At 59.6% G+C, this 56,986-nt stretch carries 52 protein-coding genes, 1 tRNA gene and 2 pseudogenes (1 of these 55 cut by a window edge); 33 read left to right on the top strand and 22 right to left on the bottom strand.

Translation table 11 applies throughout. The features are described from left to right. The first annotated feature begins 13 nt into the window (after positions 1-13). The 7 genes from tolB (at position 14) to nadA (ending at position 5,646) form a co-directional block, all read left to right on the top strand. On the top strand, positions 14-1,282 hold the full coding sequence (gene tolB / locus PSH64_RS23590; RefSeq protein WP_305478876.1) for a Tol-Pal system beta propeller repeat protein TolB: 1,269 nt from the start codon (positions 14-16) through the stop codon (positions 1,280-1,282). A 52-nt stretch (positions 1,283-1,334) separates the two neighbouring features. Next, positions 1,335-1,832, top strand: coding sequence for a peptidoglycan-associated lipoprotein Pal (gene pal, locus PSH64_RS23585; protein ID WP_003178634.1), 498 nt, complete (start codon positions 1,335-1,337; stop codon positions 1,830-1,832). Positions 1,833-1,838: 6 nt separating this feature from the next. Continuing rightward, positions 1,839-2,678, top strand: coding sequence for a tol-pal system protein YbgF (gene ybgF / locus PSH64_RS23580; RefSeq protein WP_105346588.1), 840 nt, complete (start codon positions 1,839-1,841; stop codon positions 2,676-2,678). A gap of 167 nt (positions 2,679-2,845) precedes the next feature. Further along, positions 2,846-3,493: a 7-carboxy-7-deazaguanine synthase QueE gene (queE, locus tag PSH64_RS23575; RefSeq protein WP_105346585.1), complete on the top strand. Its 648-nt coding sequence runs from the start codon at positions 2,846-2,848 to the stop codon at positions 3,491-3,493. A 1-nt stretch (position 3,494) separates the two neighbouring features. Next, positions 3,495-4,187, top strand: coding sequence for a 7-cyano-7-deazaguanine synthase QueC (gene queC / locus PSH64_RS23570; protein ID WP_105346582.1), 693 nt, complete (start codon positions 3,495-3,497; stop codon positions 4,185-4,187). A gap of 63 nt (positions 4,188-4,250) precedes the next feature. Continuing rightward, a tRNA-Lys gene (locus PSH64_RS23565) sits at positions 4,251-4,326 on the top strand. Positions 4,327-4,587: 261 nt separating this feature from the next. Next, positions 4,588-5,646: a quinolinate synthase NadA gene (gene nadA / locus PSH64_RS23560; RefSeq protein WP_008072916.1), complete on the top strand. Its 1,059-nt coding sequence runs from the start codon at positions 4,588-4,590 to the stop codon at positions 5,644-5,646. A gap of 136 nt (positions 5,647-5,782) precedes the next feature. Here the strand turns inward: nadA and PSH64_RS23555 are convergent, their stop codons facing one another. From PSH64_RS23555 to PSH64_RS23495, 13 genes are all read right to left on the bottom strand, one after another. Continuing rightward, the gene (locus tag PSH64_RS23555; RefSeq protein ID WP_105346580.1) at positions 5,783-6,271 is read right to left on the bottom strand and encodes an RDD family protein; all 489 of its coding nucleotides are present in this window, start codon (positions 6,269-6,271) and stop codon (positions 5,783-5,785) included. Positions 6,272-6,366: 95 nt separating this feature from the next. Continuing rightward, on the bottom strand, positions 6,367-6,579 hold the full coding sequence (locus tag PSH64_RS23550) for a cold-shock protein (RefSeq protein ID WP_105346577.1): 213 nt from the start codon (positions 6,577-6,579) through the stop codon (positions 6,367-6,369). A 392-nt stretch (positions 6,580-6,971) separates the two neighbouring features. Then, complete coding sequence (gene gcvT / locus PSH64_RS23545; RefSeq protein ID WP_305478874.1) at positions 6,972-8,096, bottom strand: glycine cleavage system aminomethyltransferase GcvT; 1,125 nt, start codon at positions 8,094-8,096, stop codon at positions 6,972-6,974. A 33-nt stretch (positions 8,097-8,129) separates the two neighbouring features. Further along, positions 8,130-9,506 carry an L-serine ammonia-lyase gene (locus PSH64_RS23540; RefSeq protein ID WP_305478873.1) on the bottom strand — a complete coding sequence of 459 codons (1,377 nt, stop codon included), beginning with the start codon at positions 9,504-9,506 and terminating at the stop codon, positions 8,130-8,132. A 199-nt stretch (positions 9,507-9,705) separates the two neighbouring features. Then, entirely contained in the window at positions 9,706-12,558 is a 2,853-nt protein-coding gene (gcvP, locus tag PSH64_RS23535) for an aminomethyl-transferring glycine dehydrogenase (protein ID WP_305478872.1), read from the bottom strand. An 11-nt stretch (positions 12,559-12,569) separates the two neighbouring features. Beyond that, positions 12,570-12,944 carry a glycine cleavage system protein GcvH gene (gene gcvH, locus PSH64_RS23530; protein WP_018926486.1) on the bottom strand — a complete coding sequence of 125 codons (375 nt, stop codon included), beginning with the start codon at positions 12,942-12,944 and terminating at the stop codon, positions 12,570-12,572. A gap of 431 nt (positions 12,945-13,375) precedes the next feature. After that, positions 13,376-14,884, bottom strand: a complete 1,509-nt coding sequence (locus PSH64_RS23525; RefSeq protein ID WP_105346565.1) for a sigma-54-dependent transcriptional regulator — start codon at positions 14,882-14,884, stop codon at positions 13,376-13,378. A 207-nt stretch (positions 14,885-15,091) separates the two neighbouring features. Then, the gene (locus PSH64_RS23520; protein ID WP_105346561.1) at positions 15,092-15,454 is read right to left on the bottom strand and encodes a DUF5064 family protein; all 363 of its coding nucleotides are present in this window, start codon (positions 15,452-15,454) and stop codon (positions 15,092-15,094) included. Between the two features lie 64 nt (positions 15,455-15,518). Then, positions 15,519-16,448, bottom strand: coding sequence for a carbamate kinase (arcC, locus tag PSH64_RS23515; protein WP_305478871.1), 930 nt, complete (start codon positions 16,446-16,448; stop codon positions 15,519-15,521). A gap of 190 nt (positions 16,449-16,638) precedes the next feature. Beyond that, positions 16,639-17,649 (bottom strand): ornithine carbamoyltransferase, encoded by a 1,011-nt coding sequence (locus tag PSH64_RS23510; protein WP_105346555.1) that lies wholly within the window; start codon positions 17,647-17,649, stop codon positions 16,639-16,641. A gap of 69 nt (positions 17,650-17,718) precedes the next feature. After that, positions 17,719-18,975 (bottom strand): arginine deiminase, encoded by a 1,257-nt coding sequence (gene arcA, locus PSH64_RS23505; protein WP_105346552.1) that lies wholly within the window; start codon positions 18,973-18,975, stop codon positions 17,719-17,721. Between the two features lie 51 nt (positions 18,976-19,026). Then, the gene (arcD, locus tag PSH64_RS23500; RefSeq protein WP_305478870.1) at positions 19,027-20,454 is read right to left on the bottom strand and encodes an arginine-ornithine antiporter; all 1,428 of its coding nucleotides are present in this window, start codon (positions 20,452-20,454) and stop codon (positions 19,027-19,029) included. 369 nt (positions 20,455-20,823) lie between these two features. Then, complete coding sequence (locus tag PSH64_RS23495) at positions 20,824-22,155, bottom strand: CoA transferase (protein WP_305478869.1); 1,332 nt, start codon at positions 22,153-22,155, stop codon at positions 20,824-20,826. Between the two features lie 469 nt (positions 22,156-22,624). Between PSH64_RS23495 and PSH64_RS23490 the strand changes: the two genes are divergently transcribed. Continuing rightward, positions 22,625-22,987, top strand: a complete 363-nt coding sequence (locus tag PSH64_RS23490) for a DUF6124 family protein (protein ID WP_096480962.1) — start codon at positions 22,625-22,627, stop codon at positions 22,985-22,987. A 149-nt stretch (positions 22,988-23,136) separates the two neighbouring features. Here the strand turns inward: PSH64_RS23490 and PSH64_RS23485 are convergent, their stop codons facing one another. Continuing rightward, entirely contained in the window at positions 23,137-23,601 is a 465-nt protein-coding gene (locus tag PSH64_RS23485) for a methylglyoxal synthase (protein ID WP_018926477.1), read from the bottom strand. 18 nt (positions 23,602-23,619) lie between these two features. Then, on the bottom strand, positions 23,620-24,621 hold the full coding sequence (gene gap, locus PSH64_RS23480) for a type I glyceraldehyde-3-phosphate dehydrogenase (protein ID WP_018926476.1): 1,002 nt from the start codon (positions 24,619-24,621) through the stop codon (positions 23,620-23,622). A gap of 219 nt (positions 24,622-24,840) precedes the next feature. Here gap and edd point away from each other — a divergent pair, with 219 nt between their 5' ends. The 11 genes from edd to PSH64_RS23425 all read left to right on the top strand — a co-directional run bounded on the left by edd (position 24,841) and on the right by PSH64_RS23425 (position 38,515). Beyond that, on the top strand, positions 24,841-26,667 hold the full coding sequence (edd, locus tag PSH64_RS23475) for a phosphogluconate dehydratase (RefSeq protein WP_019581468.1): 1,827 nt from the start codon (positions 24,841-24,843) through the stop codon (positions 26,665-26,667). Next, entirely contained in the window at positions 26,664-27,623 is a 960-nt protein-coding gene (locus PSH64_RS23470; RefSeq protein WP_305478868.1) for a glucokinase, read from the top strand. The genes edd and PSH64_RS23470 overlap by 4 nt, the downstream gene beginning before the upstream one ends. A 194-nt stretch (positions 27,624-27,817) precedes the next feature. Continuing rightward, positions 27,818-28,549 carry a response regulator gene (locus PSH64_RS23465; protein WP_007934711.1) on the top strand — a complete coding sequence of 244 codons (732 nt, stop codon included), beginning with the start codon at positions 27,818-27,820 and terminating at the stop codon, positions 28,547-28,549. Continuing rightward, positions 28,539-30,008 carry an ATP-binding protein gene (locus tag PSH64_RS23460; protein WP_105346539.1) on the top strand — a complete coding sequence of 490 codons (1,470 nt, stop codon included), beginning with the start codon at positions 28,539-28,541 and terminating at the stop codon, positions 30,006-30,008. The genes PSH64_RS23465 and PSH64_RS23460 overlap by 11 nt, the downstream gene beginning before the upstream one ends. A gap of 228 nt (positions 30,009-30,236) precedes the next feature. After that, positions 30,237-31,496, top strand: a complete 1,260-nt coding sequence (locus PSH64_RS23455; RefSeq protein ID WP_305478867.1) for an AGE family epimerase/isomerase — start codon at positions 30,237-30,239, stop codon at positions 31,494-31,496. A gap of 116 nt (positions 31,497-31,612) precedes the next feature. Then, positions 31,613-32,914, top strand: coding sequence for an ABC transporter substrate-binding protein (locus PSH64_RS23450; protein WP_305478866.1), 1,302 nt, complete (start codon positions 31,613-31,615; stop codon positions 32,912-32,914). A gap of 180 nt (positions 32,915-33,094) precedes the next feature. After that, the gene (locus tag PSH64_RS23445; RefSeq protein ID WP_018926470.1) at positions 33,095-34,003 is read left to right on the top strand and encodes a carbohydrate ABC transporter permease; all 909 of its coding nucleotides are present in this window, start codon (positions 33,095-33,097) and stop codon (positions 34,001-34,003) included. Continuing rightward, the gene (locus tag PSH64_RS23440) at positions 33,996-34,841 is read left to right on the top strand and encodes a carbohydrate ABC transporter permease (protein ID WP_019581464.1); all 846 of its coding nucleotides are present in this window, start codon (positions 33,996-33,998) and stop codon (positions 34,839-34,841) included. Before PSH64_RS23445 ends, PSH64_RS23440 begins: the two co-directional genes overlap by 8 nt. 2 nt (positions 34,842-34,843) lie before the next feature. Next, positions 34,844-36,004: an ABC transporter ATP-binding protein gene (locus PSH64_RS23435; protein WP_105346531.1), complete on the top strand. Its 1,161-nt coding sequence runs from the start codon at positions 34,844-34,846 to the stop codon at positions 36,002-36,004. Between the two features lie 191 nt (positions 36,005-36,195). Then, complete coding sequence (locus PSH64_RS23430) at positions 36,196-37,542, top strand: carbohydrate porin (RefSeq protein WP_305478865.1); 1,347 nt, start codon at positions 36,196-36,198, stop codon at positions 37,540-37,542. Positions 37,543-37,660: 118 nt separating this feature from the next. Beyond that, on the top strand, positions 37,661-38,515 hold the full coding sequence (locus PSH64_RS23425) for a D-hexose-6-phosphate mutarotase (protein WP_305478864.1): 855 nt from the start codon (positions 37,661-37,663) through the stop codon (positions 38,513-38,515). 158 nt (positions 38,516-38,673) lie between these two features. Here the strand turns inward: PSH64_RS23425 and PSH64_RS23420 are convergent, their stop codons facing one another. Beyond that, entirely contained in the window at positions 38,674-39,534 is an 861-nt protein-coding gene (locus tag PSH64_RS23420; protein ID WP_177319492.1) for a MurR/RpiR family transcriptional regulator, read from the bottom strand. A 228-nt stretch (positions 39,535-39,762) separates the two neighbouring features. Between PSH64_RS23420 and zwf the strand changes: the two genes are divergently transcribed. The 4 genes from zwf (at position 39,763) to PSH64_RS23400 (ending at position 43,600) form a co-directional block, all read left to right on the top strand. Beyond that, positions 39,763-41,232, top strand: a complete 1,470-nt coding sequence (zwf, locus tag PSH64_RS23415) for a glucose-6-phosphate dehydrogenase (protein WP_018926464.1) — start codon at positions 39,763-39,765, stop codon at positions 41,230-41,232. Continuing rightward, the gene (pgl, locus tag PSH64_RS23410) at positions 41,219-41,932 is read left to right on the top strand and encodes a 6-phosphogluconolactonase (RefSeq protein WP_105346523.1); all 714 of its coding nucleotides are present in this window, start codon (positions 41,219-41,221) and stop codon (positions 41,930-41,932) included. Before zwf ends, pgl begins: the two co-directional genes overlap by 14 nt. Positions 41,933-41,949: 17 nt before the next feature. After that, a complete protein-coding gene (locus PSH64_RS23405; protein ID WP_305478863.1) occupies positions 41,950-42,615 on the top strand; it encodes a bifunctional 4-hydroxy-2-oxoglutarate aldolase/2-dehydro-3-deoxy-phosphogluconate aldolase in 666 nt (221 codons plus the stop codon). A gap of 259 nt (positions 42,616-42,874) precedes the next feature. Next, positions 42,875-43,600 (top strand): intradiol ring-cleavage dioxygenase, encoded by a 726-nt coding sequence (locus tag PSH64_RS23400; RefSeq protein ID WP_305478862.1) that lies wholly within the window; start codon positions 42,875-42,877, stop codon positions 43,598-43,600. Positions 43,601-43,602: 2 nt separating this feature from the next. Here PSH64_RS23400 and PSH64_RS23395 read toward each other — a convergent pair whose 3' ends face one another. Beyond that, positions 43,603-44,784, bottom strand: coding sequence for an aminotransferase class V-fold PLP-dependent enzyme (locus tag PSH64_RS23395; RefSeq protein WP_305478861.1), 1,182 nt, complete (start codon positions 44,782-44,784; stop codon positions 43,603-43,605). Positions 44,785-44,810: 26 nt separating this feature from the next. Continuing rightward, complete coding sequence (locus PSH64_RS23390; protein ID WP_305481202.1) at positions 44,811-45,047, bottom strand: DUF3820 family protein; 237 nt, start codon at positions 45,045-45,047, stop codon at positions 44,811-44,813. 202 nt (positions 45,048-45,249) lie between these two features. Between PSH64_RS23390 and PSH64_RS23385 the strand changes: the two genes are divergently transcribed. After that, entirely contained in the window at positions 45,250-45,717 is a 468-nt protein-coding gene (locus PSH64_RS23385; RefSeq protein WP_105346513.1) for a PA2169 family four-helix-bundle protein, read from the top strand. 233 nt (positions 45,718-45,950) lie between these two features. Here PSH64_RS23385 and PSH64_RS23380 read toward each other — a convergent pair whose 3' ends face one another. Continuing rightward, the gene (locus PSH64_RS23380; protein ID WP_071553717.1) at positions 45,951-46,421 is read right to left on the bottom strand and encodes a MaoC family dehydratase; all 471 of its coding nucleotides are present in this window, start codon (positions 46,419-46,421) and stop codon (positions 45,951-45,953) included. 42 nt (positions 46,422-46,463) lie between these two features. Further along, positions 46,464-47,408: an alpha/beta hydrolase gene (locus PSH64_RS23375; protein WP_305478860.1), complete on the bottom strand. Its 945-nt coding sequence runs from the start codon at positions 47,406-47,408 to the stop codon at positions 46,464-46,466. A 270-nt stretch (positions 47,409-47,678) separates the two neighbouring features. Between PSH64_RS23375 and fadD2 the strand changes: the two genes are divergently transcribed. Continuing rightward, entirely contained in the window at positions 47,679-49,367 is a 1,689-nt protein-coding gene (fadD2, locus tag PSH64_RS23370) for a long-chain-fatty-acid--CoA ligase FadD2 (RefSeq protein WP_305478859.1), read from the top strand. Positions 49,368-49,719: 352 nt separating this feature from the next. Next, positions 49,720-51,420 carry a long-chain-fatty-acid--CoA ligase FadD1 gene (gene fadD1, locus PSH64_RS23365; RefSeq protein ID WP_105346506.1) on the top strand — a complete coding sequence of 567 codons (1,701 nt, stop codon included), beginning with the start codon at positions 49,720-49,722 and terminating at the stop codon, positions 51,418-51,420. Between the two features lie 172 nt (positions 51,421-51,592). Here the strand turns inward: fadD1 and PSH64_RS23360 are convergent, their stop codons facing one another. Continuing rightward, the gene (locus tag PSH64_RS23360) at positions 51,593-51,970 is read right to left on the bottom strand and encodes a hypothetical protein (protein WP_008069134.1); all 378 of its coding nucleotides are present in this window, start codon (positions 51,968-51,970) and stop codon (positions 51,593-51,595) included. A gap of 201 nt (positions 51,971-52,171) precedes the next feature. Between PSH64_RS23360 and PSH64_RS23355 the strand changes: the two genes are divergently transcribed. The 3 genes from PSH64_RS23355 to def all read left to right on the top strand — a co-directional run bounded on the left by PSH64_RS23355 (position 52,172) and on the right by def (position 54,015). Further along, positions 52,172-52,363 carry a CsbD family protein gene (locus PSH64_RS23355; protein ID WP_018926453.1) on the top strand — a complete coding sequence of 64 codons (192 nt, stop codon included), beginning with the start codon at positions 52,172-52,174 and terminating at the stop codon, positions 52,361-52,363. A gap of 171 nt (positions 52,364-52,534) precedes the next feature. Beyond that, the gene (locus PSH64_RS23350; RefSeq protein WP_105346500.1) at positions 52,535-53,479 is read left to right on the top strand and encodes a YihY/virulence factor BrkB family protein; all 945 of its coding nucleotides are present in this window, start codon (positions 52,535-52,537) and stop codon (positions 53,477-53,479) included. Further along, the gene (gene def, locus PSH64_RS23345; protein ID WP_105346498.1) at positions 53,476-54,015 is read left to right on the top strand and encodes a peptide deformylase; all 540 of its coding nucleotides are present in this window, start codon (positions 53,476-53,478) and stop codon (positions 54,013-54,015) included. The genes PSH64_RS23350 and def overlap by 4 nt, the downstream gene beginning before the upstream one ends. Before the next feature lie 133 nt (positions 54,016-54,148). Here the strand turns inward: def and PSH64_RS23340 are convergent, their stop codons facing one another. Beyond that, positions 54,149-54,568 carry a GNAT family N-acetyltransferase gene (locus tag PSH64_RS23340; protein WP_305478858.1) on the bottom strand — a complete coding sequence of 140 codons (420 nt, stop codon included), beginning with the start codon at positions 54,566-54,568 and terminating at the stop codon, positions 54,149-54,151. Positions 54,569-54,908: 340 nt separating this feature from the next. Here PSH64_RS23340 and PSH64_RS23335 point away from each other — a divergent pair, with 340 nt between their 5' ends. The 4 genes and pseudogenes from PSH64_RS23335 to PSH64_RS23320 all read left to right on the top strand — a co-directional run. Continuing rightward, positions 54,909-55,850, top strand: a complete 942-nt coding sequence (locus PSH64_RS23335; RefSeq protein WP_305478857.1) for a fatty acid desaturase — start codon at positions 54,909-54,911, stop codon at positions 55,848-55,850. Positions 55,851-55,984: 134 nt separating this feature from the next. Next, positions 55,985-56,212, top strand: a pseudogene (locus PSH64_RS23330) (phosphate ABC transporter substrate-binding protein); the annotation flags it as partial. Further along, positions 56,192-56,302: pseudogene (locus PSH64_RS23325) on the top strand (fatty acid desaturase); the annotation flags it as partial. The pseudogenes PSH64_RS23330 and PSH64_RS23325, both read left to right, overlap by 21 nt. A 134-nt stretch (positions 56,303-56,436) precedes the next feature. Continuing rightward, positions 56,437-56,986, top strand: the 5' portion of a protein-coding gene (locus tag PSH64_RS23320) for a phosphate/phosphite/phosphonate ABC transporter substrate-binding protein (RefSeq protein WP_305478856.1). The gene runs 242 nt beyond the window's last position; the window shows 550 of its 792 coding nt (coding positions 1-550); it begins with the start codon at positions 56,437-56,439; its stop codon lies off the right edge, out of view.

Raw genomic sequence — 56,986 nt, 5'->3', positions numbered from 1 at the left:
ACTGCTTGTAGTCATGTTCTGCTTTGCAGGACTGGCCACGGCAGATGAAAAAAATATCCTGGTCAGCAGTGGCAGCTCCCAGGCAACTCCAATTGCCGTTGTGCCTTTCGGCTTCCAGGGCGGTAGCGTGCTGCCGGACGACATGGCTGAGATTATCGGTAACGACCTGCGCAATTCGGGTTACTACGCGCCGATTCCAAAGCAGAACATGATCAGCCAGCCAAGCCAGGCCAGCGAAATCATCTACCGTGACTTCAAGGCGCTGGGTGCCCAGTACGTCATGGTCGGCAGCATCGTTCCGGCGGGCGGTCGCCTGCAGGTGCAGTACGCACTGTTCAACGTCGCCACCGAGCAGCAAGTGCTGACCGGCAGCGTGTCGGGCGGCGTCGATCAACTGCGCGACATGGCTCACTACATCTCCGACCAGTCGTTCGAAAAACTCACCGGTATCAAAGGTGCGTTCTCGACACGTCTGCTGTATGTGACAGCCGAGCGTTTCTCCGAGAAGAACACTCGCTACACACTGCAACGTTCGGACTATGACGGTGCCCGTGCCGTGACGCTGCTGCAATCGCGCGAACCGATCCTGTCGCCGCGCTTTGCACCGGATGGCAAGCGCATTGCCTACGTGTCGTTCGAGCAGAAGCGTCCGCGCATTTTCATGCAGAACATCGACACCGGTCGCCGTGAGCAGATCACCAATTTCGAAGGCCTGAACGGTGCGCCAGCCTGGTCGCCGGATGGCAATCGCCTGGCATTCGTGTTGTCGAAAGACGGTAACCCGGACATTTACGTGATGAACCTGGGTTCGCGTCAGATCACCCGTGTCACCAATGGTCCTGGCATCAATACCGAACCGTTCTGGGGCAAGGATGGTTCGACCATCTACTTCACCTCGGACCGTGGCGGCAAGCCTCAGATCTATAAAACCAGCGCAGGCGGTGGTGGTGCGGAGCGTGTGACCTTCATTGGCAACTACAACGCCAACCCTAAATTGTCGGCCGATGAGAAGACCCTGGTAATGATTCACCGCCAGGACGGTTTCACCAACTTCAAGGTGGCAGCCCAGGATTTGCAGCGCGGTAGTGTAAAGATCCTCACTGATAGCACTCTGGACGAGTCTCCTACTGTTGCGCCCAACGGCACCATGGTAATCTACGCCACCCGCCAGCAGGGCCGGGGAGTCTTGATGCTCGTGTCCATTAATGGACGCGTGAGGCTCCCGCTTCCTACCGCACAAGGCGAAGTCAGAGAACCGTCCTGGTCCCCTTACCTGAACTGACGCGGCGCTATACGTTTTACTTAACACACTGGGGTTCATTAGGAGTTTCACGATGGAAATGCTGAAGTTTGGTAAATTTGCTGCGCTGGCTCTGGCCATGGCTGTAGCTGTAGGTTGCTCGTCCAAAGGCGGCGACAACGCCGGTGAAGGCGCTGTTGATCCAAACGCTGGTTACGGCGCTAACACTGGTGCTGTTGACGGCTCCCTGAGCGAAGAAGCTGCTCTGCGCGCAATCACCACCTTCTACTTCGAATACGACAGCTCGGACCTGAAGCCAGAAGCCATGCGCGCTCTGGACGTTCACGCCAAAGACCTGAAAGCAAACGGCGCTCGCGTTGTTCTGGAAGGCAACACCGACGAACGTGGTACTCGTGAGTACAACATGGCACTGGGCGAGCGTCGTGCGAAAGCCGTTCAGCGTTACCTGGTACTGCAAGGTGTTTCCCCAGCTCAGCTGGAACTGGTTTCCTACGGCGAAGAGCGTCCAGTTGCTACCGGCAACGACGAGCAGTCCTGGGCTCAAAACCGTCGCGTCGAACTGCGTAAGTAATTCGTCATGCGAACGTGCCGTCGTGCTGTAACTGTTTTGGCTCTCAGCCTCGCACCGCTTGCGGTGTGGGCTGCGGTTCCTGTGGTCGAGGACAACTCCGGCTATAACAATAGCGGGAGCAGTTATCCGCCTGCGGGTTACGGTACGAACGGCGCCTATGCCGGGGGAGGGGTTTCGGCCCCTGTCTCGGCACAGGGCGAGCTGTTCAACCAACTGCAATCGATGCAGGAGCAGATCTCGCGCCAACAAGGCATCATCGAAGTTCTGCAAAATGATGTAGCGCGCATGAAGCAAGAGAACCTGGAGCGATATCAGGATCTTGATCGGCGCATAGGATCCGGCGTTGCACCAGCCGCGACTCCTGATAATTCTTCCACCGGTGGCAATTTGAATGCCCCCGGTGCAGCCGCCGGCGCAGGTGCGGCAGCGGCCGCCACTCAAGCTCCGGCCGCGGGTAGCGAACCGGCTGATCCGGCGAAGGAAAAACTGTACTACGATGCAGCCTTCGATCTGATCAAAGCCAAGGATTTCGACAAGGCCAGTCAGGCTTTCACCGCATTCCTGCGCAAATACCCGAACAGTCAATACGCAGGCAATGCCCAGTATTGGTTGGGTGAAGTGAACCTGGCCAAAGGTGATCTGCAAGGTGCAGGTCAGGCCTTCGCCAAGGTTTCGCAGCTGTACCCCAAGCACCCCAAGGTGCCTGATTCGCTGTACAAGCTCGCTGATGTAGAGCGCCGCCTCGGTCATACCGACCGGGTCAAAGGCATTCTGCAACAGGTTGTGTCCCAGTATCCGGGCACTTCCGCCGCTCAGCTGGCGCAACGGGATTTGCAGCGCATGTAAGCCTGCTGGCATCCGTTTTGAAGAAACCCGCGCTTGTCGCGGGTTTTTTCGTTAGAATTCATGCCCTTTTTATGAAACACGCTTTTTGGGATCTGCGCGTTGGCGGGGTTCCTTGAAGTGCCTGACGGAGGCGGACAGCCTGTTTAGCTGTTACGCCCGTGGCGACTATGCAAGACACATTGAGAATCACCGAAGTTTTCTACTCGTTGCAGGGTGAAACGCGGACTGCCGGGCTGCCCACTGTTTTTGTGCGCCTGACCGGTTGCCCATTGCGTTGCCAATACTGCGACAGCGCTTACGCCTTCACTGGCGGCACCCTCCGCACGCTCGACGATATCCTCGAGCAAGTGGCCGGTTTTCGCCCGCGTTACGTTTGTGTCACCGGTGGCGAGCCCCTGGCGCAACCCAATGCCATCCCTTTGCTCAAGCAGTTGTGTGACGCCGGTTACGAAGTGTCGCTGGAAACCAGCGGCGCGCTGGACATCTCGGCGGTCGATCCACGGGTCAGTCGCGTCGTCGATCTGAAAACCCCGGGTTCGAAAGAAGCCCACCGCAACCGCTACGAGAACATCGAACTGCTCACACCCAACGACCAGGTGAAATTTGTCATCTGTTCGCGGGAAGACTACGACTGGGCCGTGTCCAAGTTGATTCAGTACGGTTTGAGCGAGCGTGCCGGCGAAGTCCTGTTCTCGCCGAGCCACCATGACCTGAATGCGCGTGATCTGGCGGACTGGGTGGTGGCGGACAATCTGCCTGTGCGTCTGCAATTGCAGCTGCATAAATATCTTTGGAATGACGAGCCGGGGCGCTGACATGACTGAACAACTGAACACTGCAGAAAAACGTGCGGTCATCCTGCTGTCCGGCGGCCTTGACTCGGCGACGGTCGTGGCCATGGCCCGTGCCGAAGGCTACAGCTGCTACACCATGAGCTTCGATTACGGTCAACGCCATCGCGCCGAACTGAATGCCGCCGAGCGTGTTGCCCGTGACCTGGGTGTGGTTGAGCACAAGGTAATCGGCCTGAACCTGAATGGCATCGGTGGCTCGGCCTTGACCGACAGCTCCATCGACGTACCGGAGGCGCCGAGCGAAGGTATTCCGGTGACTTATGTGCCTGCGCGCAACACGGTGTTTCTGTCTTTGGCGCTGGGTTGGGCCGAAGTGTTGGGCGCGCGTGACATCTTTATTGGGGTGAACGCAGTGGATTACTCCGGCTACCCGGATTGCCGTCCCGAATTCATCGAAGCCTTCGAGCGCATGGCCAATCTGGCGACCAAGGCCGGGGTAGAGGGGCAGGGCTTCCGTATCCAGGCGCCATTGCAAAACCTGAGCAAGGCGCAGATCGTTCAGGCAGGCGTGAAGCTTGGGGTTGATTACGGGCTGACTGTTTCCTGCTATCAGGCGGACGATAACGGCCGTGCCTGCGGTAAATGCGACAGCTGCCGTCTGCGTGCAGAAGGCTTTGCGGCGGCCGGAATCAGCGATCCGACACCTTATTTTTGATTTTTTTCAAATTAGGTGTTGAATAGTCCTTAGAAATCAGTATTATACGCGCCACCACACAGCGGGTCGTTAGCTCAGTTGGTAGAGCAGTTGGCTTTTAACCAATTGGTCGTAGGTTCGAATCCCACACGACCCACCATTTTAAAAAATCTGGAAGGCCCACGTAAGTGAGGATTTCCGGGTTTTTTTTTGCCCGCGATTTGAGGTCACCTCATTCCGGGATCGCACTGCGTGACGCAGGTCAGAATCATCTTTTGCATCCACCGGATATTCTGTAGCCTTGCGCAGCTTCACCGCTGTCCGTGCCTGATGATACTCACTCTCCCGGCGGTACCCCGAAGGGTCCGGAGCCGGGTGTATACTCGACTTTCGCGCGAAAGCGCCTGCAGGTCTTGCGAACATGACGCAGATTTCCGAACGCCTTCTGGTTCAAGCCCATCTCGACGCCAAGCAGCCCAAGCCGCTGACCGCCGAGGAAGAGGCTTATTACCGCACTGCCATCGCTGCCGAGCTCAAGGCTCAGGACGCGGTGCTGGTTGCCCACTTCTATTGCGATCCGGTCATTCAGGCCCTGGCTGAAGAAACCGGTGGCTGCGTCTCCGACTCTCTGGAGATGGCCCGCTTCGGCAATGCCCATCCGGCCAAGACCGTGGTGGTCGCCGGTGTGAAATTCATGGGTGAAACCGCGAAAATCCTCAACCCTGAAAAACGTGTGCTGATGCCGACCCTGGAAGCGACCTGCTCGCTGGACCTGGGTTGCCCGGTGGACGAGTTCTCGGCGTTCTGCGATCAGCACCCGGAGCGCACGGTAGTGGTGTATGCCAACACTTCGGCGGCGGTCAAAGCCCGGGCGGACTGGGTGGTGACGTCCAGCTGCGCGCTGGAAATCGTCGAAAGCCTGATGGATAACGGCGAAACCATTATCTGGGCCCCGGACAAGCACCTGGGCACTTACATTCAGCGCAAGACTGGCGCCGATATGTTGTTGTGGGACGGTGCCTGCATCGTTCACGAAGAGTTCAAGGCCAAGCAGCTCGAAGACATGAAAGCGCTGTACCCGGATGCGGCCATTCTGGTGCACCCGGAGTCGCCGACCGCGGTGATCGAATTGGCCGACGCGGTAGGTTCCACCAGTCAGCTGATCGCTGCGGCGCAAAGTCTGCCAAACAAGACCCTGATCGTCGCCACCGACCGTGGCATCTTCTACAAGATGCAGCAGCTGTGCCCGGACAAGGTTTTCATCGAGGCGCCAACGGCCGGTAACGGCGCGGCTTGCCGCAGTTGCGCGCATTGCCCGTGGATGGCGATGAACACCCTGGAGCGCACGCTGAAGAGCTTGCGTGAGGGCACTAACGAGATCTTCGTCGACCCGGCGTTGATTCCGCAGGCGGTTCGGCCGCTCAAGCGCATGCTCGATTTCACGCAGGCCGCGCGGATGAAACTGGCCGGCAACGCTTGAGGTCTGTCAGTTAAGTCGCAAAAACTGTGGGAGCGGGCTTGCTCGCGAAGAGGGGGGGATCAGTCGACATCGATGTTGCCTGACACACCGCTTTCGCGAGCAAGCCCGCTCCCACATTGATTTGCGCTCGCCAGAATTATTTGGTTTTCTTCGGAATGCGTACGAGCTGGGTGTCGGAGTAGATGTCATGCCAGCTGCGCTTCTGCTTGTCGAACAGCGACCAGAAGAACCCCAGCCCAAGGCATAGCCAGGACGCGATCGATACCACAAAGCGCAGCAGCGCCTGCCACAGGCTGATGGATGAGCCATCGGCGTTTTGCACGCGGATGCACCACACCTGCATGCCGAGGGTCTGGCCCGACCAGGTCCAGAACTTGGCGAAGAAGCCGAACAGCACGAACAGCAGCACCGTCGACAGCAGTGGGTCACCGTCCAGTGCGCCGGCTTCGGTCAGGGTGCGCATACGGTCTTCGCCGATGATCGCCATCTGGATCATCTTGTAAATGCCGCTGGTGACGATCAGTAGAGCGGTGCACAGCAGGAAGTCGTAGAACATCGCTGCCAGGCGACGACCCAGGCCGACGGCGGGAAAGTCGCCTTGGGGGGTGAGCAGGTGTTTCGACATGGCTGCCTCTGAGCGGAAAAAGAAGCCATTTTACGGATTTACGCCCACAAAAAAGCCCCTGATATCAGTATCAGGGGCTTTTTCGTTACAGAAGATTAGCCTTCTGCTTGTACTTCGTCAGCCTGCATGCCTTTTTGGCCTTGCACAGCAACGAAAGTCACTTTCTGGCCTTCTTTCAGGCTCTTGAAGCCGCTGCCCTGAATAGCGCGGAAATGTACGAACAGATCCGGACCGCTCTCTGGAGTGATAAAACCAAAACCTTTCTCGTCGTTAAACCACTTGACGGTACCGCTCTGACGTTGGGACATTTCTTATTTCCTTTGACGCAAAAATGAATGACAGTCTCTTTCTCATGAAAGAGTACTGGGGCTGGTTGCAGGAGAGTAAGAAGACGTCGAACGGGATGTAGCTAACTTGTAGGCTACTGCCCAGGTCACGATTCCAAGCGACCCATGCAAACACAGTGAACAAACTCTACGCCAACTACGGCAGAAAAAACAAGCCCCGCGAAGGCCCGGATTTCCTCGGGTTGATGGTAGTTAGAGTGGCCACTAGTGCAGGCTTATTCGATAGGGTCGTTCAATTGTTTTCGATCGTTATAAGTAACGTTCATAAACGAAACGTATGCACTATTTTATGGCGGTTGCGTTACAGATTAGTGCACTGTTAACGCAACCGCGTTACTTATAGAAACAGTCAATCAACCACGATAGTAGCGTTGTGGAACAAATGGCATTTTGCTTACAAGCAAAGGCACCTTTTTCCCACGCACAATGGCCCAAACCGGCGTATCCAAAACGGTATAAGCACTATCGAGGTAACCCATGGCCAAAGGGCCGCCAAGCGTCGGACCGAAGCCGCCGCTGCACACGCTGCCGATGATTTCACCTGCTTCATTGACGATCTCTGCGCCTTCACGCACCGGCGTACGTTCCTGCGGCAGCAGGCCAACGCGTTTGCGGCTGACACCGGTTTGCTGTTGGGTGAACACGGTTTCGGCGCCAGGGAAGCCGCCGGCCCGTGCACCATCGGCACGACGAACCTTGGAGATGGCCCACAACAGGCTCGCTTCGATCGGCGTGGTTTCGGTGTTCATGTCGTGGCCGTAGAGGCACAGGCCGGCTTCCAGGCGCAGGGAATCGCGGGCGCCGAGGCCGATGGCCGCGACTTCCGGTTCGGCCAGTAGGGCGCGAGCCAAGGCTTCAGCGTTGGCCGCCGGTACGGAGATTTCGAAACCGTCTTCACCGGTGTAACCCGAACGGCTGACAAAGCAGTCCACGCCCAACAGTTTCACGCGGGTGAACTGCATGAAGGTCATCTTTGCAACTTCAGGCGCCAGGCGTGCGAGCACGGTGACTGCGGCCGGGCCTTGCAGGGCGAGCAGGGCACGCTCTTCGAACAGCGGCTCGATGGTGCACTGATCGCCGATGTGCTTGCGCAGATGCGCCAGGTCCTGGTCCTTGCAGGCCGCGTTGACCACCAGGAACAGTTCGTCGTTACCGAGGTTGGCGACCATCAGGTCGTCAAGGATGCCGCCGGTCTCGTTGGTGAACATCGCGTAGCGCTGCATGCCCACCGGCAGGTCGATGATGTCCACCGGCACCAGGGTTTCCAGGGCTTTGGCGGCGTTGGCGCCGGTCAGGCGGATCTGGCCCATGTGGGATACATCGAACAGCCCGGCCTGATCACGGGTGTGCTGGTGTTCTTTCATCACGCCCAACGGGTATTGCACCGGCATGTCATAGCCGGCGAATGGCACCATGCGGGCGCCGAGTTCGAGGTGCAGTGCGTGTAACGGGGTCTTCAACAGTTGTTCGGTGGACATATCCAGCTCCTGAAAATAGTGCAGATGCGCGCATCAGCACTCGATAATGTTGACCGCCAAACCGCCACGGGCGGTTTCCTTGTATTTGCTTTTCATGTCGGCGCCGGTCTGGCGCATGGTGCGGATGACCTTGTCGAGGGAGACGAAGTGCTGACCGTCACCACGCAGGGCCATGCGCACCGCATTGATGGCCTTGACCGAACCCATGGCGTTGCGTTCGATGCAAGGTACTTGCACCAGCCCGCCAATCGGATCGCAGGTCAGGCCGAGGTTGTGTTCCATGCCGATTTCGGCCGCGTTTTCCACCTGCTGCACCGTGCCGCCGAGTACTTCGCACAAGGCGCCGGCGGCCATGGAACAGGCAACGCCGACCTCACCTTGGCAGCCGACTTCGGCGCCGGAGATCGAGGCGTTTTCCTTGTACAGAATGCCGATTGCAGCGGCCGTCAGTAGAAAACGCACCACGCCGTCTTCGTTGGCGCCGGGGATGAAACGCATGTAGTAATGCAGCACCGCCGGGATGATGCCGGCTGCACCGTTAGTGGGCGCGGTGACCACGCGTCCGCCGTTGGCGTTTTCTTCATTGACCGCCAGGGCATACAGGTTGACCCAGTCCAGTACCGACAGCGGATCGCGCAGCGATGATTCCGGGTTGTTGCACAGTTGCCGATGCAATGCCGCCGCCCGCCGTTTGACCTTCAGCCCACCGGGCAGGATGCCTTCGTTGCGGCAACCGGCGGCGACGCAGTCTTGCATCACTTGCCAGATCTTCAGCAAACCGGCGCGGGTTTCCGCTTCCGGACGCCAGGCGCTTTCGTTGGTCAGCATCACCTGACTGATCGATAAACCGTAGGTGCTGCAGTGACCGAGCAGGTCCTTGGCGCTTTTGAACGGGAAGGTCAGCGGTGTGGCGTCTTCGACGATGCGATCGGCACCGGCCGCGTCTTCATCGACCACGAACCCGCCACCGACCGAGTAATACTCGCGGCTGCGCACTTGCAGGCCGGCCGCGTCGAATGCGCGAAAGATCATGCCGTTGGGGTGATAGGCCAGCGGTTTGCGAATCATCGCCAGGTGTTCTTTTTCGTTGAACGCAATGCTGTGTTCGCCGAGCAGGTTCAGGCGAGCGCTGCTGCGAATCTCTTGCAGGCGGTCGGCGATGGTTTCGGTGTCCACGGTGTCCGGGTGTTCGCCTTCCAGGCCCAGCAACACAGCCTTGTCGCTGCCGTGGCCTTTGCCGGTGGCGCCGAGCGAGCCGTAGAGCTCGACTTTGACGCAGGTGGTTGCTGCCAGCAGCCCTTCACGACGCAGACCTTCAGCGAAACGCGCAGCAGCGCGCATCGGGCCGACGGTGTGGGAACTGGAGGGGCCGATGCCAATCTTGAACAGGTCGAACACGCTTAACGACATGGTTGTTCTCCGGTTTCTTTTTATAGTGACCGACACAAATCTTGTGGAGAGACTGGATCCTGTGGGAACGGGCTTGCTCGCGAAAGCGGTAGACCAGTCAACATTGATGGTGACTGACCCGCCGCTTTCGCGAGCAAGCCCGCTCCCACAAGGGAATGCGGTGTTCTTGAGGGGGGCGAGTGAACCCGCCCCCTATAGATCAAGCGTAGCTTTCGATCGACGGGCAGGCGCAGACCAGGTTGCGATCGCCAAACACGTTGTCGACGCGACCGACCGGTGGCCAGTACTTGGCTTCGATCAGCGACGCTACCGGGTAAACGGCTTGCTCGCGGCTGTACGGGTGGGTCCACTCGCCGACGATTTCCGCAGCGGTGTGCGGGGCGTTTTTCAGTGGGTTGTCATCCTTGTCCAGCGTGCCGTTTTCTACCGCACGGATTTCTTCGCGGATGCGAATCATGGCGTCGCAGAAGCGGTCCAGTTCTTCCTTGGATTCGCTCTCGGTCGGCTCGATCATCAACGTGCCGGCCACCGGGAACGACATGGTCGGGGCGTGGAAGCCGAAGTCGATCAGACGCTTGGCCACGTCATCGACGCTGATGCCGCTGCTGTCTTTCAGCGGGCGCAGGTCGAGGATGCATTCGTGCGCCACCAGACCGTTGCTGCCGGTGTACAGCACTGGATAGTGCTCTTCGAGGCGACGGGAAATGTAGTTGGCATTCAGGATCGCCAGTTGCGAAGCGCGCTTGAGGCCAGCGCCACCCATCATGCGAATGTACATCCAGGTGATCGGCAGAATGCTCGCGCTGCCGAACGGTGCCGCGCAGACCGCGCCTTCCTTGCGCTCCATCTGGGCGTGGCCCGGCAGGAACGGCGTCAGGTGCGACTTGACGCCAATCGGGCCGACGCCCGGGCCGCCACCGCCGTGTGGGATGCAGAAGGTTTTGTGCAGGTTCAGGTGCGATACGTCGCCGCCGAACTTGCCCGGTGCGCAGAGGCCGACCATGGCGTTCATGTTGGCACCGTCGATATACACCTGGCCGCCGTTGTCGTGAATGATGCCGCAGATTTCGCGGATGCCTTCTTCGAACACACCGTGGGTCGACGGGTAAGTGATCATCAGCGCGGCGAGGTGTTCGCGGTGCTCGATGGCCTTGGCGCGCAGGTCTTCGATGTCGACGTTGCCGCGGGCATCGCACGCGGTCACAACCACACGCATGCCGGCCATGTTGGCGGTGGCCGGGTTGGTGCCGTGGGCGGACGACGGGATCAGGCAGATGTCGCGACGGTCTTCGCCACGGCTCTGGTGGTAGGCACGGATCGCCAACAGACCGGCGTATTCACCCTGGGAACCGGCGTTCGGTTGCAGGGAGATCGAGTCGTAACCGGTGGCGGCGCAGAGCATCGCTTCCAGTTCATCGGTCAGTTGCTGATAGCCGGCGCTTTGCTCGGCCGGAGCGAACGGGTGCAGGGCACCGAATTCAGCCCAGGTTACCGGGATCATTTCGCTGGCGGCGTTGAGTTTCATGGTGCAGGAACCCAGCGGGATCATGGTGCGATCCAGGGCCAGGTCCTTGTCCGCCAGTTTGCGCAGGTAGCGCATCAGCTCGGTTTCGGAGTGATAACGGTTGAACACCGGGTGGCTGAGGATTGGCGATTGGCGAACCAGTGCGGCCGGGAGGGTGCTTTGGACCGAGGCGGCCAATGCAGCGAAGTCCGGCAGTGCCTTGCCGTCGGCCAGCAGGCTCCACAGGGTTTCGACGTCAGCCTGGGTGCTGGTCTCGTCCAGGGACAGACCCAGACGCTCAGCATCGACCACGCGCAGGTTGATCTTCTGTGCACGAGCCTTGTCGTGCAGGGCGGCAGTATGCGCGCCGGTTTTGATCGTCAAGGTGTCGAAGAAGCTGGCTTGCTCGACGCTCAGGCCCAGTGCGCTCAAGCCGTTGGCGAGGATCGCGGTCAGGTGATGAATGCGATTGGCGATCTGCGTCAGGCCTTTCGGGCCATGGTACACGGCGTACATGCTGGCGATGTTGGCCAACAGAACCTGAGCGGTGCAGATGTTGCTGGTGGCTTTCTCGCGACGGATATGTTGCTCGCGGGTCTGCATGGCCAGGCGCAGGGCAGGCTTGCCGAAACGGTCCACGGAAACGCCGACCAGACGCCCCGGCATGTCGCGCTTGAACGCATCCTTGGTGGAGAAGTACGCCGCGTGCGGGCCACCGAAGCCCAGCGGCACACCGAAGCGTTGCGCGCTGCCGATGGCCACGTCGGCGCCGAACTCGCCCGGCGGGGTCAGCACGGTCAGGGCCAGCAGGTCAGCAGCGACCGCGACCAGCGCATTCGCCGCGTGGAAGCGCTCGGTCAGTTCGCGGTAGTCGAACACGTCACCGTTGCTGGCCGGGTATTGCAGCAGGGCGCCGAAGAACGGGGACACGTCGGTCAGTTCACGCTCGTCGCCCACCACAACGTTGATGCCCAGAGGCTCGGCGCGGGTGCGCAACACGTCGAGGGTTTGCGGGTGGCAATGAACGGAGGCGAAGAAGGCGTGGCTGCCTTTGTTCTTGCTCAGGCGTTTGCAGAAGGTCATGGCTTCGGCAGCGGCGGTGGCTTCGTCGAGCAGGGAAGCGTTGGCGATCGGCAGGCCGGTCAGGTCGCTGATCAGGGTCTGGAAATTCAGCAGCGCTTCGAGACGGCCCTGGGAAATTTCTGGCTGGTATGGGGTGTAGGCGGTGTACCAGGCCGGATTTTCCAGCAGGTTGCGCAGGATCGGCGACGGCGTGTGAGTGCCGTAGTAACCCTGGCCGATGTAGGTCTTGAACAGTTGGTTTTTGCCGGCGATGGATTTGATCAACGCCAGGGCATCGGCTTCGCTCAGGCCATCTTCAAGGCCGAGGACGCTGGTGCCTTTGATGCTGTCGGGAATGACGCTGGCGCTCAGGGCTTCCAGGGAGTCGAAACCGAGGCTGTTGAGCATGGCTTGCTCATCGCCTGCGCGCGGGCCGATGTGGCGGGTGATGAATTCGTTGGCGGTCGTCAGATTGACTTGAGTCATGTCGGCGCTCCTCAGGCTTGGGCAATCAGACGGTCGTAAGCGTCTTGATCCAGCAGTTGGCCGACAGCCGAGGCGTCGGTTGGCTTGAAGCGGAAGAACCAGCCTTCGCCCAGCGGATCTTCGTTGACCAGTTCAGGGCTGCTATCGAGGGCCGGGTTGGTCTCGACCACTTCTCCGTCCAGCGGCATGTACACGCCGCTGGCGGCTTTTACCGATTCCACGGTGGCGGCTTCTGCGCCTTTATCGTAGGACTGCAGCTCAGGCAGTTGTACGAAAACCACGTCGCCCAGGGCGTTCTGCGCGAAAGCGGTGATGCCGACCGTGACGGTGCCGTCAGCTTCGGTGCGCAGCCATTCGTGATCTTCAGTAAAACGCAACTCGCTCATGGAAACTCCTAAGGGGGGCCAGACTCGTCTGGTGGACGCATTGAATGCTCGGGCAAAAAGCCCTGCTTTATGGGTGGTTACTAAGCAAAAACACGGCCAATGTTTTTTATTCTTTATAAATCAACTAGTTACTAGTTTTTGCGGATAACTGGAATGGATTGGCTGTAGCGAAATCGCTACAGCCCGGACTGAAGAAAAAAGCTGAAGTGGATCAAAGCCTTGCACAGCGGCGATCAAGAGAGGTCGTAGCGATATCGTTCCGCTGTAGCGCTTTCAGTACAGATGGAGGTCGTTTTTGAATCACGTTTTGAAGGCAATGCAGTACCTGGGAGCAGGCTTGCTCGCGAAAGCGGTATAACAGGCAACATGGATGTCGACTGACACTCCGCTTTCGCGAGCAAGCCCGCTCCCACAGTTGACCGAGTGATGCTTTAAGGTTTGTTGGGTATGCCGTACTTACGCAACCGATGGGCGATCGCGGTGTGGGAGGTTTGCAGGCGGCTGGCCAATTGGCGGGTCGAGGGGTAGCTGACGTAGAGCTTTTCCAGCAGATCTTTCTCGAACGCTTCCATGGCCTGTTCGAGGCTGTCGACCTCGGTATCGCTCTGGCGCGCAACAGAAGTGCCGGCGATATCGAGATCGCCGATGTCCACCAGGCTGCTCTCGCAAATCGCCGCGGCGCGGAAGATCACGTTCTGCAATTGCCGCACGTTGCCCGGCCAGCGGTTGTCCAGCAGCGCCGGGTAGGTGCCGGGGGCCAGGCGACAGATCGGGCGCTGGATCTGCGCGCAGGCCTGCTGCATGAAGTAGCGCGCCAGCAGCAGAATGTCCTGGCCGCGCTCGCGCAGGGGCGGGACTTCGACATTCAGCACGTTGAGGCGATAGAACAGGTCTTCGCGGAAAGTGCCTTCGCTGACCATTTTTTCCAGGTCGCGATGGGTCGCGCTGAGGATCCGCACGTTGACCTTCACTTCGCGATCGCCACCGACCCGACGGAAGCTGCCGTCGTTGAGGAACCGCAGCAACTTTGCCTGCAAGTACGGCGACATCTCACCGATCTCGTCGAGAAATACCGTGCCCTGGTTGGCCAATTCCATCAGCCCCGGCTTGCCGCCCCGCTGCGCCCCGGTGAAGGCGCCGGGGGCGTAGCCGAACAGTTCGCTTTCGGCGAGGTTTTCCGGCAGTGCCGCGCAGTTCAAGGCCAGGAACGGCGAACTGTGGCGGGCGCTGATGGCGTGACAGGCACGGGCTACCAATTCTTTGCCGGTGCCGGTTTCACCCTGGATCAGCAACGGTGCATCAAGGGCTGCGACGCGTTGGGCGCGGGCCTTGAGCGTACGAATGGCAGGAGATTCGCCGAGCAGGGCATCGAAACCTTCGGCGTGGTCGTGGTGCAACGCCGAGAGGCGTTCGCCGATGCGGTTCGGTTGATACAGGGTCAGCAGGGCGCCGGCGTCGGTGATCGGTGTGGCGTCCAGCAGCAGGGTTTGACCGTTGACGGTGATCTCGCGCAGCGGCAGGCGGAAGCCATTTTCCAGCAAGGTGTCGAGCAGCGTCGGGTCGGCAAACAGCTCGCTGATGCTTTCGCCCGCCGGTTCGCGACCGTACAGGGCAATCAGTGCCGGGTTGGCCAGCAGCACCTTGCCGGCACTGTCCAGAGCCAGCACCGGGTCGGTCATGGCCGCGAGCAGCGCATCGAGCTGCAAGTGACGGCGCTGGCCGGGAAGGATGTCGACCACCGTCACCGCTTGCACGCCACGCACGTTGAACAGCGCATCGCGCAGTTCTTCGAGCACGGCCGGGCTCAAGGTCGGGGCGTCGATGTAGACGTTGGGTGGCACCATTTCCACCGCATCCAGATTGAGATTGCGCCCACCGAGCAGGGCCAGGACTTCCTGGGTGATACCGACGCGGTCGATGAAACTGACGTGGATGCGCATGGGGCGGTTGGGTTCTGGAGTGCGGAGGGTGGCAAGTATGCCTTGGGGCGGGCCAAATGGTGAAATCTGGCGCAGGATTTGAGGGCTATATCGAACCCCCGTGGGAGCGGGCTTGCTCGCGAAAGCGGAGTGTCAGTCACTGTCGATGTTGGCTGTCAGACCGCTTTCGCGAGCAAGCCCGCTCCCACAGGTTCAGCGTTCACCGTTTTATCCCAGGTGTTCAGGTTTGACCGGGTCGCCGGACTTGACGTCGAGCTGTGCCCGCACGTTTTCAAACATCTCGTCGTAGTACTTGTGCATGGCGCCGATGCTGGCGGTCTTGGGTAGGCCGTACTTTTGCGCGATGCGCGTGGCGTGGCGGGCAAAGTCGAAGGCCTGGTCCTTGGGCAGATAAAACTCTTCATTCTTCAGTTCCTTGCCCTCGACCGAACCACGCAGCGTGAAGAGCATGCCTTGGCCTTCCTTGGGATCCTGAGCAATTTTGTATTCGATGTGCAGGTTGTAGCTGTAATCGTCCTTGTTCAGCGCATGGCGCTCGATGTGCAGGTGTCCGGGTTCGAACGTAGCCATTGGCGTCTCTCCTTCAAAGGCATTGAATCAGGGAAGACCACACGCCTGCCCCTGGAGTTTCTTTCTATTGATAACTGATGCCAGGCGTCGCTGTGCTGATACGGGTCCCGGCCTTGCCCTGGACGATCGCTTCGATGTCCGAGAGTGTACCGATCACCGCGACTTTGCCAGTATGGCGAGCGAACTCGCAGGCCGCCTGGACCTTTGGTCCCATGGAACCGGCCGCGAAGCCGAGTTTGTCCATTTCATCGGGGTGAGCCTGGGCAATGGCTTTCTGGGTGGGCTTGCCGAAATCGATGTATGCCGCGCTGACGTCGGTGGCGATCACCAACAGATCGCTTTCCAGCTGTTCGGCCAATAGCGCCGAGCACAGGTCTTTGTCGATCACCGCTTCCACGCCCTGCAGCTTGCCGTTGGCATCGTAGATCGTCGGGATGCCGCCACCGCCGGCGCAGATCACGATGCTGCCTTTTTCCAGCAGCCACTTGATCGGGCGGATTTCGAAGATGCGTTTGGGTTTCGGGCTGGCGACCACCCGACGGAACTTGTCGCCGTCCGGGGCGATGGCCCAGCCTTTTTCGGCGGCGAGTTTCTCGGCGTCGGCCTTGGAGTAGACCGGGCCGATCGGTTTGCTGGGGGCCTGGAACGCCGGGTCGTTGGGGTCGACTTCGACCTGGGTCAGCAGGGTGGCGAACGGCACTTCGAAGTCCAGCAGGTTGCCCAGTTCCTGTTCGATGATGTAGCCGATCATGCCGTCGGTTTCGGCGCCGAGTACGTCCAGCGGGTAAGGCGAAACCTGGCTGTAGGCCGCCGCTTGCAGCGACAACAGGCCGATCTGCGGACCATTGCCGTGGGCGATCACCAATTGGTTGCCGGGATGAACCTTGGCGATCTGTTCGGTGGCGATCCGGATGTTGGCGCGCTGGTTTTCCGCGGTCATGGGCTCACCCCGGCGGAGCAGGGCGTTGCCGCCCAGAGCAATGACGATACGCATAGTGCAGTCCTTCCTAAGCAAAGAGGTTGCGGGCAACTCGGTCCTCTGCGAAAACCGGATCAAGTGTGGGAGCGGGCTTGCTCGCGAAGGCCGTGTAACAGACAACATTGATGTCGACTGACACACTGCCTTCGCGAGCAAGCCCGCTCCCACATTGACTGTGTTTTGTCAGTGGGAACCGCATCAGCCGTCAGACATCCGCCAACGCCGACACCAGAATAGCCTTGATGGTGTGCATACGGTTTTCCGCTTGCTCGAAGGCGATGTTGGCCGGCGATTCGAAGACTTCTTCAGTCACTTCAACCCCGTTGGCCAGGTTCGGATAACGCGCGGCGATGTCCTTGCCGACCTTGGTTTCGCTGTTGTGGAACGCCGGCAGGCAGTGCATGAACTTCACGCGCGGGTTGCCCGAGGCCTTCATCATGTCGGCGTTGACCTGGTACGGCAGCAGTTGCTCGATGCGCTCGTCCCACGCTTCCACCGGCTCACCCATCGACACCCAGATGTCAGTGTGGATGAAGTCCACGCCCTTGACCGCGGCTTTCGGGTCTTCGGTGATGGTGATGCGCGCGCCGCTCTCTTCGGCGAAGGCTTTGCACTGATCGATGAAGTCCTGATGTGGCCACAGCGCTTTCGGTGCGGCGATGCGCACGTCCATGCCGAGTTTGGCGCCGATCATCAGCAACGAATTGCCCATGTTGTAGCGCGCATCGCCGAGGTAGGCATAGCTGATGTCGTGCAGTGGTTTGTCGCTGTGTTCGCGCATGGTCAGGGTGTCGGCGATCATTTGCGTCGGGTGGAATTCAGCGGTCAGGCCGTTGAACACCGGTACGCCGGCGAACTTGGCCAGCTCTTCGACAATTTCCTGTTCGAAGCCACGGTACTCGATGGCGTCGAACATCCGCCCCAGCACGCGGGCGGTGTCCTTCATGCTTTCCTTGTGGCCGATCTGCGACGACACCGGGTCGATGTAGGTGACGTGGGCGCCCTGGTCATGGGCCGCGACTTCGAAGGCGCACCGGGTGCGGGTCGAGGTTTTTTCGAAGATCAGCGCGATGTTCTTGCCTTGCAGGTGCGGACGCTCGGTGCCGGTGTATTTGGCGCGCTTGAGGTCGCGGGACAGATCCAGCAGGTAGTGCAGCTCGCGAGTGGTGTGGTGCATCAGCGAGAGCAGGCTGCGGTTGCGCATGTTGAAAGCCATGATTGGATCTCCTTGGGTGTCGGTTATCCCCTCGGCCGTGCTGGATAAGCATCGGCCAAGGCTCGAAAGTTAATAATCGATAGGGTCGCGAATGATCGGGCAGGTCATGCAGTGGCCACCGCCGCGCCCGCGCCCGAGTTCACTGGCGCTGATGGTGATGACCTCCACGCCGGCCTTGCGTAGCAGGGTGTTGGTGTAAGTGTTGCGGTCGTAGCCGATGACCACGCCCGGCTCCAGCGCCACCACGTTGTTGCCGTCGTCCCATTGCTCGCGTTCGGCGGCGAAGGCGTTACCGCCGGTTTCGACGACACGCAGCGCCTTGAGGTTGAGGGCCTTGGCCACGGTGTCGAGGAAGCTGGTTTCTTCACGACGAACGTCGATGCCGCCCGGTTTGCTTTCATCGGGGCGCAGGCTGAAGGCGACGATCTGCTTCACCACTTCCGGGAAAATCGTCACCAGGTCGCGGTCGCAGAAACTGAACACGGTGTCCAGGTGCATCGCCGCGCGGGATTTCGGCAGACCGGCGACGATGACGCGTTCCACCGCTTTGTTCTTGAACAGGTTGACCGCCAATTGGCCGATAGCCTGGCGGGACGAGCGCTCGCCCATGCCGATCAACACCACGCCGTTGCCGATCGGCATCACATCGCCGCCCTCAAGGGTGGCGTTGCCGTGGTCCTGGTCGGGGTCGCCGTACCAGATCTGGAAGTCGGCGTGGGTGAACTGCGGGTGGAATTTGTAAATGGCGGTGGCCAGCAGGGTTTCCTGACGGCGCGCCGGCCAGTACATCGGGTTCAGGGTCACGCCGCCGTAGATCCAGCACGTGGTGTCGCGGGTGAACTGAGTGTTGGGCAGCGGCGGCAGAATGAAGCTGGAGTGTCCGAGGAAGTCGCGGAACATCTGAATGGTCTTGCCGCCGAAACTGTCCGGCAGGTCGTCGGCGGAAACCCCGCCGATGAGGAATTCGGCGATCTTGCGTGGCTCCAGGCTACGTAGCCAGGCACCCACTTCATGGACCAGGCCGAGGCCGACCGAATTGGCGGTGATCTTGCGTTCCAGAATCCAGTCCAGCGCTTCAGGGATGGCGACGATGTCGGTCAGCAGGTTGTGCATTTCCAGCACGTCGACACCACGCTCGCGCATTTTGGTGACGAAATCGAAGTGGTCGCGCTTGGCCTGGGCGACCCACAGCACATCATCGAACAGCAGTTCGTCGCAGTTGTTCGGGGTCAGCCGCTGGTGGGCCAGGCCGGGGGAGCAAACCAAGACTTTGCGCAGTTTTCCGGCTTCGGAATGGACGCCGTACTTAACTTTTTCCGTGGTCATTACCGTGTTCCTCCAGATGAAAACAATCAGGTGCTGCTTTTCACAACAGTGCTAAAGGGTCAGAAAGCCGTCATACAGCCCATAGGCCGCCACCAGGGCGCCTACGACGACGGCGGCGAAAATCAGCTTCTCGACGTTAGTGAAAACCGGTTTGTCGACTTCAAGCTTGGCCTTGGCGAACAGGAGCGCGCCGGGGGCATACAGCAGGGCGGAGAGCAGCAGGTATTTGACGCCGCCGGCGTACAGCAGCCAGATCGCGTAGATCAACGCGATGCCACCGATGATCAAATCTTTTCTGCGTTCGGCCAGGGCGTTTTCATAGCTCTCGCCGCGTACCGCCAGCAGCACGGCATAAGCCGCCGACCACAGGTACGGCACCAGAATCATCGAGGTGGCGAGGTAGATCAGCGACAGGTAAGTGCTGGCCGAAAACAGTGTGATGATCAGGAACAGCTGCACCATCGCGTTGGTCAGCCACAGCGCGTTGGCCGGTACCTGGTTGGCGTTTTCCCGGCGCAAAAACGCCGGCATGGTGTGGTCCTTGGCGGCGGCGAACATGATCTCCGCGCACAGCAGCACCCACGACAGCAGCGCCCCGAGCAAGGAAATGATCAGGCCGACGCTGATCAGCACCGCGCCCCAGTGACCGACCACATGTTCCAGCACCGCGGCCATCGATGGGTTCTGCAGTTTCGCCAGCGCGGGTTGGGTCATGATCCCCAGGGACAACACGTTCACCAGCATCAGGAACAGCAGCACGGTGATGAACCCGATGACGGTGGCTTTACCCACATCGCTGCGTACTTCGGCACGGGCCGAGAAGATGCTCGCGCCTTCGATGCCGATGAACACCCACACAGTGACCAGCATCATGTTGCGCACCTGGTTCATCACAGTGCCCAGATCAGGGTTTTTGATGCCCCAAATGTCGGCGGTGAAGATCTCCAGTTTGAAGGCGAACAATGCGATCAACACAAACAGCAGCAGCGGTACGACCTTGGCGACGGTGGTCACCAGGTTGATGAACGCCGCTTCCTTGATTCCTCGTAAAACCAGAAAGTGCACGGCCCAAAGCAGCAGCGAAGCACCGATGACGGCGGCAGGAGTATTTCCCTCTCCAAATAGCGGGAAGAAGTAACCGAGGGTGCTGAACAACAGAACGAAGTAACCCACATTGCCCAGCCAGGCACTGATCCAGTATCCCCAGGCCGACGAGAAACCCATGTAGTCGCCGAAACCGGCCTTGGCGTAGGCATAAACACCGCCATCCAGCTCAGGCTTGCGATTGGCCAGGGTCTGGAAGACGAAGGCCAGGGTCAGCATGCCCACCGCGGTAATTGCCCAACCAATCAGAACAGCACCGACGTCAGCACTGGCGGCCATGTTCTGGGGCAAAGAAAAGATCCCGCCACCAATCATTGAACCGACCACTAACGCAACAAGCGCGCCGAGTTTCAGTTTTCCGGGGTTTTCAGACATTGCATGACTCCATTGCAGGAGAAGAGAGGCCACAGCGTAATTCCGTTGGCTGTTCAATCAGCTGATATAGATCAGTGCATGGGCACATTCCATTGTTATTGAAAGACTTATGTATCTTTGTCGGGCATACAGATGTTGATGTAAAAAAAGCAGGCGCTGAAGCTATAGATTATTCAGCGATAAATAAAAGACGCTATTGAGACTAATTGATTAAGGTTATTTCGCTTTATCTATTTAGTTAAAAGTCACTGCTTTGCAGCGTTGAGGTATTTGCAGTGACTGTTCTGGCCTCATCGCGGGCAAGCCACGCTCCCACAGGATCACGCTGTACCTGTGGGAGCGGGCTTGCCCGCGATAGCTATCTGATGATCACCACCACTGCGCGCGATGGGCACCCAATTCCCCGGCTGGCAGCGCCCACTGCAGTGGCGTCCCGGTGATCTTCAACGGCACCTGCAACCGATGGGCTGGCCCCCACGGTGTTTGCTCAATCAACATCCCTTGATCGAGGTCATCCTCTGCGCGCAATGGCTCGTTGGTTCCGGTGCCATGCTCGATCAACAGCTTCGCCGTCCGTGCCAGTGACAACCGTGCAGAGCCACCGTGCCCCAATAGCTTGATCGCACTGGCCGCCATCAAATACCCGGTGGCATGGTCAAGGGCCTGGACCGGCAGCGGTGTCGGTTTATCCGCCTTCTTCCAGTGCATGCCCGCGTCGGCAATCCCGCTGCTCATCTGCACCAGGCTGTCGAAGCCGCGACGGTTCTGCCAAGGGCCGCTCCAGCCGTAGGCGTTGAGACAAACATCGATCAGGCCGGGGGCCAGTGCCTGGCGTTGGGCGGTGCCGTAACCCAGGCGTTCCAAAGCATCGGCGCGGTAGCCGTGGAGCAGAATGTCGGCGTCTTTGAGCAGGCTTTCGAATACCGCGCGATCGGCTTTGTCGTGCAGATCCAGGCGCGCACAACGTTTGCCCAAGGTGACTTCCGGCACCACCCCCGGTTCGTTCCAGGTCGGTGGGTCGATGCGCAGCACATCGGCGCCGAGCCCGGCGAGGAAGCGGCTGGCGATCGGGCCGGCGAGCACTCGCGTGAGGTCCAGCACCTTGATCCCGGCCAACGGTTGCGCCACCGAGCCCTGCCACGGTTTGGCGGTTTGGTTGCCACCGACGCTGAACTGAATCAACGGCTCGGCGTTCACGGCCCGACCTTGGGGGTGAGCTTGCCATTGCTTCCAGCTGCGCATCTCGGCGGCGCAACCACCGGCCTCGACCACCGCCTGTTCCAGATCGCTCTTGGCCCACTGAGCCACTTTGCTCGCCATCGCTGTGCGGTCGGCACAGGCGCCGAGCACTGATTCAGCAGCGGCGCGGTGATGGGGCGCGTTGGTGTGCAGGCGGATCCAGCCATCCTTGGTTGCATAGTCGCCGGCGACCGGATCCCACAACGGCGGGACGCTCCAACCCACGGGGCGGATCGAGGTGGCGAACCAGAACGACGCCAGGCGGCGGTCAACTTCAAGGCTGGGCAAGCGACCGGTTTGTTGATGCAGCAGTTCGCTGGCGGCCTGGCCGGCGGCGGCGATGCTGGCGCAGGCCAGATCGGTCACGGCAAAAGCCGAGGGCAGGGCGCCGCTCGAGGTGAACGGGATTGGGATGTGAGGCAAGCCGAGTGCGGCTTGAATGGACGTGAGTAAATCAGTCATCGAAGGCCCTCCGGAGCGAGAGCCCGAGCATAGTTCAAAAAGACGGCTCGGCCAGATGAAATCCTGTGGGAGCAAGACCGATCTGTCAGGGTATTCATCGATTTCCGAGCGCCAATACACACGATCCAGAATGAATGTTTAACGACACCCTGTGTTACGTCCTAAAGCCCACGAAACCTTGCGCCGTTGCCTACGCCTGCGCCAGAATCCGCCGGCTTGTGCGCCTTGGGGCCGGTCGGTAACTTGATTCGCATCACTGATTCCCAGTGATCGGGTTTAGCAGCCCGTGGTTAACCTAAGGTCGTACGCGCACTATCAGTCAGGCTCCATGCCTGCATTTGATGGCGGCTGTACGCAGGGCGCTTCGGCGCGCCGGCTTCCTTAGGTTCCCCGGTCTGCTAACCTGCGTTCAGCTGTCACCCCTTCTTTTAGCAGAGAAGAGGTTCCAGCATTATTTTGGAACCTGAAAATGATAAAGCCTACGCCTAACCCACCGGTCACCGATCCGGTCTCCCCCTACGAATCCCCCGATTCCAGAAAACTCAACGAAGCCGCCGAGCGCGCCCTCGACCATTACCTCAACCCGGCGGCCACGGTCATGGCCACACCCTACCAACCCAACAAGCTGTACCTGGCCAACCCGGCGGCCGCCACCGAGCCGATGCTGGTCAACGCCAGCGAAACCCTGGGCTCGGCCACCGTCATGCTCAACGACTTCGCGGCCTTGCTGGAAGGCACCCACCGCAAAACCCTGCTGGGTATCGCGCAGGTGGTGATGTTGGCTGAACTGGCTGTGAATCAGGTGCTGGATAAGGTGGTGCCGACTGAGTAATTCCCAGTGGCGGGGGGGGGGGGGCTGTTGGCTGAGTTCAGAATTTGAGTTGGCTGACTTGACGCCTTCGCGGGCAAGCCCGCTCCCACAGGGATGTGTATTGCCCTGTGGGAGCGAGCCTGTTGTCACAGAGGATTTATGCCAGCGCTTTACCCGCGCCCCTGCAGATAGGTCGCGTAATCCGGGATGCGGTGTTCGTGAGCCTGATCCATCAACGGGCTGCTGAGCAGGTAGTCGGCGCTGCATTCGTTGCAGGCCACCGGGATGTTCCACACCGCCGCGACCCGCAGTAATGCCTTGATGTCCGGGTCGTGGGGTTGCGGTTCGAACGGGTCCCAGAAGAACACCAGCATGTCGACCCGCTGCTCGGCGATTTGCGCGCCGAGTTGCTGGTCGCCGCCCAGTGGACCGCTGATCATGCTTTCTACCGGCAGGCCGAGGCGTTGTTGCAACAACAACCCCGTGGTGCCGGTGGCGATCAGTTCATGCTGCGCGAGTTTGTCTTTCTGTCGCTCGGCCCAGTCCAACAAAAACACTTTGCAGTGGTCATGGGCGACCAGGGCGATACGCTTGCGCGCCGCCATGGTCTTTTGCGTAAAGCTGATACCGATCATCGGTTGCTGCTCCACGGTTTACTCTGCGTTGCAGAGCGCCAGGCAGTTATCGAGCATGCGGTTGGAGAAGCCCCATTCGTTGTCGTACCAGGCCAGCACTTTGAGCAGCTTGCCGCTGGACTTGGTGTGGTTGGCGTCGAAGATCGACGACAGTGGGTTGTGGTTGAAGTCGCTGGATACCAGCGGCAGGGCGTTGTAGCCGAGAATCTTCGAGTGCTGGCTGGCTTGTTTGAGCAGTGCATTGACTTCATCGGCCGACGCTTCGCGCTTGAGCTGCACGGTCAGGTCCACCAGCGATACGTTGATCACCGGAACACGCACCGCCATGCCAGTCAGTTTGCCCGCCAGGTCCGGCAGCACCAGGCCTACCGCTTCAGCGGCGCCAGTCTTGCTCGGGATCATGTTCTGGGTGGCGGAACGGGCGCGGTACGGGTCGGTGTGGTAGACGTCGGTCAGGTTCTGGTCGTTGGTGTAGGCGTGAATAGTGGTCATCAGACCGCTTTCGATGCCCAGCTCGCGGTGCAGCACCTGGGCCACCGGGGCCAGACAGTTGGTGGTGCACGAGGCGTTGGAGATGATCTGGTGCGACTGGCGCAGAATGTCGTGGTTAACCCCATAAACCACAGTGGCGTCGGCGCCTTTGGCCGGGGCCGAGATAATCACTTTGCGCGCGCCGGCCGTAATATGGGCGGCGGCTTTGGCACGGTCGGTGAACAGACCGGTGCATTCGAATACGACGTCGACCTTCTCCGCGGCCCAAGGCAATTCGGCCGGGTTGCGAATGGCGCTGACCGAAATACGGTCGCCGTTGACGGTCAGGCTTTCCTGATCGTGCTGGACATCGGCATCGAATGTGCCGTGAACGGTGTCGTATTTCAGGAGGTGAGCATTCATCGAGCTGTCGCCCAGGTCGTTGATTGCCACGATCTGCAGATCCTGGCGATAGCCTTGGGTATACAGTGCGCGCAGGACATTACGGCCGATACGGCCAAAACCATTGATTGCGATTCGAAGAGTCATTTACAGCGCCGCCGTCGTTTTGTTGTTGGAATTACAAGATTATTCGCAAAAAAATAGAAAACAAGCCTTTTTAGTGGCAATATTTTGTTTTATCTACAACGAGTGACCTGAATCAACTGGTCCGAATGATCAAGAAAGCCGTCTGTCATCCCGATCACAACGGCGTTTGATCAGCATAGACAATCAGGTCGCCACATCCGTTAGCCTGGAGTTCTACACATGCATCCCCGCGTCCTTGAGGTCACCGAACGGCTTATCGCCCGCAGCCGCGCCACACGTGAGGCTTACCTTGCATTGATCCGTGGCGCCGCCAGTGACGGCCCGATGCGTGGCAAGCTGCAATGCGCCAACTTCGCCCACGGCGTGGCCGGATGTGGCAGCGACGACAAGCACAGCTTGCGGATGATGAACTCCGCCAACATCGCAATTGTTTCGTCATATAACGACATGCTCTCGGCGCACCAGCCGTACGAAGTCTTTCCTGAACAGATCAAAAAAGCCCTGCGCGAAATCGGCTCCGTCGGCCAGTTCGCCGGTGGCACCCCAGCCATGTGCGATGGCGTGACCCAGGGCGAGCCAGGCATGGAACTGAGCCTGCCGAGCCGTGAAGTGATCGCGTTGTCCACCGCCGTGGCGCTGTCCCACAACATGTTCGACGGCGCGCTGATGCTCGGCATCTGCGACAAGATCGTGCCGGGCCTGATGATGGGCGCGTTGCGTTTCGGTCATCTGCCGATGATTTTCGTGCCGGGCGGGCCGATGGTGTCGGGCATCTCCAACAAGCAGAAAGCCGATGTGCGTCAGCGCTACGCCGAAGGCAAGGCGACCCGCGAAGAGCTGCTGGAATCGGAGATGAAGTCCTACCACAGCCCTGGCACCTGCACCTTCTACGGCACCGCCAACACCAACCAGTTGCTGATGGAAGTCATGGGCCTGCACTTGCCAGGCGCCTCGTTCGTCAACCCGAACACCCCGTTGCGCGATGCCCTGACCCGCGAAGCGGCGCATCAGGTCACGCGCCTGACCAAGCAGAATGGCAACTTCCTGCCGATCGGCGAAATCGTCGACGAGCGTTCGCTGGTCAACTCGATCGTGGCCCTGCACGCCACCGGCGGCTCGACCAACCACACTTTGCACATGCCGGCCATCGCCATGGCCGCAGGCATCCAGTTGACTTGGCAGGACATGGCCGACCTCTCCGAGGTGGTGCCGACCCTGAGCCACGTGTACCCGAACGGCAAAGCCGACATCAACCACTTCCAGGCAGCGGGCGGCATGTCGTTCCTGATCCGTGAACTGCTGGAAGCCGGCCTGCTGCATGAAAACGTCAACACCGTGCTCGGCCACGGCCTGAGCCGCTACACCAAAGAGCCGTTCCTCGAAAACGGCGAGCTGGTCTGGCGCGAAGGCCCGATCGAAAGCCTCGACGAAAACATCCTGCGCCCAGTGGCTCGCGCATTCTCGGCAGAGGGCGGTTTGCGGGTGATGGAAGGCAACCTCGGCCGTGGCGTGATGAAAGTCTCGGCGGTCGCCCTGGAAAACCAGGTCGTCGAAGCCCCGGCCATGGTGTTCCAGGATCAGCAGGACCTGGCCGATGCGTTCAAGGCCGGGCTGCTGGAGAAGGATTTTGTCGCGGTGATGCGCTTCCAGGGGCCACGCTCCAACGGCATGCCGGAACTGCACAAAATGACGCCGTTCCTCGGCGTGTTGCAGGACCGTGGCTTCAAAGTTGCGTTGGTGACTGACGGGCGCATGTCCGGCGCCTCGGGGAAAATCCCGGCGGCGATCCACGTCAGCCCCGAAGCTTATGTGGGCGGTGCTTTGGCACGGGTGCGTGAGGGCGATATCATCCGCGTCGATGGCGTCAAAGGCACCCTGGAGCTTAAGGTGGACGCCGAAGAATTCGCAGCACGGGAGCCGGCCAAAGGTCTGTTGGGCAACAACATCGGCACCGGTCGCGAACTGTTTGGTTTCATGCGCATGGCCTTCAGCTCCGCAGAGCAAGGCGCCAGCGCCTTTACTTCTGCCCTGGAGACGCTTAATTGAAACTGGCTTTGGTCGGTGACATCGGTGGGACCAACGCACGTTTCGCGTTGTGGAAAAACCAGCAGCTGGAATCAGTCCAGGTGCTGGCAACGGCAGACCACTCCACCCCGGAAGAAGCGATTGCGCTGTACCTGAACGGGCTCGGCCTGGCGCCGGGTGCGATCGGTTCGGTGTGCCTGTCGGTGGCGGGCCCTGTGAGCGGTGATGAATTCAAGTTCACCAACAATCACTGGCGGCTCAGCCGCAAGGGTTTCTGCAAGACCTTGCAGGTGGATCAACTGCTGCTGGTCAACGATTTTTCGGCCATGGCGCTGGGCATGACCCGCTTGCAGCCGGGCGAGTTCCGGGTGGTCTGCGAAGGCACGCCGGAGCCGTTGCGGCCGGCGGTGGTGATCGGTCCGGGTACCGGCTTGGGCGTAGGCACGTTGCTCGATCTGGGCGAAGGCCGTTTTGCCGCGTTGCCGGGGGAGGGCGGTCACGTCGATCTGCCGCTGAGCAGCCCGCGGGAAACCCAACTGTGGCAACACATCTACAACGAGATCGGCCATGTCAGCGCTGAAACGGCATTGAGCGGCAGTGGTTTGCCGCGGGTCTACCGGGCGATCTGCGCGGTGGATGGTCACACGCCTGTGCTCGACACACCTGAGGCGATCACGGCGGCCGGGCTGGCGGGTGATCCGATCGCCATGGAAGTGCTTGAGCAGTTCTGCTGCTGGCTCGGCCGCGTGGCCGGCAACAATGTGCTGACCACCGGTGCACGGGGTGGTGTGTACATCGTTGGCGGGGTGATTCCACGGTTTGCCGACTTTTTCGTTAAAAGCGGTTTCGCCCGGTGCTTTGCCGACAAGGGTTGCATGAGCGATTACTTCAAAGGCATTCCGGTGTGGCTGGTGACAGCGCCGTATTCCGGCCTTGTTGGCGCGGGTGTGGCGCTGGAGCAATCCATTCCAGCCTGAAATGCAATCAAAAATGTGGGAGCGGGCTTGCTCGCGAATGCGGTGTGTCAGTCAACGTTGATGTTGAATGTGATGGCCCCTTCGCGAGCAAGTCGAATCGTCGCACCGCCGCTCCCACAGTAGTTCTGCAGTGTTTGTAGATTCGGTGCTTAAGGCATAATCCTCCCTAACACAAACAACAAGGATGCCGCCCCGTGAGCTCAGTCAACAAGTCGATTTTGTTGGTCGATGACGATCAAGAGATACGCGAGTTGCTGGACACCTACCTGACTCGTGCCGGTTTCCAGGTCCGCACCACGCCCGATGGCGCAGGCTTTCGTCAGGCGCTGAACGAGGCACCGAGCGATCTGGTGATCCTCGACGTGATGCTGCCGGACGAAGACGGTTTCAGCCTCTGCCGCTGGATCCGCCAGCACCCGCGCCAGGCCCACGTGCCGATCATCATGCTCACCGCCAGTTCCGACGAGGCCGACCGCGTCATCGGCCTGGAACTGGGCGCCGACGACTACCTCGGCAAACCCTTCAGCCCCCGTGAATTGCAGGCGCGCATCAAAGCCCTGTTGCGCCGTGCGCAGTTCGGTCAGGAGCGCTCCGGCGGTGAAGTGCTGGCCTTCGACGACTGGCGGCTGGACATGGTCAGCCATCGGCTGTTCCACACCGACGGCGAGGAAGTGATTCTCTCCGGCGCCGATTTCGCCCTGCTGAAACTGTTCCTCGATCATCCCCAGGAAATCCTCGACCGCGACACCATCGGCAACGCCACCCGTGGCCGTGACCTGATGCCGCTCGATCGCATCGTCGACATGGCGGTCAGCCGTTTGCGTCAGCGCCTGCGCGACACCGAAAAACCGCCGCGACTGATCCGTACCGTGCGTGGCAGCGGCTACCAACTGGCAGCCAACGTGGTTGCCGGCAATGGCCACTGAGTTCCTGCGCAAGCTCGCCGGGCGCGTGCCGGTGCCGCGCTCGCTGCTCGGGCGCATGTTGCTGCTGACCCTGTTGGCGGTGCTGTTTGCCCAGACGCTGTCGAGCGTGATCTGGGTTTCGCAACTGCGTGCTACCCAGCTCGAAGGCCTGGTCACCAGCGCCCGCAGCCTGGCCCATTCGATGACGGCCAGCGTCAGCTATTTCCGCTCATTGCCGGTGGCGTTTCGGCCGCTGGTGCTCGACCAGTTGCGCAGCATGGGCGGCACCCGGTTCGTGGTGACCCTCAACGACAAACCCTTAGGCATGGAAGTGCTGCCGATCACCCCGCGCAAAGAAGCGGTGCTCAAAGCGGTGGACGAGGTGCTGCGCCAGTCGCTGGGCCAGGACGCGGATATTTCGGTGACGTTCGTCAGCCCCGAAGACCTGCGGATCTTCAATAGCGGGCTGAAACTCGATGAATTGCCACGCTCCTGGGCGCACTACGCGTTGACCCTGGAGCCAGTGAACCCGCCGGTGCTGGTCACGCAAATCCAGATGGCGCCGGGGGAATGGCTGTACATCGCTTCGCTGTTGCCCGAGCCCTACACCAGTCTCGAAGAGCAAGGCCTGCCGGCGCAGCAAGTCTGGTTCATCGTACTTACCAGCGGCTTCTTGCTCCTGTTCATCGGCCTGCTGGTGCACTGGCAGAGCCGACCGCTCAAGCGATTGGCGCGGGCGGCGCGGGACATGTCCCTGGGCGCCGAAGTCGAACCGGTGGCCGAGGGCGGTGGCAGTGAAGTGGTGGAGGTGGGGCGCGCTTTCAATGCGATGCGCGAGCGCATCAGCCGTTACTTGACCGAGCGCAGCCAGTTGTTCAGCGCAATCTCCCATGACTTGCGCACGCCGATCACCCGGTTGCGACTGCGGGTTGAATTGCTCGAAGACGAAAAGCTGCAGGCCAAGTTCGGTCGCGATCTGGATGAGCTGGAGTTGCTGGTCAAAGGTGCGCTGCAATGCGTGAAAGACACTGACATCCACGAAAACATCGAGCCGGTGGACCTCAACCATGTGCTCGACTGCCTGGTGGAACCGTATCTGGCGCCTAACGGCAATGGCCGCGTGACCCAGCAGGGGCGGGCGCTGGCGCCGTATCCCGGCAAGCCACTGGCGCTCAAGCGCTGCATCGGCAACCTGATCGACAACGCCTTGAAGTACGGGCAGAACGCGCATCTGCACATCGATGACGACGAGAGTGCGTTCGTCCTGCATGTCGACGACGAAGGCCCGGGCGTGCCGGAGCAGCGGCTGGAGCAAGTGTTCGAGCCGCACTTCCGCCTGGCCGGGCAGCAGCAGGGGTATGGCCTGGGGCTGGGGATTGCGCGCAACATCGCCCATAGCCATGGCGGTGAAGTCAGCCTGCAAAACCTGCGTGAAGGCGGGTTGCGCGTGACGTTGCAGTTGCCGCGTAGTGTTGATTAGGAAGACCGCGTTATCGTTCTTCGCGAGCAAGCCCGCTCCCACATTGGATTTGTGTACGACGCAGAACCACTGTGGGAGCGGGCTTGCTCGCGAAGACGTCAGTCCCTTCAATACATCTCTTAAGGTAAATGTCACAGCCCGGTGACATAACTCACCCCCTTCGTTACCTGCCCGCCACCGACCGTTGTTTAGACTGGTCCCAGTCATAACAACAAAAAAAGGTATCGCATGGACACCTTCCAACCCGCCTTCAGCAGTTGGCTGAACGCGCCTGCCCATCAGCAATGGCTCGCCGCCGAAGGCCTGCGCCTGCTGGCGTTTGCCAGGGCTTCAAAGCTTGCCGAAGGTTTCGGCAGCCTTGATGAAAAGGGGCGCCTTCCAGCCAGCGCCCAAGCTGAAACCATGAACACCGCGCGCATGACCCACAGCTTCGCCATGGCTCATATCCAGGGCCTGCCGGGTTTCGCCGAACTGGTGGACCACGGCATCAAAGCCCTCAGCGGGCCGCTGCGTGACGCCGAGCACGGTGGCTGGTTCGCCACCCCCGAACACCACGACGGCAATACCGGCAAAGCCGCTTACCTGCATGCCTTCGTGGCGTTGGCCGCGAGTTCTGCGGTGGTTGCCCAGCGTCCCGGTGCGCAAGCCTTGCTCGATGAGGCGATCCACATCATCGACAGCCATTTCTGGAGCGAGGAGGAGGGCGCCCTGCGCGAATCCTTCAACCGCGACTGGAGCTGTGATGAAGCCTATCGCGGCGCCAACAGCAACATGCACGCCACCGAAGCCTTCCTCGCCCTGGCCGATGTCACCGAGGACAACCGCTGGCTGATTCGCGCACAGCGCATCGTCGAGCGTGTCATTCACGAACACGCCGCCGCCAACGATTACCTGGTGGTCGAGCATTTCGACCGCGACTGGCAGCCGCTGCGCGACTACAACCACGACAACCCGGCCGACGGTTTCCGTCCTTACGGCACCACGCCGGGTCATGGTTTCGAATGGGCACGGTTGTTACTGCACCTTGAAGCGGCCCGGGTGCAAGCCGGGATGCTCACACCGGGGTGGCTGGTCACCGATGCGCAAAAACTCTTCGAGCACAATTGCCGTCACGGCTGGGACGTCGACGGCGCGCCGGGCATTGTCTACACCCTCGACTGGGACAATCGCGCGGTGGTTCGTCATCGTTTGCACTGGACTCATTGCGAGGCCAGCGCCGCCGCCAGTGCGCTGCTCAAACGCACCGGTGACGAGCAATACGAGCGCTGGTACCGACTGTTCTGGGAATTCTGTGATCGTCATTTCATCGACCGCTGCGATGGCAGCTGGCATCACGAGCTCGATCCGCTGAACCGTCCGAGCGCCGATATCTGGGCCGGTAAACCCGACCTGTATCACGCCTGGCAGGCTGTATTGATCCCGCGCCTGCCGCTGGCGCCGAGTATGGCCAGTGCGCTGGCGCAATTGTCCCAGAGCGCTCCTGTGTAACCATGTGGTGACATTCGAACGTCCCTTCGTTACCTGCGAAGGGATGACTCCTGTTTAGAATCCATGCAGCGCAAGCACCAGACTTGCATGCATAACAACAAGAAAGGTACTACTAGATGAATGCGATTTCTCGCCTCGCTACTGTCATTTCTCTCGCTTCACTGCTTCCCGTTGCAGCATTCCCGCTCAGTGCCCTTGCCGCCGATTCCAAAGGTTCGGTGGAAGTCGTTCACTGGTGGACGTCTGGTGGTGAAAAAGCAGCTGTCGATGTGCTCAAGGCTCAAGTCGAAAAAGACGGCTTCACCTGGAAAGACGGCGCAGTCGCCGGCGGTGGCGGTGCTACTGCCATGACCGTACTCAAAAGCCGCGCCGTGGCCGGTAACCCGCCGGGCGTAGCGCAGATCAAAGGTCCGGACATTCAGGAATGGGCGTCTACCGGTCTGCTCGATACCGACGTCTTGAAAGACACTGCCAAAACTGAGAAGTGGGACAGCCTGCTCGACAAGAAAGTCTCCGATACCGTGAAGTACGACGGTAACTATGTGGCCGTGCCGGTGAACATTCACCGCGTCAACTGGTTGTGGATCAATCCGGAAGTCTTCAAGAAAGCCGGCATCGAAAAAGCGCCAACCACCCTTCAGGAATTCTACGCGGCCGGTGACAAGCTCAAGGCTGCGGGCTTCATTGCGCTTGCCCACGGTGGCCAGCCTTGGCAGGACAGCACCGTGTTCGAAGCGGTGGTCCTGTCGGTCATGGGCGTCGATGGCTACAAGAAAGCCCTGGTCGATCTGGATAACGCGGCGCTGACCGGTCCTGACATGGTCAAGGCGCTGACCGAGCTGAAGAAAGTCGCGACCTACATGGACGCCGACGGCAAAGGCCAGGACTGGAACCTGGAGGCGGCCAAGGTCATCAACGGCAAGGCCGGCATGCAGATCATGGGTGACTGGGCCAAGAGCGAGTGGACAGCGGCCAAGAAAGTCGCCGGCAAGGATTACGAGTGCGTAGCCTTCCCGGGCACCGACAAGGCCTTTACCTACAACATCGACTCGCTGGCCGTGTTCAAGCAGAAAGACAAGGGCACTGCTGCAGCTCAGCAGGACATTGCCAAGGTCGTGCTGGGTGAGAACTTCCAGAAAGTCTTCAGCATCAACAAGGGCTCGATCCCGGTTCGAAACGACATGCTGAGCGACATGGGCAAGTACGGTTTCGACTCCTGCGCCCAGACGGCTGCCAAAGACTTCCTGGCGGACGCCAAGTCCGGTGGCTTGCAGCCGAGCATGGCGCACAACATGGCGACCACGCTGGCGGTACAGGGTGCTTTCTTTGATGTCGTGACCAACTTCATCAACGATCCGAAAGCCGATCCTGCCACTGCCGCCAAGCAACTCGGCACTGCCATCAAAGCGGCCAAGTAACCGTTAGCCGCGCCCCCCTGTGGGAGGGATTTTGTGGGAGTCGGGCTTGCCCGCGATGCAGACACCTCGGGTTATCAGTTGCACCGAGGTGATGCCATCGCAGGCAAGCCAGCTCCCACAGAAGGCCGCTCCTACAAGGGAAAGCGCTTGTAATCCTTTCTCTTCGTACTGGATCTTCCCATGAGTTCTGTTGCTGTGTTCAGCAAGGCCTCGCCGTTCGATGCACTGCAGCGCTGGCTCCCCAAGCTGGTGCTGGCGCCGAGCATGTTCATTGTTCTGGTGGGGTTCTATGGCTATATCCTGTGGACCTTCGTCCTGTCGTTCACCACTTCGACCTTCCTGCCGACTTACAAATGGGCGGGGCTGGCGCAGTACCAGCGGCTGTTCGACAACGATCGCTGGTGGGTAGCGAGCAAGAACCTGGCGCTTTTCGGCGGCATGTTCATTGGCATCACCTTGGTGATCGGTGTGTTGCTGGCGGTGTTTCTTGACCAGCGCATTCGTCGCGAAGGTTTCATTCGCACCATTTACCTGTACCCGATGGCGCTTTCGATGATCGTCACCGGTACCGCCTGGAAGTGGCTGCTCAACCCGGGCATGGGCCTGGACAAATTACTGCGTGACTGGGGCTGGGAAGGCTTTCGCCTGGACTGGTTGATCGATCCGGATCGCGTTGTGTATTGCTTGGTGATCGCGGCGGTATGGCAAGCCTCGGGCTTTATCATGGCGATGTTCCTCGCCGGTCTGCGTGGCGTTGATCAATCGATCATCCGTGCCGCCCAGATCGATGGCGCGAGCATGCCGCGCATTTACCTGAAAGTGGTGTTGCCGAGCCTGCGCCCGGTGTTCTTCAGCGCAGTGATGATCCTGGCCCACATTGCTATCAAGAGTTTCGACCTGGTGGCGGCAATGACCGCCGGTGGCCCGGGTTATTCCTCCGATCTGCCTGCGATGTTCATGTATTCCTTCACCTTCAGTCGCGGCCAGATGGGCATGGGCTCGGCCAGTGCGATTCTGATGCTCGGTGCGATTCTCGCGATCATCGTGCCTTACCTGTACTCCGAGCTGAGGGCCAAACGTCATGACTAGTTTCGCTGCCAAACCTGCCATCAGCCTGAGTCGCATCGCGATCTATGGCGTGCTGCTCCTTGCGGTATTGCTGTACCTGATACCGCTGGTGGTCATGCTGTTGACCAGTTTCAAGACGCCGGAAGACATCAACTCCGGCAACCTGCTGAGCTGGCCGACCGTGGTCAGCGGTATTGGCTGGATCAAGGCCTGGGGCACGGTTGACGGGTACTTCTGGAACTCGATCAAGATCACCGTTCCGGCGGTAATGATCTCCACGGCCATCGGTGCGTTGAACGGCTATGTGCTGTCGATGTGGCGCTTTCGCGGGTCGCAGTTGTTCTTCGGCCTGCTGCTGTTCGGTTGCTTCCTGCCATTTCAGACGGTCCTGCTGCCGGCCTCGTTCACCCTCGGCAAGATGGGCCTGGCCAGCACAACGACAGGCCTGGTGTTCGTGCACGTGGTCTACGGCCTGGCGTTCACCACTCTGTTTTTCCGTAACTACTACGTCAGCGTTCCCGATGCGCTGGTGAAGGCGGCGCGGCTCGATGGCGCGGGGTTCTTCACCATCTTCCGCTTGATCATCCTGCCGATGTCCACCCCGATCATCATGGTCTGCCTGATCTGGCAGTTCACCCAGATCTGGAACGACTTCCTGTTCGGCGTGGTGTTCTCAAGCGGTGACTCGCAACCCATTACGGTGGCGTTGAACAACTTGGTCAACACCAGTACCGGGGCCAAGGAATACAACGTTGATATGGCGGCGGCAATGATCGCCGGGCTGCCGACCCTGCTGGTCTATGTGGTCGCAGGTAAGTATTTCGTGCGCGGGCTGACGGCCGGCGCAGTCAAGGGGTAATCATGGCTACGCTCGAACTTCGCAATGTAAACAAAACCTATGGCCCCGGCCTGCCGGACACCCTCAAGAACATTGAGCTGTCGATCAAGGACGGTGAATTCCTGATTCTTGTGGGCCCTTCGGGTTGCGGTAAATCGACCCTGATGAATTGCATCGCCGGCCTTGAGACCATCACCGGCGGCGCGATCATGATCGGTGACCAGGACGTCAGCGGCATGAGCCCCAAAGACCGCGACATCGCCATGGTGTTCCAGTCCTACGCGCTGTACCCGACCATGAGCGTGCGCGAAAACATCGCGTTCGGTTTGAAGATCCGCAAAATGCCCGCCGCCGATATCGACGCGGAAGTCGCTCGCGTGGCCAAGCTGCTGCAAATCGAACACCTGCTCAACCGCAAGCCGGGTCAGCTCTCCGGTGGTCAGCAACAGCGCGTGGCCATGGGCCGGGCGTTGGCGCGGCGGCCGAAGATCTACCTGTTCGACGAACCGCTGTCCAACCTCGACGCCAAGCTGCGGGTCGAGATGCGCACCGAAATGAAACTGATGCACCAGCGCCTGAAAACCACCACGGTCTACGTGACCCACGACCAGATCGAAGCGATGACCCTGGGCGACAAAGTGGCGGTGATGAAGGACGGGATTATCCAGCAGTTCGGTACGCCGAAAGACATCTACAACAACCCGGCCAACCTGTTCGTGGCGAGCTTTATCGGTTCGCCGCCGATGAACTTCATTCCCCTGCGTTTGCAACGCAAGGACGGCCGTCTGTTGGCGCTGCTCGACAGCGGTCAGGCGCGCTGCGAATTGCCGCTGGGCATGCAGGATGCCGGGCTCGAGGACCGCGAAGTGATCCTCGGCATGCGCCCGGAGCAGATCGTGCTGGCGAACGGCGAGCCAAACGGTTTGCCAACCATTCGCGCCGAAGTGCAGGTCACCGAACCGACCGGTCCTGACACCCTGGTATTCGTCAATCTCAACGACACCAAGGTCTGCTGCCGTCTGGCACCGGACGTCGCACCGGCCCCGGGCGAGACCCTGACGCTGCAATTCGATCCGTCGAAAGTGCTGCTGTTCGATGCCAAGACCGGTGAGCGCCTGGGCGTGGCCGGCCTGCCAAAACCCGAAGCTCACAGCGCCAACGTGGCCCAGTTCAAAGGCCGCTGAAGATCAAATGTGGGAGCGGGCTTGCTCGCGAAAGCGGTCTGACATTCAACAGTGATGTCGACTGACACACCGCCTTCGCGAGCAAGCCCGCTCCCACAGGGGGGATTCGTGGCGGATGGAGACATCCGTCGCAATCGATGTAAACCGCGTTAGATAAAAACAGTTAATAACAATAAAACGAGGATGTAGGGATGAAGAAGAACAACAACGCTCAGCTGATCTGCCAATTGTCAGCGGTTGCGGCGATGATGCTGGCCGGCAGTGTGCACGCGGCTGACGCGTTCAGCGCTGATTCGCAGTGGATGACCGGTGACTGGGGTGGCGAGCGGACCAAGCTGATCGAGCAAGGTATCGACATCAAGGCCGACTATGTCGGTGAAGTGGGCGCCAACCTGCACGGCGGCTACAACGACGACAAGACAGCGCGTTACGCCGACCAGTTTGGTCTGGGCGTGGCGCTGGACCTGCAAAAGCTGTGGGGCTGGGATAACACCCAGGCCAAGATCCAGCTCACCAACCGTAACGGTCAGAACATCTCCAATGACCGTGTCGGCGACCCGCGTGCCGGCACCTTGAGTTCCTCCCAGGAAGTCTACGGCCGTGGCCACATGGTCCGTCTGACCCAATTGTGGATCAAGCACCAGTTCCTCGACGGGAAACTGGACGTCAAGGCCGGTTACTTCGGCGAAGGCGAAGACTTCAACACCTTCCCTTGCGAGTTCCAGAACCTGGCATTCTGCGGTTCCCAGGCGGGTAACTGGGCGACCGGTATCTGGTACAACTGGCCGGTCATGCAGGCAGCGCTTCGCGTGAAGTACAACATCACGCCTGAGTTCTATGCGCAGATCGGCGCGTACAACCAGAACCCATCGCAACTTGAGCACGGTAACGGTTTCAAGCTCAGCGGCAGTGGCACCAAGGGCACCGTCTTGCCGGTTGAATTGGTCTGGTCGCCGAAGGTCAACAACCTGCCGGGCGAATACCGTGTCGGTTACTACAAGAGCACGGCCGACGCCAGTGACGTGCGTAAGGACGACGACGGCAATGATGCAGCGACCACCCGCAACGCCTATCGCAGCCATGACAGCAAGCACGGCTACTGGTTCGTGGCGCAGCAACAACTGACCACCCATAACGGTGATGCTTCGCGCGGTCTGAACATCGCGGCCAACGCCACCTTCCACGACAAGGACACCAACTTCGTCGACAACTACCAGTCGCTGATGTTTGTTTACAAAGGCCCGTTCGATGCTCGTCCAAAAGACGACGTCGGGATCGGTTTCTCCCGTATCCATGTCAACGATGACGTGAAGAAAAACTCTGAGTTGGTCAACGCCGCCAATGGTGTCACCGACTACAACGATCCACTGTTCGCGCCACTACGTAGCACCGAGTACAACTACGAGATCAACTACGGTTTCCACGTTACCAACTGGCTGACGGTGCGTCCTAACCTGCAATACATCACTCACCCAGGTGGTGTGGATGAAGTTGATAACGCGCTGGTCGCTGGTCTGAAAATTCAGTCGGTGTTCTAACGCTGTTGCGATAAGCTCCTCTCTATGTGCGCATATTTGCGGACGGCCATGGCTGTCCGCTTTTTTTTGGGGGGACGGCGCACCCTCGGGTGACAGATGATTTTCAGGACCGTGGTACATGCTTGAGCATCCGCTACAACGCTTCTTCAAGTCCTTGCGCGAACGTCCGGTGTTTGCGTGGGAGCGCTATCAGATGCGCGACGTGCTGGTGATTGATCATCCGCTGTGTCAGGCGGTGTTCAGTCGTCAGGGCGCGCAGTTGCTGCACTTCCAGCCAAAGGGCCAGAAACCCTGGCTGTGGTGTGCGGCGAAATGGCCGCATGTCGGTGCGATTCGCGGCGGCGTGCCGGTGTGCTGGCCGTGGTATGGCCGCCACCCAAGCGAAAACGCCTGGCCGTCCCATGGCTGGGCGCGCCTGCTGGATTGGAAGCTGCTGGACAGCAGCAGTGACGACGAAGGCGTGCACCTGCATTGGCAGTTACAGCTGTGCGACTGGCAAGTGGACTTGCATGCTCATTTGGGCGAACGCATGGATTTGCAGCTGAGCACCGAGCATCAGGACGACATGCCGTGCCAGCTGAGCCAGGCGTTGCACGCCTATTGGCGTATTGGCGACGTCGGTGAGATAGCGCTGTCTGGGCTCGACGGGGCGCAAGGTTACGATCAATTGAACCGCCAGGTTTGCCAACAGGAAGGCGAGTTGCGGGTCGACGGTGGTTGTCAGCGCGTGTTCCAGCACGACGGCGAATTGCAGCTCAAGGACCACGCCTGGCAGCGCGAACTGTGCATCGATACCGGTGATCATGCGGACACGGTGGTCTGGCATCCCGGTTCGCGGCCGCTGCTGGGCGTGAGCTGGAACGAGATTTCCGAGTTTGTCTGTGTGGAAGCGGCCAGCGGCGGCACCGACAGCCTGTGCCTGGCACCGGGGGAGCGGGCGCATTTGAGTTTGCAGGCGCGGGTTGGGGCTTAGCTCAAGATCCATGGTGTTGCGGGTATCGCTTTCGCGAGCAAGCCCGCTCCCACAGTGGATCTGTGTTGAACACAAATGCTGTGTCCACTGAAGATCTAATGTGGGAGCGGGCTTGCTCGCGAAGGCGGCTTGTCAGGCAACAAAGAACTCAGGTTGGGTTAATTAAACTCATCGCCAATCGGATACCGACTGGCATTCAGGCTTTCCTTGATCTTGCGCAGATGCGGCTGGAAATCCACGCCCCGGCGCAGGGTCATGCCGGTGGCGAGTACATCGAGCACGGTCAGTTGAATGATCCGCGAGGTCATCGGCATGTAAATGTCGGTGTCTTCCGGCAACGGAATGTTCAGGCTCAAGGTACTGGCCTTGGCCAGCGGCGAACCTTCGGCCGTCAGCCCCAGCACCGAAGCGCCGTTTTCCCGGGCGATGCGCGCCACTTCCACCAATTCGCGGGTACGGCCGGTGTAGGAAATGATCACGAACAACTCACCGGTGTGGGCCACCGAGGCAATCATGCGTTGCATCAGCACATCGGCGTGGGCAGTCACCGCCAGGTTGAAGCGGAAGAACTTGTGCTGCGCATCCAGCGCCACCGGGGCCGAAGCACCGAGGCCGAAGAAGTGGATCTGCCGGGCCTGGATCAACAGGTCGACGGCGCGGCTGATCAGGCTCGGATCAAGCGCCTGTAATGCACTGTCCAAAGAAGCGATGGCGCTGCCGAAAATCTTTTTGGTATAGGCCTCTGGATTATCGTCGGCCTCGACCGCACGGCTGACATACGCCGCGCCACTGGCCAGGCTTTGGGCCAATTGAAGCTTGAGTTCCGGGTAGCCGCTAACGCCAAACGAACGGCAGAAACGGTTGACCGTCGGCTCGCTGACTTTAGAGGCCTGGGCGAGGGCGGCGATGCTGAACCGGGTGGCCTGCTCCGGGTTGAGCAGGATCACTTCGGCGACTTTGCGTTCTGCCTTGTTCAGGTCTTCAAGGCGATTCTGGATCTGTTCCAGTAAATTTCGCACGCGGTCCATTTCATGTTCCTTAGGTCAGCAGCGCAAATAAGCGTTCGGCTAATGCAAATTGGGCCTTTGATACGGCCCATAACGGTGGCCTATCCTACTGATGGCTCCGACCGACCACCACTCGGAATCTGTATTTTGCGAAAATGTTGTGGTTATTACTACATTTTCCCTTGAGTGATGCCTTGAAAAAAGGTATTTGTAGCTTAACTTGATAAAAGAACAAACATCATGCCTTCGATTACGGTTGAACCGTGCACCTTTGCCTTGTTCGGCGCTCTCGGCGATTTAGCCTTGCGCAAGCTGTTTCCTGCCCTTTATCAACTCGATGGCGCCGGCCTTCTTCATGAGGATACGCGCATTATCGCGCTGGCCCGTGAACCTGGCAGCGAGCAACAGCATCTGGCGTTCATCGCCACCGAGTTGCGTCGCTACGTGGGCGCCAAAGAGCTGGATGAAGCCGTACTCGAGCGCTTCCTGGCCCGTTTGAGCTACCTGCATGTCGACTTCCTCAAGGCTGACGATTACGTTGCCCTGGCCGAGCAGGCCGGCAGCGCCCAGCGGGTGATTGCCTACTTCGCCACACCGGCGGCGGTTTATGGCGCCATTTGTGAGAACCTGTCGAAGGTCGGCCTGACCGAAAACACCCGCGTGGTGCTGGAAAAACCCATCGGTTCGGACCTGGAATCCTCGCGCAAGGTCAACGACGCCGTGGCGCAGTTCTTCCCGGAGAACCGCACCTACCGCATCGACCACTACCTGGGCAAAGAGACCGTACAGAACCTGATCGCCCTGCGTTTCGCCAACAGCCTGTTCGAAACCCAGTGGAACCAGAATTACATCTCCCACGTGGAAATCACCGTGGCCGAGCAAGTCGGGATCGAAGGCCGTTGGGGCTATTTCGACAAGGCCGGCCAGCTGCGGGACATGATCCAGAATCACCTGCTGCAACTGCTCTGCCTGATTGCCATGGACCCGCCGGCCGACCTGTCCGCCGACAGCATCCGCGACGAGAAGGTCAAAGTGCTCAAGGCGCTGGCGCCGATCAGCCCGGAAGGCCTGACCACTCAAGTGGTACGCGGGCAGTACATTGCCGGTCACAGCGAAGGCAAATCGGTGCCCGGGTATCTGGAGGAGCCTAATTCCAATACCCAGAGCGACACCGAAACCTTCGTTGCCCTGCGTGCCGACATTCGCAACTGGCGCTGGGCCGGCGTGCCGTTCTACCTGCGCACCGGCAAACGCATGCCGCAGAAGCTGTCGCAGATCGTCATCCACTTCAAGGAGCCGTCGCACTACATCTTCGCCCCCGAGCAGCGCTTGCAGATCAGCAACAAACTGATCATCCGCCTGCAACCGGACGAAGGCATTTCCTTGCGCGTGATGACCAAAGAACAAGGCCTGGACAAGGGCATGCAGCTGCGCAGCGGTCCGTTGCAGCTGAATTTTTCCGACACCTGGCGCAGCGCACGGATTCCCGATGCCTACGAGCGGTTGTTGCTGGAAGTGATGCGTGGCAATCAGAACCTGTTTGTCCGTAAAGATGAAATCGAAGCCGCGTGGAAGTGGTGTGACCAGTTGATCGCCGGGTGGAAAAAATCCGGTGATGCGCCCAAGCCGTACGCGGCCGGGTCCTGGGGGCCGATGAGCTCCATTGCATTGATCACGCGGGACGGGAGGTCGTGGTATGGCGATATCTGAATTGAAACTGCCCCAGGGCGTCAGCGCCCATGAATTCAAAAGCCCGGTGCTGCTGGCCGAAGGCCTGGCATTGGCAGTGGCCAAACAACTGAGCGACGCGATTGCCGCACAAGGTACCGCGACGCTGGTGGTGTCCGGTGGACGCAGCCCGGTGGCGTTTTTCCAGCACCTGGCCAAGCAGGCGCTGGACTGGTCGAAGGTGGTGATCAGCCTGGCTGACGAGCGCTGGGTGCCGGTAGAACATGCCGACAGCAATGCCGGTCTGCTCAAGCGTTACCTGTTGCAAGGCCCGGCGGCCAAGGCCCAGTTCCTGAGCCTCTACAGTGCCACCGCCAACCTGGAACAGGCCGCCGAGCAAGCTGATCGCTTGCTCGCCGAACTGCCGGCGATCGACGTGCTGGTGCTGGGCATGGGCGACGACGGTCACACCGCGTCGCTGTTCCCCAACAGCCCGAACCTGGCCGATGCCTTGAAGGTCGATGGTACTCGTCGTTGCTGGCCGATGCTGGCGCCGACCGTACCCCATCAGCGCCTGACCATGAGTCGCGCACTGCTGGCTTCGGCCAAGTACACCGTTCTATCGATTTCCGGTCAGTCCAAGCTGACCACCCTGAGCGCCGCACTGGCCGGTGACGATGTCGCCGCCATGCCGATTCGGGCGTTTCTGCAACCTACGTTAGAGATTTACTGGTGCCCATGAACCAAGGATCAGCCGCTATGAAAAACACATCCCCGACCGTTTCCATGGCGGACAAAGTTGCCCTGATCGACAGCCTTTGCGCCAAGGCGCGGATCCTGCCGGTGATCACCATCGCGCGTGAACAGGACGTGCTGCCGTTGGCCGACGCCCTGGCGGCCGGTGGTCTGACGGCGCTGGAAGTGACCCTGCGTTCGCAGTTCGGCCTCAAGGCGATCCAGATTCTGCGCGAGAAACGCCCGGAGCTGGTGACCGGGGCCGGTACGGTACTCGATCGCAGCATGCTGGCCGCTGCCGAAGCCGCCGGTTCGCAGTTCATCGTGACGCCGGGCATCACCCGAGATCTGCTCGAAGCCAGCGTCGACAGCCCGATCCCGCTGTTGCCAGGCATCAGCAACGCCTCCGGCATCATGGAAGGCTATTGCCTGGGTTATCGCCGCTTCAAGCTGTTCCCGGCGGAAGTCAGCGGCGGCGTCGCGGCCATCAAGGCGTTGGGCGGCCCGTTCGGCGAAGTTAAGTTCTGCCCGACCGGTGGTGTCAGCCCGGCCAACATCAAAAGCTACATGGCGTTGAAAAACGTGATGTGCGTGGGCGGTAGCTGGATGCTTGACCCTGAATGGATCAAGAACGGCGACTGGGCCCGCATCCAGGAGTGCACCGCCGAGGCGTTGGCGCTGCTGGACTGATCTGATTTACCTGACACTCGTTGTGTGTTCTACGGCTTTACGGTGCGCTTGGTCGGTGCACCGTTTTTTTTTGCCCGGTGAAAAACCTGTGGGAGCGGGCTTGCTCGCGAAAGCGGTGCGTCAGCCGACAACACTGTTGAATGTGATGCCGCCTTCGCGAGCAAGCCCGCTCCCACAGGACATCATGTGATACATAGTTACCGCATCCCGCCGCTCGTCCAGCGTTAACCTGCGTTCATCTTATGGAAGAGAGAACGTCATGGACGACAACACTGTAATCATCCCCCCTCTACCGGTTCACCAACTGTCACCCGAACAGGTCGCGGGCCCGTATTTTCGAAACCCGAAACTGATCAGACGAAACGTCAGCGAAGGCATGGACGGCATCCCCCTGGTGCTGCGGCTGACGATCGTCGATGCGATGACCGGTCAGCCGGTAACCGGGGCATTGGTCGATATCTGGCATTGCAATGCGCGGGGGGCGTATTCGGGCTGGAGCAAGGTCAATCCGGACAAGGAAGTCGATGTGGATGATATCGGGTCGATCCCGCGCACCGACGACGATACCTACCTGCGTGGTGGGCAATTCACCGACAAAAAGGGCATCGTGCGGTTTACCACGATTTATCCGGGGTTCTATGCCGGTCGCGCGCTGCACATACATGTCGCGGTACGAATTACTGCCGGCAACAACTATCTGGAAGAGCGGCATGTCGCCTGGGTCGGCCAGCTTTACTTTCCCGAGGTCGCATCAAGGTCGGTGCTCAACGCTCGTGAGTACAGCGGTCGAGCCGTCTCACCGCTGACCAATGAGGAGGATCTGTTTTATCAACGCATGGGCGGCGAAGCCTCGACCCTGAGCATTCACGCCATCGGTCGAGACTCGAATGAAGACGGCTTTTTCGGGCAAATGACCATCGGTGTCGACACGTTTGCGGTGTCATCGCAGATCAAGCCCGAGGACTTCGACAAATACACCGTATGACGTCAGCGCAATTCGCTCAGTGCCCGGGCCAGCGTATCCATGTCGTCTGCCGTGGTGGTGAGCCCCGGCGTGATGCGGATGCACGGGCCACATGCTGCGCCGCTACGCACCACGGTAAACAGGTTGTAGTCGTTGAGCAAACGATCGACCATCGCCTGTTGGTCTGCATGCCGGGTAAAGCGCATGGAGGTGATGCCGCAATACAGGCGCGGGTCATCGGGGGTCATGACTTCGATCCCCGGTAACCCCCGGACGGCATCGACCCATCGATTGCGCAGGTAGTTGAGCCGCGTGCTCTTGGCGACGGAACCACCCATGGCGTGATGTTCCTCGAACACCAGCGGCAGGGTCAGCAGGGCCGGAATGTTCGGGGTGCTGTAGGGCGTGCGGGCGCGAATGTCGGTGACCGGGAAATGCATCTCGCCCATGTCCGGGTCGATGTCGGCCAAGCGCTCGGGCGCGATGTAAATGAAGCCGAGAGTCAGCGGCGCACCGATCCATTTGTGCAGGTTGTAGCCGGCAAAGGCGATGCCCAGTTCATCGAGTTTGAACTCGATCTGGCCGAGGGCGTGGGCGCCATCGAGGATCACGTCGATGCCGTGTTCTCTGGCGGCGGTAGCAATCGCCTGCACCGGCATCACCAGGCCGGTGCGATGGGTGACATGGGTCAGGGCCATCAGTTTCAGTCGTGGGTAACGCACAAAGGCATCACGGTAAGTGGCCAGTAAACTGTCGAAAGTGGCGGGGTGATGGTGCTCGATCTCGATCACTTCCACGCCTCGATAGCGGGCCAGCCAACGCATGGCACCCTTGACCGTGTCGTACTCCAGGTCGCACAGCAGGACCTGATCTCCAGGTTCCAGGCGATTGTAGTTGCGGATCAGCGATTGCAGGCCATCGGAGGCATTGCGGGTGAAGGCGACGGCCTCGGCCGGTGCGTCGATCAGTTCGGCCAGTTGCGCGCGAATCTTGACGCTTTCGCTCTGTTCGAAGCGCTGGCGCACATGCACCGAGTTGCCGCGATTGATGAGTTCGATGTTGCGTTGATATTCCTCCACCACCGTGCGCGACATGCGCCCGAAGTAACCGTTTTCCAGGTTCAGGGGGCCGGGTTCGACAGCGTAGCGGTCGGCAAAGGTCTGCCAAAAGCCTTCATCACGGGCACGGCGGGTGTTTTCGGGCATGAGCTTCTCGGTGCGATGGGGGCGGTTCAGTGACGAGGGGCGGGCTTGCCGTGTTTGGCGCGCAGCGGTTCGAGCAGCTCCGACAGGCCGTTGTGGTCGACTTCCTGCATCAACGCCAGCAAACCACCCAGTTCCCCATGAGGGAAACCTTCGCGGGCGAACCAGTTCAGGTACTGGCCGGGCAGGTCAGCGATGATGCGGCCCTTGTATTTACCGAAGGGCATTTCTCGGGTGATCAGCAATTCGAGTTTTTCAGGATTCATCATCGATCGTCTTGATTCAAAACAGACTGGAAAATACAGGCATTCTGCATGCAGGCCAATTGACAGATCATGCAAAAGAAGCGGATACAGATTTCGCCTAAAGATTAACCTATTGAAATATAAGTAAAAAATTTCAATTCAAAGCTGGCATGCAGGGTGCAACGATTGATTGCATCTTTCATCAACCGCAAGGAATTGAAAAATGACCGACATCAACAAAGAAGCGATCTCTGTACTCAATGACCTGATTGAAACCAGTAAAGACGGTCAGGAAGGGTTCAAGACTTGCGCTGAAGACATCAAGAATCCAGAACTGAAAAACCTGTTCATTCAACGCTCCGCCGATTGCGCCAGTGCCGCTGCCGAACTGCAGGCCACTGTGCGTTCCCTGGGCGGTGATCCGGAAACCTCCACCAGTGTCAGCGGCGATCTGCACCGTCGTTGGGTGGATGTGAAGTCAATGTTCACCGGCAAGGATGAAGAGGCGGTGCTGAACGAAGCCGAGCGCGGTGAAGACCATGCGAAGAAGGCTTACAAGGAGGCATTGGAAAAAATCAACAAGTACAACCTGGTGGGCATTCGTGACATCGTTGAACGCCAATACCACGGCGTGCAACGCAACCACGATCAGGTGAAAGCCCTGCGCAACCAGGCTCGCGCACGCTCGTAAGCGTTCGTTACCCAACAAAAACGCCAGCCAGTCTGGCGTTTTTTTTGTACCCAGCCTGTGGGTCTCCTATGTGGCGAGGGGGCTTGCCCCCGTTGGGGTGCGCAGCGCCCCTGAAACAGGCGCCGCATTTGACCTGATTAAACGCGGTAGCAGGTTTTACGACTGCTTCGCAGTCGAACGGGGGCAAGCCCCCTCGCCACAGGGAAGGCCTCTCATCACAAGGAAGTGATGAATCAGCCGATGCTGATCGCCGGCAACGTCGGCAACGTCACGGTCTGTTGCTTGCGCGGCGCCAGAATCTCCGCTTCGCCATCCACAACCAACTCATCGCGCTGGTTGAACACTCGAGTGGCGATGCGCACACGGAATTTCGGCAGTTTCTCGAGAATCTCCAGGCGCACAGTCAGCGTGTCGCCAATCTTCACCGGCTTCTGAAAGCTCATCTGCTGACCGATATAGATCGTCCCCGGCCCAGGCAACTCGCAGGCCACCGCCGCGCTGATCAACGCGCCGCTGAACATGCCGTGGGCGATACGCTCCTTGAACATGGAGGCGGCGGCGAACTCGGCGTCCAGGTGCACCGGGTTGTGGTCGCCGGACATCGCGGCGAACAACTGAATGTCGCGCTCTTCGACGGTCTTGCTATAGCTGGCGGTCTGGCCGACTTCGAGGGCTTCGTAAGGGGTGTTGGTAACCTGGGTCATCTGTCTCGATTCCTGTGACGAATTAAATGAATCCACAAAAAACTATTCGGCTCTGGGTGGCCGGCGGTTGCTCAAGGCCTGGGCGATCCAGTTCAGCACGTCGGCAGTCACCTCATCGCGATTGCTTTCATTGAACAGTTCGTGCCGGGCCTGCGGGTAAATATTCAAGTGCAGGTTCTGGCATCCAGCATCGCGCAGGGCGTGGGCCAGATCTTTCAGACGTTTGCCTTCGCTCACCGGATCACATTCGCCGCCAATCACCAGCAGCGGCAGGCCCGGATCGATCTGGGCGAGATTGGACGCTTTGCTGATTTGCTGCAAGCCGCCGAGTAAATCGATCCATAACTGATTGGTGCAGCGAAAGCCGCAGAGCGGGTCATTGGCGTACTTGTCGACTTCAGCCGGGTCGCGGCTCAACCAGTCGAACGAGGTGCGCGCCGGTTTGAATTTCTTGTTGAACGAGCCGAACGACAGCCATTCGATCAGTGCGCTGCGACCCTTGGGGCCCTGGCGCAGGCGTTCAAGACGTGCAATCTGTCGCGCCACGCGATAGAGCGCCACGGGCTGGAAGTTCGAGCCGCTGAGAATCGCCCCGTGCAGGCTGGCGCTGTGGTGCAGCAAGTAGGCCTGGGCGATGTAGCTGCCCATGCTGTGCCCCAGCAACACGATCGGCACGCCGGGATGCTGTTGGCCGATGTGTTGGTTGAGGCAGGCCAGGTCGCTGACCACTTTGCACCAGCCATCGTCGTCGGCGAAGTGACCCAGCGTGCCGTTTTCAGCGGTTTTGCCATGTCCACGCAGGTCCGGTGCGTAAACGCCGTAGTCCTGTTCGCAGAACTTTTCTGCCAGACGGGCGTAGCGACCGCTGTGTTCCGCCATGCCATGGGCCAGCAGGATCACCGCTTTCAACGGAGCCGCCGGCAGCCACTGATTGACAAAGAGGCGGCTGTGGTCGGTCGCGGTCAGCCAGAAAGTGTCGTGGATCATGGCGATTCCTTTGCTGGAGGGCTGTATGTGGCTGGCGGGTGGGAAACAACTCGTTGCATTGTATAGCGCATCCCGGGTGCGCCGTCTGATCAGGCCTCGCCGGGGCAGCAAGATTCACGGGATCTATGAGGGTCGTGAGCATATTTGCCTGATTCGTTATAGCTGCTAGTGTCCGGGAAGCCCCGCTTTTTGCTTTCTGCTTTTTAAGGAATGAGAGAGAAAGGACCGAAGAGCGGCCCCGGATAGATTCAGGTAAAGAGGACAAGAACAATGCAACCTGATTTCTGGAATGACAAACGCCCGGCCGGCGTGCCCCTGGATATCGACCTTGGGGCCTATAAGTCGGTGCTCGAGGTGTTCGAGCGTTCCTGCAAGAAATTTGCCGACCGTCCGGCGTTCAGCAACATGGGTGTGACCCTGACCTATGCCGAGCTGGAACGCTACAGCGCGGCGTTCGCCGGTTACCTGCAAGCCCATACCGACCTGGTGCCGGGGGATCGCATCGCGGTGCAGATGCCCAACGTCCTGCATTATCCGATTGCCGTGTTCGGCGCCTTGCGCGCCGGGCTGATCGTGGTCAACACCAACCCGCTGTACACCGCGCGGGAGATGCGTCATCAGTTCAAGGATTCCGGTGCCCGGGCGCTGGTGTACCTGAACGTATTCGGACAGAAGGTTCAGGAAGTGCTGCCCGACACCGACATCCAGTACCTGATCGAAGCGAAGATGGGCGACCTGATGCCCAGCGCCAAGGGCTGGCTGATCAATACCGTGGTGAGCAAGGTGAAGAAGATGGTTCCGGCTTATTCACTGCCGCAGGCCATTTCCTTCAAGAGCGCGCTACGTCTGGGCCGGGGCCTGGGCATCAAGCCGCTGAACGTCGGCCTCGACGACATCGCCGTGCTGCAATACACCGGCGGCACCACCGGGTTGGCCAAGGGCGCGATGCTGACCCACGGCAACCTGGTGGCGAACATGCAGCAGGCACGGGCATGCCTCAGTCAGCTGGGGGCCGACGGTCAGCCGCTGCTGCGCGAAGGGCAGGAAGTGATGATCGCGCCGCTGCCGCTGTACCACATCTATGCCTTCACGGCGAACTGCATGTGCATGATGGTGACCGGCAACCACAACGTGTTGATCACCAATCCACGAGACATTGGCGCCTTCATCAAGGAGTTGAAGAACTGGCGGTTCTCGGCGCTGCTGGGGCTCAACACGCTGTTCGTCGCGCTGATGGACCATCCCGACTTCAAGACCCTGGATTGCTCCAGCCTCAAACTCACCAACTCCGGCGGCACGGCGCTGGTCAAGGCCACCGCCGAGCGTTGGGAACAGCTCACCGGCTGCCGCATCACCGAAGGTTACGGCCTGACCGAAACCTCGCCGGTGGCCTGCACCAACCCCTACGGCGACCAGTCGCGCATCGGTACGGTCGGCCTGCCTGTGCCGGGTACGACCCTGAAAGTGATCAATGATGAAGGCGTCGAGCAGCCGCTGGGTGAACGTGGCGAACTGTGCATCAAGGGCCCGCAGATCATGAAGGGCTACTGGCTCAAACCCGAAGCCACCGCCGAAGTGCTGGACGCCGACGGCTGGTTCAAGTCGGGTGACATCGCAGTGATCGACCCGGACGGTTTCGTGCGTATCGTCGATCGCAAGAAGGACATGATCATCGTCTCTGGCTTTAACGTGTACCCGAACGAGATCGAAGACGTGGTGATGGCTCATCCGAAAGTCGCCAACTGCGCGGTGATCGGCGTGCCGGACGAGCGGTCAGGGGAGGCGGTGAAGTTGTTTGTGGTGGCCCGTGAATCGGGGGTCAGCCTTGAAGAGCTGAAGGCTTACTGCAAGGAAAACTTCACGGCGTACAAAGTACCCAAGCACATTGTGTTGCGTGAGTCGTTGCCGATGACGCCGGTGGGCAAGATTCTGCGGCGGGAGTTGCGGGATATCGCGTAATCGTCAGAGATCGCGCTTCGCGCATCGCGGGCAAGCCCGCTCCCACAAGGAACAGTGGTGACCTTGCGGGAGCGGGCTTGCCCGCGATCCTTTTAGAGGATGAAAGCCCCGATTTCAGCGGCTTTCAGGGTTGTATAGGTTTTTTGCTCTAAAATGACTGCTTGTTTGTCTTGAGTCATTAAAGTGACTGTAGAGGCTGATTTAGGCTCTAGTCGGCCCTTGGCAAAGCTGCTACTCTCGGCGCGCTTTGTGACTTCTCGGCCTGTGTAAAGCCAGATTCACCTATAAAACACACCAATAATAATCGCATCAAATGCGGTGTTGAATTCGCGTTGCTGAGGAGTGGGCTTCCATGATCGAAGACTTTTGGAAGGATAAGTACCCAGCTGGAATTGCTGCCGAGATCAATCCAGACGAGTACCCGAATATTCAGGCAGTGTTGAAGCAATCCTGCCAACGCTTCGCTGACAAACCGGCATTCAGCAACCTGGGCAAGACAATCACTTACGGTGAACTGTACGAATTGTCCGGTGCCTTTGCCGCTTACCTGCAACAGCATACCGATTTGCAGCCAGGCGATCGAATCGCCGTGCAATTGCCCAACGTGTTGCAGTACCCGGTCGCTGTTTTCGGCGCCATCCGCGCCGGGCTGATCGTGGTCAACACCAACCCGCTGTACACCGCGCGGGAAATGGAACACCAATTCAACGACTCCGGTGCCAAAGCCCTGGTCTGCCTGGCCAACATGGCGCACCTGGCCCAGACCGTGGTGCCGAAAACCGGCGTCAAGCACGTGATCGTCACTGAAGTGGCCGACCTGCTGCCGCCGCTCAAGCGTCTGCTGATCAACAGCGTCATCAAGTACGTGAAGAAGATGGTCCCGGCCTATCACTTGCCCAAGGCCATCAAATTCAACGACGTGCTGAGCAAGGGGCATGGCCAGCCAGTGGCGGAAGCCAACCCGGCCAGCAGCGACGTTGCCGTGCTGCAATACACCGGCGGCACCACCGGCGTGGCCAAGGGCGCGATGCTGACCCACCGCAACCTGGTGGCCAACATGCTGCAGTGCAAAGCGCTGATGGGCTCCAACCTCAACGAAGGTTGCGAGATCCTGATCACGCCGCTGCCGCTGTACCACATCTATGCCTTCACCTTTCATTGCATGGCGATGATGCTGATCGGCAACCACAACATCCTGATCAGCAACCCGCGCGATCTGCCGGCGATGGTCAAGGAATTGTCGAAGTGGAAGTTCAGCGGTTTCGTTGGTTTGAATACGCTGTTCGTTGCGTTGTGCAACAACGAAGCGTTCCGCAAGCTGGATTTCTCGAACCTGAAAGTCACTCTGTCCGGTGGCATGGCCTTGCAGCTGGCGGCGGCCGAGCGCTGGAAAGCGGTTACCGGTTGCCCGATTTGCGAAGGTTACGGCATGACCGAAACCAGCCCGGTGGCCACGGTGAACCCGATCCAGAACATCCAGATCGGCACCATCGGTATCCCGGTGCCGTCGACCCGGTGCAAAGTCATCGACGATGCTGGTGTTGAACAGCCGTTGGGCGCCATCGGTGAACTGTGTGTGAAAGGTCCGCAAGTCATGAAGGGCTACTGGCAGCGTCAGGAAGCCACCGATGAAATGCTCGACAGCGAAGGTTGGTTGAAGACCGGTGATATCGCGCTGATCCAGCCCGATGGCTACATGCGCATTGTCGATCGCAAGAAAGACATGATCCTGGTCTCCGGTTTCAACGTGTACCCCAATGAACTGGAAGACGTGCTGGCGACCCTGCCGGGCGTGCTGCAATGCGCGGCCATTGGTGTGCCGGACGAAAAGTCAGGGGAGGCGATCAAGATTTTCATCGTCGCCAAACCAGGCGTGACCCTGACCAAGGAACAGGTGATGGAGCACATGCGCGCCAACGTCACCGGTTACAAGGTGCCTAAAGCGGTGGAGTTCCGCGACGCGTTGCCGACCACCAATGTCGGCAAGATCCTGCGCCGCGAGTTGCGCGACGAAGAACTGAAGAAACTGGGCCTGAAGAAAGTAGGCGCCTAGCCAAACAAAAGCCCCGCGGATGCGGGGCTTTTTGTATCTGGTCGGGCTATTTGCAGCGCCTGTCAGGCCGCCTTCGCGAGCAAGCCCGCTCCCACATTTGATCGCATTCTTTCTGGCAGAACTCGGTTAAATGTGGGAGCGGGCTTGCTCGCGAAGCTTTTGGCTTTTGCTGTTACTGGCGGAACTGCGCGAAATTGACGTTGGTGCCCGCCGGGCGCATGTCTTGCAGGTAGGAGTCCTTGTCGGCGCTCAGTTCCAGGCTCAATGCAGCCTTGCGTTTACCCTGGTTACGCACCACCAGGCCTTCAAGCTTCTCGCGCAGGAATACCGTCGGCACTTTCAGGTGCAGCAGTTCGTCGGTGTCCGGGGTGTGCATCAGCAAGTGAATCCATTCGTACTGACCAACGGCCAGGCGCGCAACCGGAATATCGAACCAGAAGATGTTGCGGTTACGGTTCAATTCGGTGAAATGGCAGTTGTTGACGCCAAGCACAGCACCACCAAGTTCCTGGTTTCTGCGGGCAATGGCCTGCTTTTTATCGAGTTTCATAACGTTCCTACGGGATTGGATCTTCAGCGCCATGGCCTGAATACGTTGCGCATTCTCGGGGCAAAGCCTGCAAACATAAAGCCTAACCTGCCTTGCGCGATGAAATGTTCTGTTGGGAAATAAATGAAACTCCGCTCAAAGGCTCCCGGTCCATCCTTATGTAACGACTTTCCCCGTTGAAATGTTCTCAGGAGACACATCATGAGCAGCACTGGCGATAAAGTTAAAGGCATGGCAAACGAAGCGGTCGGCAACGTCAAGCAAGGCGTCGGCAAGGCCACCGGTAATGACAAAATGCGCGCCGAAGGCGTCAGGCAGGAACAGAAAGGCGAAGCCCAGCAAGCGATCGGTAAGGTCAAGGATGCTCTTAAAAAAGGTATCGACAAGGCGTGATCCGGCCTTTGAGGAGTAATAGAAACGGCCATCCGCGGATGGCCGTTTTTGTGTCAGCTTGAACTTGAGCAAGGAAATTGTTTCAAAGTCGCCAAGTAGGCTACTTTGTTGTAGAAAAACGGCCCCTGAGTCGCCATGACTTCAACCTTTTTGCGGCGAAAGGAGACGCGAATGTTTTTTCCGACCATGAAAGGTCTGCCCCTGCATCGCGTGATGATGCGCACGGTCACTGAGTTCGTCGACGACGAAATGTCGACCTATGCCTCGGCGCTGGCCTATCAGATGCTGTTCTCGCTGTTCCCTTTCATTTTGTTCCTGATCGCCCTGATCGGTTTTCTGCACTTGCCGGACTTCTTCTCCTGGCTGCGCCTGCAATCGGAACTGGTGCTGCCGCCCCAGGCGCTGGAGCAGGTCAACCCGGTGATCGACCAGCTGCAGCAATCCAAGGGCGGTTTGCTGTCGGTGGGTATCGTGATCGCCCTGTGGACCGCGTCTGCCGGTGTGCGGCTGATGATGAGCGCGATGAACGCCGCGTACGACGTGGTTGAAGGTCGTCCGGTCTGGAAGCGTTTTCCATTGTCGATTTTCTACACCATCGGCATCGCCGGCATGCTGCTGGCCGCCGCTGCGTTGATGGTGCTCGGGCCGCAGGTGATGGCCTGGATTGCTTCGCAAGTGGGCCTTGAAGATTTCATCGTGACTGTCTGGACTATCGCGCGCTGGCCGGTGATCGTGATTCTGTTGATGATGGCGGTGGCACTGATTTACTACGTGATGCCAGACGTCAAACAAGAGTTTCGCTTCATCACCCCGGGTGCGGTGTTGTCCGTGGTGGTCTGGATCATCGCCTCGCTGGGCTTCGGTCTGTACGTCAAAACCTTCGCCAACTACAACGCCATGTATGGCAGTATCGGCGCGATCATCGTGTTGTTGCTGTACTTCTATATTTCTGCCGCGGTGCTGCTGCTCGGTGCGGAGATGAACGCGGTGATCGAGCATATGTCGTCCGAAGGCAAGAAACCTGGCGAAAAGGTGCCCGAAGAACCCAAGCACCATGTTTCGGGGCTGGGACGAGATCACTCAATCAAGCCGACCACTGACGAAGTCATAAAATGATCCGTGAAATTCTGAAAATGGGCGATGAACGCCTGTTGCGCATCGCTCCGCCGGTGCCGGCGGAAATGTTCGACAGCCCCGAATTGTGGCAACTGATCGACGACATGTTCCAGACCATGGAAAGCGTCGGCGGGGTCGGTCTGGCCGCACCGCAGATCGGTGTCGACCTGCAATTGGTGATCTTCGGTTTCGAGCACAGTGAGCGCTATCCCGACGCCGAAGCAGTGCCGCAGACGATTCTGATCAATCCGCTGATCACGCCCTTGAGCCCGACCCTGGAAGAGGGTTTCGAAGGCTGCCTGTCGGTGCCGGGTTTGCGCGGCGCGGTGGATCGCTATCAGCAGATCCGCTATGAAGGTGTCGATCCCAAGGGCGAGCCGATCGTGCGCATTGCCTCGGGATTTCATGCGCGCGTGGTGCAGCATGAATGTGATCATCTGATCGGCCGACTGTACCCTTCGCGCATCACCGATTTCAGCAAGTTCGGGTTTACCGAGGTGATGTTTCCGGACCTCGATCCGGCAGCGGACGACTGATACCGCCCTTGAATCCACCGCAAAACCAATGTGGGAGCGGGCTTGCCCGCGAATGCAATCTGCCTGACCACACTGATATCGGATGTGCTGGCTTCTTCGCGGGCAAGCCCGCTCCCACAGGGATTGTGTCGTTTCAGAGGGTGTGCGGTTCCAGTCCCATCGCAATCATCGGCTTGCTGCGCGCATAACGGCTCAACCGTTCAGCCATCGCATAGGGCAGGGGCGGGTCGAAGGTAAAACCGCGACGCTCATAAAAGCCACGCAAATCCGGATGGCAGAACAACCAGACGGGCGCTTCGAGGTGCTTGACCGCGTGGGCGATCAACGTTGCGGCAATCCCTTGCTCGCGACAGCTCGGGTCGACAAACAACCCGGTCAGCCAATGCCCGCCGGCCACGGGCCGCAAACACAGTGCGGCGATGATCTCTTCACGTTTTGCGACCCACAATTGAGCATCGCGCACCGCTTTCATCGACGATTGGTGGGCGCGGTAAAACTTGTTCATCAGCGGCCATAGCGGCTCGTCGAGCAAGGTGTACTGGGTATTGGGCATGGGCTGGGCTGTCGGTGCGCAAAACGGGCGATTATAAAAGAACACGGACGCGGGGATAGGTGTATACCTGATCTCACATCCCGTATGAGTGGAGTTTGTATCATGGCCAAAGGCATGGATTCAAAGAAAGCGGCAAAGAAGAAACCGGCGAAAACCGCCGATGAAAAACGTGCGGACAAGAAGGCCAAGAAAGTGGGTGTGTTCGGCCACTGATCCCGCGTCAACGGAGCTCGAGCCTTCGGGCTCCGTTTTTTTACGTCTATCGAAATAACCAAACGATCTGCAAGAAATCCCGGCGCGGTTGCACAGAGGGGAACTGGTTCCCGTTCTGAGCAAAGCCATGCCCCATTACTTCGATGCTGCCCACCGTGAAGAAATCGAATCCCTGCGCCAACGCCTGACCGCTCGCACCGAGTGGCCCACCTGGTTGCTGTTGATCGGTGTGTATGCCGGTTGGTTCAGCCTTGTCCTGGGCAGTGCCCGGTTGGGGCTTTGGTGCAGCACGTTATTGCTGACTCCACTGCTGGTGTTGTGGTTGTCGGTACAGCACGAATTGCTGCACGGTCATCCCACCCGTTGGGCAACCCTGAATAAAGTCCTCGGCTATGCGCCGTTCGCGGTCTGGTATCCCTACACCCTGTACCGTGACAGCCACCTGCTGCATCACCGCGACGAAGACTTGACCATTCCCGGTCGCGACCCGGAAAGCCGTTACCTGAGCGCTGAACAATGGCAGCGCCGTTCGCTGTTCGAGCAAAGTCTGCACTGGCTGAACAAAACCGTATTCGGTCGCTTCATCCTCGGTGCGCCACTGGCCTTGCTGGCACTGGCCCGGGAGGAACTGCAACGCCTGAAAACGCGGGAGCGCCAAGCCTGGTTGATGTGGCTGAGTCACGGTGCGCTGACGCTGCTGATGCTGGCGTTCATCGCGCGCTACAGCGTGTTGCCGGTCTGGCATTACCTGTTGCTGATCAGCGTGCCGGCGCTGTCGATTGCGATGATTCGCTCCTACTATGAACACCGTCCCCACACGCAGCCCGAGCAACGCACCGTGATCAATGAGGCGGGGTGGCCGTGGCGCTGGCTGTTTCTGAACCTCAACCTGCATCTGGTGCATCACGATTTGCCGGGCCTGCCCTGGTACGACCTGCCGCGAGCCTATCGTGCGCGTCGCGCGCAATGGCTGGCGCGCAGTGGCGGGTTTCTGGTGCAGGGCTATGGCCGGTTGGTGCGTCAGCATGGGATCAAGGCAATTGACAGTCCGCGGCATCCGTTTCACTGATTGCGAATGAATTCCCCTGTGGGAGCGGGCTTGCTCGCGAAGGGGCCATATCAGTCAACATTGATGTTGCATGACACACCGCCTTCGCGAGCAAGCCCGCTCCCACAGGGTGACTTGTTGCCTGGAGGGTTTTGATGACTCAACACCACGCTGAATTACTGATGTACATCGCCCCCGAGCCGATCCGACAGGCCAACGAGCGTTGGCTGCAGCAGATCGTCGAACACCTCGGCAGCGCTCGCCTCGATGCCCAAGGGCTGTCGCTGATGGACCTTTGGCTGTCCCCCCGCCTGCTGCTGACCCAGACCTGCGGCTACCCTTTTATGACCACCCTGCGCGGTCGCGCGCAATGGCTGGCGCGCAGTGGCGGGTTTCTGGTGCAGGGCTATGGCCGGTTGGTGCGTCAGCATGGGATCAAGGCAATTGACAGTCCGCGGCATCCGTTTCACTGATTGCGAATGAATTCCCCTGTGGGAGCGGGCTTGCTCGCGAAGGGGCCATATCAGTCAACATTGATGTCGCCTGATACACCGCTTTCGCGAGCAAGCCCGCTCCCACAGGGTTATTTGTTGCCTGGAGGGTTTTGATGACTCAACACCACGCTGAATTACTGATGTACATCGCCCCTGAACCCATCCGACAGGCCAACGAGCGTTGGCTGCAGCAGATCGTCGAACGCCTCGGCAGCGCTCGCCTCGATACCCAAGGGCTGTCGCTGATGGACCTTTGGCTGTCCCCCCGCCTGCTGCTGACCCAGACCTGCGGCTACCCTTTTATGACCACCCTGCGCGGTCGCGTCCGGGTCATCGGTCGTCCTCGTTATGAACTTCCGGACAGCAGCGGCGGCAACCATTGCAGCCTGTTGCTGACGCGCGCCGATGATCCTCGAAGAACCTTGTCGGCCTTGCGCGGCAGTCGCGGCGTGATCAACGGCGAAGACTCCAACAGTGGCATGAACCTGTTGCGTCACCGACTGGCGCCGTTGCACCGCGACGGGCAGTTTTTTACTCGTGTCGCCATCAGCGGCAGCCACCGAGAAAGCCTGCGTTGGCTGCGTGAGGATCTGGCGGACCTGGCCGCCATCGACAGCGTGACTTTCGCCTATCTGGCGCAGCATGCCCAGGCAGAAGTCGCGG

This window comes from Pseudomonas sp. FP1742 (assembly GCF_030687145.1).
Taxonomy (GTDB): Bacteria; Pseudomonadota; Gammaproteobacteria; order Pseudomonadales; family Pseudomonadaceae; genus Aquipseudomonas; species Aquipseudomonas frederiksbergensis_D.
This window is presented reverse-complemented; position numbering and strand designations above follow the sequence as displayed.

Excerpts from the sequence above, each read along its gene's own strand:
- arcD (WP_305478870.1), bottom strand. The coding sequence starts at position 20,454 with ATGTCTGAAAACCCCGGAAAACTGAAACTCGGCGCGCTTGTTGCGTTA.
- PSH64_RS23355 (WP_018926453.1), top strand. The coding sequence starts at position 52,172 with ATGAGCAGCACTGGCGATAAAGTTAAAGGCATGGCAAACGAAGCGGTC.
- zwf (WP_018926464.1), top strand. The coding sequence starts at position 39,763 with ATGCCTTCGATTACGGTTGAACCGTGCACCTTTGCCTTGTTCGGCGCT.
- gcvP (WP_305478872.1), bottom strand. The coding sequence starts at position 12,558 with ATGACTCAAGTCAATCTGACGACCGCCAACGAATTCATCACCCGCCAC.
- nadA (WP_008072916.1), top strand. The coding sequence starts at position 4,588 with ATGACGCAGATTTCCGAACGCCTTCTGGTTCAAGCCCATCTCGACGCC.
- PSH64_RS23440 (WP_019581464.1), top strand. The coding sequence starts at position 33,996 with ATGACTAGTTTCGCTGCCAAACCTGCCATCAGCCTGAGTCGCATCGCG.
- PSH64_RS23360 (WP_008069134.1), bottom strand. The coding sequence starts at position 51,970 with ATGAAACTCGATAAAAAGCAGGCCATTGCCCGCAGAAACCAGGAACTT.
- PSH64_RS23445 (WP_018926470.1), top strand. The coding sequence starts at position 33,095 with ATGAGTTCTGTTGCTGTGTTCAGCAAGGCCTCGCCGTTCGATGCACTG.
- PSH64_RS23375 (WP_305478860.1), bottom strand. The coding sequence starts at position 47,408 with ATGATCCACGACACTTTCTGGCTGACCGCGACCGACCACAGCCGCCTC.
- pgl (WP_105346523.1), top strand. The coding sequence starts at position 41,219 with ATGGCGATATCTGAATTGAAACTGCCCCAGGGCGTCAGCGCCCATGAA.
- PSH64_RS23485 (WP_018926477.1), bottom strand. The coding sequence starts at position 23,601 with ATGATCGGTATCAGCTTTACGCAAAAGACCATGGCGGCGCGCAAGCGT.
- fadD2 (WP_305478859.1), top strand. The coding sequence starts at position 47,679 with ATGCAACCTGATTTCTGGAATGACAAACGCCCGGCCGGCGTGCCCCTG.
- tolB (WP_305478876.1), top strand. The coding sequence starts at position 14 with ATGTTCTGCTTTGCAGGACTGGCCACGGCAGATGAAAAAAATATCCTG.
- PSH64_RS23400 (WP_305478862.1), top strand. The coding sequence starts at position 42,875 with ATGGACGACAACACTGTAATCATCCCCCCTCTACCGGTTCACCAACTG.
- fadD1 (WP_105346506.1), top strand. The coding sequence starts at position 49,720 with ATGATCGAAGACTTTTGGAAGGATAAGTACCCAGCTGGAATTGCTGCC.
- PSH64_RS23450 (WP_305478866.1), top strand. The coding sequence starts at position 31,613 with ATGAATGCGATTTCTCGCCTCGCTACTGTCATTTCTCTCGCTTCACTG.
- arcA (WP_105346552.1), bottom strand. The coding sequence starts at position 18,975 with ATGACCACGGAAAAAGTTAAGTACGGCGTCCATTCCGAAGCCGGAAAA.
- def (WP_105346498.1), top strand. The coding sequence starts at position 53,476 with ATGATCCGTGAAATTCTGAAAATGGGCGATGAACGCCTGTTGCGCATC.
- PSH64_RS23540 (WP_305478873.1), bottom strand. The coding sequence starts at position 9,506 with ATGTCGTTAAGCGTGTTCGACCTGTTCAAGATTGGCATCGGCCCCTCC.
- PSH64_RS23340 (WP_305478858.1), bottom strand. The coding sequence starts at position 54,568 with ATGCCCAATACCCAGTACACCTTGCTCGACGAGCCGCTATGGCCGCTG.
- PSH64_RS23520 (WP_105346561.1), bottom strand. The coding sequence starts at position 15,454 with ATGGCTACGTTCGAACCCGGACACCTGCACATCGAGCGCCATGCGCTG.
- gcvH (WP_018926486.1), bottom strand. The coding sequence starts at position 12,944 with ATGAGCGAGTTGCGTTTTACTGAAGATCACGAATGGCTGCGCACCGAA.
- PSH64_RS23350 (WP_105346500.1), top strand. The coding sequence starts at position 52,535 with ATGTTTTTTCCGACCATGAAAGGTCTGCCCCTGCATCGCGTGATGATG.
- queC (WP_105346582.1), top strand. The coding sequence starts at position 3,495 with ATGACTGAACAACTGAACACTGCAGAAAAACGTGCGGTCATCCTGCTG.
- PSH64_RS23525 (WP_105346565.1), bottom strand. The coding sequence starts at position 14,884 with ATGCGCATCCACGTCAGTTTCATCGACCGCGTCGGTATCACCCAGGAA.
- PSH64_RS23425 (WP_305478864.1), top strand. The coding sequence starts at position 37,661 with ATGCTTGAGCATCCGCTACAACGCTTCTTCAAGTCCTTGCGCGAACGT.
- arcC (WP_305478871.1), bottom strand. The coding sequence starts at position 16,448 with ATGCGTATCGTCATTGCTCTGGGCGGCAACGCCCTGCTCCGCCGGGGT.
- PSH64_RS23405 (WP_305478863.1), top strand. The coding sequence starts at position 41,950 with ATGAAAAACACATCCCCGACCGTTTCCATGGCGGACAAAGTTGCCCTG.
- PSH64_RS23335 (WP_305478857.1), top strand. The coding sequence starts at position 54,909 with ATGCCCCATTACTTCGATGCTGCCCACCGTGAAGAAATCGAATCCCTG.
- PSH64_RS23390 (WP_305481202.1), bottom strand. The coding sequence starts at position 45,047 with ATGAATCCTGAAAAACTCGAATTGCTGATCACCCGAGAAATGCCCTTC.
- gap (WP_018926476.1), bottom strand. The coding sequence starts at position 24,621 with ATGACTCTTCGAATCGCAATCAATGGTTTTGGCCGTATCGGCCGTAAT.
- queE (WP_105346585.1), top strand. The coding sequence starts at position 2,846 with ATGCAAGACACATTGAGAATCACCGAAGTTTTCTACTCGTTGCAGGGT.
- gcvT (WP_305478874.1), bottom strand. The coding sequence starts at position 8,096 with ATGTCCACCGAACAACTGTTGAAGACCCCGTTACACGCACTGCACCTC.
- PSH64_RS23550 (WP_105346577.1), bottom strand. The coding sequence starts at position 6,579 with ATGTCCCAACGTCAGAGCGGTACCGTCAAGTGGTTTAACGACGAGAAA.
- PSH64_RS23510 (WP_105346555.1), bottom strand. The coding sequence starts at position 17,649 with ATGGCTTTCAACATGCGCAACCGCAGCCTGCTCTCGCTGATGCACCAC.
- PSH64_RS23495 (WP_305478869.1), bottom strand. The coding sequence starts at position 22,155 with ATGACTGATTTACTCACGTCCATTCAAGCCGCACTCGGCTTGCCTCAC.
- PSH64_RS23435 (WP_105346531.1), top strand. The coding sequence starts at position 34,844 with ATGGCTACGCTCGAACTTCGCAATGTAAACAAAACCTATGGCCCCGGC.
- PSH64_RS23455 (WP_305478867.1), top strand. The coding sequence starts at position 30,237 with ATGGACACCTTCCAACCCGCCTTCAGCAGTTGGCTGAACGCGCCTGCC.
- pal (WP_003178634.1), top strand. The coding sequence starts at position 1,335 with ATGGAAATGCTGAAGTTTGGTAAATTTGCTGCGCTGGCTCTGGCCATG.
- ybgF (WP_105346588.1), top strand. The coding sequence starts at position 1,839 with ATGCGAACGTGCCGTCGTGCTGTAACTGTTTTGGCTCTCAGCCTCGCA.
- PSH64_RS23430 (WP_305478865.1), top strand. The coding sequence starts at position 36,196 with ATGAAGAAGAACAACAACGCTCAGCTGATCTGCCAATTGTCAGCGGTT.
- PSH64_RS23555 (WP_105346580.1), bottom strand. The coding sequence starts at position 6,271 with ATGTCGAAACACCTGCTCACCCCCCAAGGCGACTTTCCCGCCGTCGGC.
- PSH64_RS23395 (WP_305478861.1), bottom strand. The coding sequence starts at position 44,784 with ATGCCCGAAAACACCCGCCGTGCCCGTGATGAAGGCTTTTGGCAGACC.
- PSH64_RS23490 (WP_096480962.1), top strand. The coding sequence starts at position 22,625 with ATGATAAAGCCTACGCCTAACCCACCGGTCACCGATCCGGTCTCCCCC.
- PSH64_RS23460 (WP_105346539.1), top strand. The coding sequence starts at position 28,539 with ATGGCCACTGAGTTCCTGCGCAAGCTCGCCGGGCGCGTGCCGGTGCCG.
- PSH64_RS23380 (WP_071553717.1), bottom strand. The coding sequence starts at position 46,421 with ATGACCCAGGTTACCAACACCCCTTACGAAGCCCTCGAAGTCGGCCAG.
- PSH64_RS23385 (WP_105346513.1), top strand. The coding sequence starts at position 45,250 with ATGACCGACATCAACAAAGAAGCGATCTCTGTACTCAATGACCTGATT.
- edd (WP_019581468.1), top strand. The coding sequence starts at position 24,841 with ATGCATCCCCGCGTCCTTGAGGTCACCGAACGGCTTATCGCCCGCAGC.